The organism is Streptococcus sp. 5905 (assembly GCF_013276505.1).
GTDB lineage: Bacteria > Bacillota > Bacilli > Lactobacillales > Streptococcaceae > Streptococcus.
On sequence record NZ_VMLC01000003.1, the window covers coordinates 172233 to 227330 of the forward strand.

69 protein-coding genes and 1 riboswitch (2 of these 70 running past the window's edge) are annotated in these 55098 nt (G+C 42.2%); of the genes, 9 read left to right on the top strand and 60 right to left on the bottom strand.

Annotation, left to right across the window (positions count from 1 at the left end):
* The 54 genes from leuS to uvrA form a co-directional block, all read right to left on the bottom strand.
* Positions 1-2193 carry the 5' portion of a leucine--tRNA ligase gene (gene leuS, locus HT680_RS06425; RefSeq protein ID WP_173259113.1) on the bottom strand. It extends 309 nt beyond the left edge of the window, so 2193 of the gene's 2502 nt are visible here — the first part of the coding sequence; it begins with the start codon at positions 2191-2193; its stop codon lies off the left edge, out of view.
* A 159-nt stretch (positions 2194-2352) separates the two neighbouring features.
* Complete coding sequence (locus tag HT680_RS06430; RefSeq protein WP_173259115.1) at positions 2353-3045, bottom strand: histidine phosphatase family protein; 693 nt, start codon at positions 3043-3045, stop codon at positions 2353-2355.
* A 239-nt stretch (positions 3046-3284) separates the two neighbouring features.
* Positions 3285-4622, bottom strand: a complete 1338-nt coding sequence (locus HT680_RS06435; RefSeq protein WP_173259117.1) for a PFL family protein — start codon at positions 4620-4622, stop codon at positions 3285-3287.
* Between the two features lie 9 nt (positions 4623-4631).
* Positions 4632-4898 (bottom strand): ACT domain-containing protein, encoded by a 267-nt coding sequence (locus HT680_RS06440; protein ID WP_000644108.1) that lies wholly within the window; start codon positions 4896-4898, stop codon positions 4632-4634.
* Between the two features lie 263 nt (positions 4899-5161).
* Positions 5162-5548, bottom strand: coding sequence for a 50S ribosomal protein L17 (gene rplQ, locus HT680_RS06445; RefSeq protein ID WP_000331493.1), 387 nt, complete (start codon positions 5546-5548; stop codon positions 5162-5164).
* Between the two features lie 11 nt (positions 5549-5559).
* Positions 5560-6495, bottom strand: coding sequence for a DNA-directed RNA polymerase subunit alpha (locus HT680_RS06450; RefSeq protein ID WP_000568993.1), 936 nt, complete (start codon positions 6493-6495; stop codon positions 5560-5562).
* A 42-nt stretch (positions 6496-6537) separates the two neighbouring features.
* Positions 6538-6921: a 30S ribosomal protein S11 gene (gene rpsK, locus HT680_RS06455; RefSeq protein WP_001118385.1), complete on the bottom strand. Its 384-nt coding sequence runs from the start codon at positions 6919-6921 to the stop codon at positions 6538-6540.
* A 17-nt stretch (positions 6922-6938) separates the two neighbouring features.
* Positions 6939-7304, bottom strand: coding sequence for a 30S ribosomal protein S13 (gene rpsM / locus HT680_RS06460; RefSeq protein WP_000090781.1), 366 nt, complete (start codon positions 7302-7304; stop codon positions 6939-6941).
* A gap of 17 nt (positions 7305-7321) precedes the next feature.
* Positions 7322-7438, bottom strand: a complete 117-nt coding sequence (gene rpmJ / locus HT680_RS06465) for a 50S ribosomal protein L36 (RefSeq protein ID WP_001808836.1) — start codon at positions 7436-7438, stop codon at positions 7322-7324.
* 24 nt (positions 7439-7462) lie between these two features.
* Positions 7463-7681: a translation initiation factor IF-1 gene (gene infA / locus HT680_RS06470; RefSeq protein ID WP_001029883.1), complete on the bottom strand. Its 219-nt coding sequence runs from the start codon at positions 7679-7681 to the stop codon at positions 7463-7465.
* 116 nt (positions 7682-7797) lie between these two features.
* Positions 7798-8436: an adenylate kinase gene (locus HT680_RS06475; RefSeq protein WP_173259119.1), complete on the bottom strand. Its 639-nt coding sequence runs from the start codon at positions 8434-8436 to the stop codon at positions 7798-7800.
* Between the two features lie 146 nt (positions 8437-8582).
* The gene (gene secY, locus HT680_RS06480; RefSeq protein ID WP_173259121.1) at positions 8583-9893 is read right to left on the bottom strand and encodes a preprotein translocase subunit SecY; all 1311 of its coding nucleotides are present in this window, start codon (positions 9891-9893) and stop codon (positions 8583-8585) included.
* Between the two features lie 11 nt (positions 9894-9904).
* Positions 9905-10345, bottom strand: a complete 441-nt coding sequence (gene rplO, locus HT680_RS06485; protein ID WP_000766092.1) for a 50S ribosomal protein L15 — start codon at positions 10343-10345, stop codon at positions 9905-9907.
* A 143-nt stretch (positions 10346-10488) separates the two neighbouring features.
* Positions 10489-10671: a 50S ribosomal protein L30 gene (rpmD, locus tag HT680_RS06490; RefSeq protein ID WP_000057241.1), complete on the bottom strand. Its 183-nt coding sequence runs from the start codon at positions 10669-10671 to the stop codon at positions 10489-10491.
* A gap of 13 nt (positions 10672-10684) precedes the next feature.
* A complete protein-coding gene (gene rpsE / locus HT680_RS06495) occupies positions 10685-11179 on the bottom strand; it encodes a 30S ribosomal protein S5 (protein ID WP_000874204.1) in 495 nt (164 codons plus the stop codon).
* A 17-nt stretch (positions 11180-11196) separates the two neighbouring features.
* Entirely contained in the window at positions 11197-11553 is a 357-nt protein-coding gene (gene rplR, locus HT680_RS06500) for a 50S ribosomal protein L18 (RefSeq protein ID WP_000624044.1), read from the bottom strand.
* Positions 11554-11636: 83 nt separating this feature from the next.
* On the bottom strand, positions 11637-12173 hold the full coding sequence (gene rplF / locus HT680_RS06505) for a 50S ribosomal protein L6 (protein WP_173259123.1): 537 nt from the start codon (positions 12171-12173) through the stop codon (positions 11637-11639).
* A 62-nt stretch (positions 12174-12235) separates the two neighbouring features.
* Complete coding sequence (locus HT680_RS06510) at positions 12236-12415, bottom strand: hypothetical protein (RefSeq protein WP_000648250.1); 180 nt, start codon at positions 12413-12415, stop codon at positions 12236-12238.
* Positions 12416-12613: 198 nt separating this feature from the next.
* Positions 12614-13012: a 30S ribosomal protein S8 gene (rpsH, locus tag HT680_RS06515; protein WP_000245504.1), complete on the bottom strand. Its 399-nt coding sequence runs from the start codon at positions 13010-13012 to the stop codon at positions 12614-12616.
* A gap of 212 nt (positions 13013-13224) precedes the next feature.
* Positions 13225-13410, bottom strand: coding sequence for a type Z 30S ribosomal protein S14 (locus HT680_RS06520; protein ID WP_001085697.1), 186 nt, complete (start codon positions 13408-13410; stop codon positions 13225-13227).
* 17 nt (positions 13411-13427) lie between these two features.
* Positions 13428-13970, bottom strand: coding sequence for a 50S ribosomal protein L5 (gene rplE / locus HT680_RS06525; protein WP_000013542.1), 543 nt, complete (start codon positions 13968-13970; stop codon positions 13428-13430).
* Between the two features lie 23 nt (positions 13971-13993).
* The gene (gene rplX, locus HT680_RS06530) at positions 13994-14299 is read right to left on the bottom strand and encodes a 50S ribosomal protein L24 (RefSeq protein WP_000497691.1); all 306 of its coding nucleotides are present in this window, start codon (positions 14297-14299) and stop codon (positions 13994-13996) included.
* Positions 14300-14481: 182 nt separating this feature from the next.
* Entirely contained in the window at positions 14482-14850 is a 369-nt protein-coding gene (gene rplN, locus HT680_RS06535) for a 50S ribosomal protein L14 (protein WP_000616548.1), read from the bottom strand.
* A gap of 25 nt (positions 14851-14875) precedes the next feature.
* On the bottom strand, positions 14876-15136 hold the full coding sequence (gene rpsQ / locus HT680_RS06540) for a 30S ribosomal protein S17 (RefSeq protein ID WP_000440801.1): 261 nt from the start codon (positions 15134-15136) through the stop codon (positions 14876-14878).
* A gap of 24 nt (positions 15137-15160) precedes the next feature.
* Complete coding sequence (rpmC, locus tag HT680_RS06545) at positions 15161-15367, bottom strand: 50S ribosomal protein L29 (protein WP_000772918.1); 207 nt, start codon at positions 15365-15367, stop codon at positions 15161-15163.
* A gap of 9 nt (positions 15368-15376) precedes the next feature.
* Positions 15377-15790 carry a 50S ribosomal protein L16 gene (rplP, locus tag HT680_RS06550; protein WP_000960948.1) on the bottom strand — a complete coding sequence of 138 codons (414 nt, stop codon included), beginning with the start codon at positions 15788-15790 and terminating at the stop codon, positions 15377-15379.
* Between the two features lie 3 nt (positions 15791-15793).
* Positions 15794-16447 (bottom strand): 30S ribosomal protein S3, encoded by a 654-nt coding sequence (rpsC, locus tag HT680_RS06555; RefSeq protein ID WP_000529936.1) that lies wholly within the window; start codon positions 16445-16447, stop codon positions 15794-15796.
* Between the two features lie 12 nt (positions 16448-16459).
* Positions 16460-16804, bottom strand: coding sequence for a 50S ribosomal protein L22 (gene rplV / locus HT680_RS06560; RefSeq protein WP_000818137.1), 345 nt, complete (start codon positions 16802-16804; stop codon positions 16460-16462).
* Between the two features lie 11 nt (positions 16805-16815).
* The gene (rpsS, locus tag HT680_RS06565) at positions 16816-17097 is read right to left on the bottom strand and encodes a 30S ribosomal protein S19 (protein ID WP_000533766.1); all 282 of its coding nucleotides are present in this window, start codon (positions 17095-17097) and stop codon (positions 16816-16818) included.
* A gap of 102 nt (positions 17098-17199) precedes the next feature.
* Positions 17200-18033 (bottom strand): 50S ribosomal protein L2, encoded by an 834-nt coding sequence (gene rplB, locus HT680_RS06570; protein ID WP_000512910.1) that lies wholly within the window; start codon positions 18031-18033, stop codon positions 17200-17202.
* 17 nt (positions 18034-18050) lie between these two features.
* Positions 18051-18347, bottom strand: a complete 297-nt coding sequence (locus HT680_RS06575) for a 50S ribosomal protein L23 (RefSeq protein ID WP_173259125.1) — start codon at positions 18345-18347, stop codon at positions 18051-18053.
* A complete protein-coding gene (gene rplD / locus HT680_RS06580; RefSeq protein WP_000024537.1) occupies positions 18347-18970 on the bottom strand; it encodes a 50S ribosomal protein L4 in 624 nt (207 codons plus the stop codon). Before rplD ends, HT680_RS06575 begins: the two co-directional genes overlap by 1 nt.
* Positions 18971-18994: 24 nt before the next feature.
* Positions 18995-19621, bottom strand: coding sequence for a 50S ribosomal protein L3 (gene rplC / locus HT680_RS06585; protein ID WP_000160197.1), 627 nt, complete (start codon positions 19619-19621; stop codon positions 18995-18997).
* Positions 19622-19703: 82 nt separating this feature from the next.
* Complete coding sequence (gene rpsJ / locus HT680_RS06590) at positions 19704-20012, bottom strand: 30S ribosomal protein S10 (protein ID WP_001284513.1); 309 nt, start codon at positions 20010-20012, stop codon at positions 19704-19706.
* A gap of 215 nt (positions 20013-20227) precedes the next feature.
* Positions 20228-20893 (bottom strand): phosphoribulokinase, encoded by a 666-nt coding sequence (locus tag HT680_RS06595; protein WP_000725969.1) that lies wholly within the window; start codon positions 20891-20893, stop codon positions 20228-20230.
* Entirely contained in the window at positions 20890-21486 is a 597-nt protein-coding gene (gene nrdG / locus HT680_RS06600; protein WP_000220159.1) for an anaerobic ribonucleoside-triphosphate reductase activating protein, read from the bottom strand. Before nrdG ends, HT680_RS06595 begins: the two co-directional genes overlap by 4 nt.
* Positions 21487-21491: 5 nt before the next feature.
* Complete coding sequence (locus HT680_RS06605; protein WP_000423436.1) at positions 21492-21992, bottom strand: GNAT family N-acetyltransferase; 501 nt, start codon at positions 21990-21992, stop codon at positions 21492-21494.
* A 9-nt stretch (positions 21993-22001) separates the two neighbouring features.
* On the bottom strand, positions 22002-22502 hold the full coding sequence (locus HT680_RS06610; protein ID WP_000423389.1) for a GNAT family N-acetyltransferase: 501 nt from the start codon (positions 22500-22502) through the stop codon (positions 22002-22004).
* Positions 22503-22546: 44 nt separating this feature from the next.
* Positions 22547-22687: a hypothetical protein gene (locus tag HT680_RS06615; protein ID WP_000521625.1), complete on the bottom strand. Its 141-nt coding sequence runs from the start codon at positions 22685-22687 to the stop codon at positions 22547-22549.
* 11 nt (positions 22688-22698) lie between these two features.
* Positions 22699-24906, bottom strand: a complete 2208-nt coding sequence (gene nrdD, locus HT680_RS06620) for an anaerobic ribonucleoside-triphosphate reductase (RefSeq protein WP_173259128.1) — start codon at positions 24904-24906, stop codon at positions 22699-22701.
* Between the two features lie 116 nt (positions 24907-25022).
* The gene (locus tag HT680_RS06625; RefSeq protein ID WP_173259130.1) at positions 25023-26579 is read right to left on the bottom strand and encodes a damage-inducible protein CinA; all 1557 of its coding nucleotides are present in this window, start codon (positions 26577-26579) and stop codon (positions 25023-25025) included.
* Positions 26580-26615: 36 nt separating this feature from the next.
* Entirely contained in the window at positions 26616-26759 is a 144-nt protein-coding gene (locus tag HT680_RS06630) for a hypothetical protein (RefSeq protein ID WP_000934190.1), read from the bottom strand.
* 74 nt (positions 26760-26833) lie between these two features.
* A complete protein-coding gene (cls, locus tag HT680_RS06635) occupies positions 26834-28366 on the bottom strand; it encodes a cardiolipin synthase (RefSeq protein WP_173259132.1) in 1533 nt (510 codons plus the stop codon).
* Between the two features lie 192 nt (positions 28367-28558).
* Complete coding sequence (locus HT680_RS06640) at positions 28559-29710, bottom strand: iron-containing alcohol dehydrogenase (protein WP_173259134.1); 1152 nt, start codon at positions 29708-29710, stop codon at positions 28559-28561.
* 183 nt (positions 29711-29893) lie between these two features.
* On the bottom strand, positions 29894-30349 hold the full coding sequence (locus HT680_RS06645) for an SP_0198 family lipoprotein (protein WP_173259136.1): 456 nt from the start codon (positions 30347-30349) through the stop codon (positions 29894-29896).
* A 90-nt stretch (positions 30350-30439) separates the two neighbouring features.
* Complete coding sequence (locus tag HT680_RS06650; RefSeq protein ID WP_173259139.1) at positions 30440-31690, bottom strand: folylpolyglutamate synthase/dihydrofolate synthase family protein; 1251 nt, start codon at positions 31688-31690, stop codon at positions 30440-30442.
* 258 nt (positions 31691-31948) lie between these two features.
* Positions 31949-32254, bottom strand: coding sequence for a DUF1292 domain-containing protein (locus tag HT680_RS06655; protein ID WP_000017624.1), 306 nt, complete (start codon positions 32252-32254; stop codon positions 31949-31951).
* A gap of 15 nt (positions 32255-32269) precedes the next feature.
* Positions 32270-32689 (bottom strand): Holliday junction resolvase RuvX, encoded by a 420-nt coding sequence (gene ruvX / locus HT680_RS06660; RefSeq protein ID WP_049477385.1) that lies wholly within the window; start codon positions 32687-32689, stop codon positions 32270-32272.
* Between the two features lie 3 nt (positions 32690-32692).
* A complete protein-coding gene (locus HT680_RS06665) occupies positions 32693-32959 on the bottom strand; it encodes an IreB family regulatory phosphoprotein (RefSeq protein ID WP_000507060.1) in 267 nt (88 codons plus the stop codon).
* An 87-nt stretch (positions 32960-33046) separates the two neighbouring features.
* A complete protein-coding gene (locus HT680_RS06670) occupies positions 33047-33616 on the bottom strand; it encodes an SP0191 family lipoprotein (protein ID WP_125449925.1) in 570 nt (189 codons plus the stop codon).
* A gap of 63 nt (positions 33617-33679) precedes the next feature.
* Positions 33680-34078, bottom strand: coding sequence for a transcriptional regulator Spx (gene spx, locus HT680_RS06675; protein WP_000591165.1), 399 nt, complete (start codon positions 34076-34078; stop codon positions 33680-33682).
* Positions 34079-34212: 134 nt separating this feature from the next.
* Positions 34213-36873, bottom strand: coding sequence for a magnesium-translocating P-type ATPase (mgtA, locus tag HT680_RS06680; protein WP_173259141.1), 2661 nt, complete (start codon positions 36871-36873; stop codon positions 34213-34215).
* Positions 36874-37068: 195 nt separating this feature from the next.
* A riboswitch (M-box (ykoK) riboswitch) is annotated at positions 37069-37220 on the bottom strand.
* Between the two features lie 53 nt (positions 37221-37273).
* On the bottom strand, positions 37274-38335 hold the full coding sequence (locus HT680_RS06685; RefSeq protein ID WP_173259144.1) for a Xaa-Pro peptidase family protein: 1062 nt from the start codon (positions 38333-38335) through the stop codon (positions 37274-37276).
* The gene (gene uvrA / locus HT680_RS06690; RefSeq protein WP_173259146.1) at positions 38328-41159 is read right to left on the bottom strand and encodes an excinuclease ABC subunit UvrA; all 2832 of its coding nucleotides are present in this window, start codon (positions 41157-41159) and stop codon (positions 38328-38330) included. Before uvrA ends, HT680_RS06685 begins: the two co-directional genes overlap by 8 nt.
* 136 nt (positions 41160-41295) lie before the next feature.
* Between uvrA and HT680_RS06695 the strand changes: the two genes are divergently transcribed.
* The 4 genes from HT680_RS06695 to HT680_RS06710 all read left to right on the top strand — a co-directional run bounded on the left by HT680_RS06695 (position 41296) and on the right by HT680_RS06710 (position 44470).
* Positions 41296-42240, top strand: coding sequence for a magnesium transporter CorA family protein (locus HT680_RS06695; protein ID WP_173259148.1), 945 nt, complete (start codon positions 41296-41298; stop codon positions 42238-42240).
* Between the two features lie 11 nt (positions 42241-42251).
* On the top strand, positions 42252-42929 hold the full coding sequence (locus tag HT680_RS06700; RefSeq protein ID WP_000078007.1) for a DUF1129 family protein: 678 nt from the start codon (positions 42252-42254) through the stop codon (positions 42927-42929).
* Positions 42930-43066: 137 nt separating this feature from the next.
* On the top strand, positions 43067-44101 hold the full coding sequence (locus HT680_RS06705) for a S66 peptidase family protein (protein WP_173259150.1): 1035 nt from the start codon (positions 43067-43069) through the stop codon (positions 44099-44101).
* 105 nt (positions 44102-44206) lie between these two features.
* Positions 44207-44470: a SemiSWEET family transporter gene (locus HT680_RS06710; RefSeq protein WP_000166112.1), complete on the top strand. Its 264-nt coding sequence runs from the start codon at positions 44207-44209 to the stop codon at positions 44468-44470.
* An 82-nt stretch (positions 44471-44552) separates the two neighbouring features.
* Here HT680_RS06710 and HT680_RS06715 read toward each other — a convergent pair whose 3' ends face one another.
* Together HT680_RS06715 and ruvA are read right to left on the bottom strand one after the other, a co-directional pair.
* Positions 44553-45116 (bottom strand): DNA-3-methyladenine glycosylase I, encoded by a 564-nt coding sequence (locus HT680_RS06715; protein ID WP_173259152.1) that lies wholly within the window; start codon positions 45114-45116, stop codon positions 44553-44555.
* 9 nt (positions 45117-45125) lie between these two features.
* Positions 45126-45719 (bottom strand): Holliday junction branch migration protein RuvA, encoded by a 594-nt coding sequence (gene ruvA, locus HT680_RS06720; RefSeq protein ID WP_173259154.1) that lies wholly within the window; start codon positions 45717-45719, stop codon positions 45126-45128.
* 159 nt (positions 45720-45878) lie between these two features.
* Between ruvA and HT680_RS06725 the strand changes: the two genes are divergently transcribed.
* The gene (locus HT680_RS06725; RefSeq protein ID WP_173259376.1) at positions 45879-46382 is read left to right on the top strand and encodes a helix-turn-helix transcriptional regulator; all 504 of its coding nucleotides are present in this window, start codon (positions 45879-45881) and stop codon (positions 46380-46382) included.
* Positions 46366-46755, top strand: coding sequence for a hypothetical protein (locus HT680_RS06730; RefSeq protein WP_173259156.1), 390 nt, complete (start codon positions 46366-46368; stop codon positions 46753-46755). Before HT680_RS06725 ends, HT680_RS06730 begins: the two co-directional genes overlap by 17 nt.
* 98 nt (positions 46756-46853) lie before the next feature.
* Here HT680_RS06730 and HT680_RS06735 read toward each other — a convergent pair whose 3' ends face one another.
* The gene (locus HT680_RS06735) at positions 46854-47717 is read right to left on the bottom strand and encodes a hypothetical protein (protein ID WP_173259158.1); all 864 of its coding nucleotides are present in this window, start codon (positions 47715-47717) and stop codon (positions 46854-46856) included.
* 294 nt (positions 47718-48011) lie between these two features.
* Positions 48012-49961, bottom strand: a complete 1950-nt coding sequence (gene mutL / locus HT680_RS06740) for a DNA mismatch repair endonuclease MutL (protein ID WP_173259160.1) — start codon at positions 49959-49961, stop codon at positions 48012-48014.
* A gap of 204 nt (positions 49962-50165) precedes the next feature.
* Between mutL and HT680_RS06745 the strand changes: the two genes are divergently transcribed.
* Both HT680_RS06745 and HT680_RS06750 read left to right on the top strand, forming a co-directional pair.
* Positions 50166-50606 carry a LytTR family DNA-binding domain-containing protein gene (locus HT680_RS06745; protein WP_173259162.1) on the top strand — a complete coding sequence of 147 codons (441 nt, stop codon included), beginning with the start codon at positions 50166-50168 and terminating at the stop codon, positions 50604-50606.
* Positions 50603-51061: a DUF3021 domain-containing protein gene (locus HT680_RS06750; protein WP_173259164.1), complete on the top strand. Its 459-nt coding sequence runs from the start codon at positions 50603-50605 to the stop codon at positions 51059-51061. The genes HT680_RS06745 and HT680_RS06750 overlap by 4 nt, the downstream gene beginning before the upstream one ends.
* 40 nt (positions 51062-51101) lie before the next feature.
* Here the strand turns inward: HT680_RS06750 and mutS are convergent, their stop codons facing one another.
* Both mutS and argR read right to left on the bottom strand, forming a co-directional pair.
* The gene (gene mutS, locus HT680_RS06755) at positions 51102-53636 is read right to left on the bottom strand and encodes a DNA mismatch repair protein MutS (protein ID WP_173259166.1); all 2535 of its coding nucleotides are present in this window, start codon (positions 53634-53636) and stop codon (positions 51102-51104) included.
* A gap of 50 nt (positions 53637-53686) precedes the next feature.
* A complete protein-coding gene (gene argR, locus HT680_RS06760; protein WP_001227366.1) occupies positions 53687-54133 on the bottom strand; it encodes an arginine repressor in 447 nt (148 codons plus the stop codon).
* Between the two features lie 147 nt (positions 54134-54280).
* Between argR and argS the strand changes: the two genes are divergently transcribed.
* Positions 54281-55098: the beginning of an arginine--tRNA ligase gene (argS, locus tag HT680_RS06765; protein WP_000104869.1), read on the top strand. It continues 871 nt past the right edge of the window; 818 of the gene's 1689 nt are visible here — the first part of the coding sequence; the start codon lies at positions 54281-54283; its stop codon lies beyond the right edge, outside the window.

Below are 55098 nucleotides of genomic sequence, written 5' to 3' on the forward strand. Positions count from 1 at the left end.
TTGGATAAAGCCTTTGGCGTAGTCTACATAGAGTTTGTCTTCCTTGTTAGCCGCATTGACAAAGACCATAAGTTGGGCAATAGCTGTATTGAATTTCATAGCCTCGATTTGCTCAGTGACAGATTTAACTGTTTCATTGTAGACCTTGTCAAGAGCACCATTGTTTTCCGAAGCGATTTCTTTACTTGTAATCAAACGGTAAACACGGTCGAGGAATTTACGGCTTCCTTCCAGGCCTTCTTCTGACCAAGCAATCGAAGCGTCAAGTGGTCCCATGAACATTTCATAGACACGAAGGGTATCGGCACCGTATTGTTCCACTACGTCGTCTGGATTGACAACGTTCTTGAGGGATTTAGACATCTTGGCTGGTGCTTGCTCCAACTCTTCCCCTGTCTCCACATGGAAGAAAGAACCATCACGTTTTTCAACCTTGTCAGTCGCCACAAGAGCCCCACGGTGGTCACGGTAGCTTGTTCCCAAAATCATCCCTTGGTTAAAGAGTTTTTGGAATGGTTCCTTAGTCGGAACAACACCGAGGTCATAGAGGAATTTGTGCCAGAAACGAGCATAGAGCAAGTGAAGAACGGCATGCTCTGCCCCACCTACGTAGATATCTACTGGCAACCATTGTTTGAGGAGATCCTCATCGGCCAATTTTTCTGTGTTATGTGGGTCGATATAGCGGAGGTAGTACCAACTTGAACCTGCCCATTGTGGCATAGTGTTTGTTTCACGACGACCTTTGACACCATCTTCACGAATCACTTCAAGCCAGTCTGTCAAGTTAGCCAATGGGCTTTCCCCTGTACCTGAAGGACGGATATCCTTGGTGACTGGCAAGACAAGTGGCAATTCACTTTCAGGAACAGCTGTTGAAGTCCCATCTTCCCAATGAATGATTGGAATTGGCTCACCCCAGTAACGTTGACGACTAAAGAGCCAGTCGCGGAGACGGTAGGTAACTTTTTCTTGACCACAGCCTTTTTCTTCCAACCAAGCCACAATTTTAGCAATCGCTTCTTCTTTGTTCAGTTCATCTAGGAAGTCAGAGTTGACGTGAAGACCGTCTTCAGTATAGGCAGCTTCTGCTACATTTCCACCTTCAAGTACTTCTACGATTGGAAGGTCAAATTGTTTAGCAAATTCCCAGTCACGTTGGTCATGGGCAGGCACGGCCATGACAGCACCTGTTCCATAGCTAGCAAGAACATAGTCTGCTATCCAGATTGGGATTTCCTTGCCATTGACAGGGTTGATGGCATAAGCACCAGTCCAAACCCCTGTTTTTTCTTTGGCAAGGTCAGTACGAGCCAAGTCTGACTTGAGGCTAGCTTGGTGTTTATAGTCCGCAACTGCATCAGCTTGCTCTGGGCTTGTGATGACATCTACCAGTTCATGCTCAGGAGCTAAGACAGTGAAAGTCGCACCGAAAAGGGTGTCAGGGCGAGTAGTAAAGACGGTGAATTCCTTGTCAGTCCCTTTCACTTTGAAAGTTACATTGGCACCAGTGGATTTGCCAATCCAGTTGCGTTGCATATCCTTGATAGATTCTGGCCAATCCAACTCATCCAAGTCATTGAGCAAGCGCTCTGCATAGGCAGTGATTTTAAGCATCCATTGACGCATTGGTTTGCGGACAACTGGATAGCCTCCACGCTCAGAAGTTCCGTCAGGAAGAACTTCTTCGTTGGCGATGGCAGTTCCCAACTCTTCCACCCAGTTAACTGGAACTTCCGCTTCATAGGCCAAGCCTTTTTCGTAAAGCTTGGTGAAAATCCATTGCGTCCACTTATAGTAGTTTGGATCTGTTGTGTTGACTTCACGATCCCAGTCGTAAGAGAAGCCAAGCGCATTGATTTGGCGTTTGAAGTTAGCAATATTTTCCGCTGTAAATTCTGCTGGGTCATTCCCCGTATCCATGGCGTATTGCTCTGCAGGCAATCCAAAGGCATCCCAACCCATTGGGTGAAGGACATTGTAGCCTTGCGCACGTTTGTAACGGCTGAGGATGTCGGTTGCAGTATAACCTTCTGGGTGTCCTACGTGCAATCCAGCTCCTGAAGGATATGGGAACATATCCAGAGCATAGAACTTTGGTTTTGAAGCATCTGTTCCTGTCTTAAATGTATGATGTTTCGCCCAGTAGCCTTGCCACTTAGGCTCAATTTCCTTATGATTGTAAAAACTCATGCTATTTCTCCAATTTTATGATGTTACTATTATACCATTTTTGGGGGAATTTGAAAGTCGAGAAATGCTCTTTTAGACTTGGATAACAAGAAATACTGAGTCGCCAATCTAACTTATTTAACAGTAAAAAAATTAGCTCCTAATCGGAGCTAACTTCTATTAACTATTTGTTTCTTCCATCTTCTCACGTCCCAGCTCCCGATAGCTACGGTCACCAACAACTTCTACGCTAAACTGACCGTCCTCATATTCAAGAATCGTCACGCTACCATTATCGAGACCATGCGGATGCATACCATTAATCAGATACACAATGGTACCAATCGTCATTCCATGGCTCACAACGAGAGCATTGCCCCCACCTTGTTCTTCCATTTCTTTGGCAATCGCTTCAAAGCCTTCCTTGATTCGACTACTGAGTTTTTCCCAACCTTCTGCCCAGCCAGCTGTATCAACCTCTACCAAACCTTCTGCTAGCTCTGCATAGGACAACTGATGAACATGGTCTACATTGAAAATTCTCGGAATCAACCCCATAAAGAGGTCCCCATCATAGGCTCCATCAAAACTACCAAAACACCACTCACGGATTCGCTTATCCATTCGATAAGGAATTTTCCCCTGCAAGCCAAGTTCTTCCAGGATAATTCCCATGGTTTGAATAGTGCGCCCTGAATCACTGGAATAAGCTCGGTCAAACTGCAAGCCAGACTCTCTCAAGCCAATTCCTAGCTCATGGATTCCCAACTCACCTTCTGCTGTTAGAGGTGTATCACTCCATCCTTGCGCACGTCCAATCGTGTTAAACATCGTTTTTCCATGACGGACCAAGTACAATCTTACTTTAGACATTTTCTATCCTCCATTTTCTTCTATTATATCATGGATCAAAGAAATATTCGGCTTTCAACAGTAAAGTCCGCTCTCGTAATTTTCCCACAAGAAAAGCTACCCTTATGGTAGCTTTCCTAGGAGATTATTATGAAAAAGTTTAGGATTCTAATTAAATAAAGTTAGGAGATCTTTATTTAATGATTATAAGTATACACAGTCATCCTTAAACTCAACTTAAATTCTCTCTCTCTTTTTTATTAATTTTTAAAACTATGGATTGGAGCAGGAATTTGGCCTCCACGAGAGATGAAATCGACAGACGAAGCCCCGTTAACCTTCATCACTGGAGCTGTCCCTAGCAAACCACCAAACTCAATCACATCGCCTTCTTTTCCCTTTGGAATGATACGAACAGCTGTTGTTTTCATGTTAATAACACCGATTGCCGCCTCATCCGCAATCATAGCCGCAATGGTTTCAGCAGGTGTATCTTCCGGAATGGCAATCATATCCAGCCCAACAGAACAAATAGCTGTCATGGCTTCCAGTTTCTCTAAATTCAGAGAGCCATTTTGCACCGCAGCAATCATCCCCTCATCTTCAGAAACGGGGATAAAAGCACCTGACAAGCCACCGACTTGGTTACAAGCCATCACTCCGCCCTTTTTAACTTGGTCATTCAAAAGAGCGAGGGCAGCCGTCGTCCCATGCGTGCCAACTGTTTCTAGGCCCATTTCCTCAAGGACACGAGCCACAGAATCTCCAACTGCAGGAGTAGGTGCCAAACTTAGGTCGACAATTCCAAAGTCAACACCAAGGCGTTCACTCGCCATTTGCCCAACCAGCTGACCGATACGAGTAATCTTAAAGGCCGTTTTCTTGACCGTCTCGGCTACTACATCAAAGCTCTGTCCACGAATTTTTTCTAAGGCACGCTTGACCACACCAGGACCCGAAACCCCGACATTGATGATAACATCTGCTTCACCGACACCGTGGAAGGCTCCCGCCATAAAAGGATTATCCTCAACGGCGTTAGCAAATACGACCAACTTGGCCGCACCCATATCTGATAGCGCAGCTGTTTCCTTGATGATGCGTCCCATATCTGCAACCGCAGTCATGTTGATGCCTGACTTGGTTGAGCCGATATTGACGGACGAACAAACCTTGTCTGTCTCAGCTAGAGCGCGGGGGATAGAATTGATGAGAATCTCATCTCCTTTTTGGTAGCCTTTTTGTACCAAAGCCGAAAAACCACCAATAAAGTCAACACCAATCTCCTTGGCAGCCTTGTCAAGTGCCTTTGCCAAAACGACATAGTCTGTCGCATCAGTCGCTGCTCCAATCAAGGAAATCGGAGTCACCGATACCCGTTTATTAACAATAGGAATCCCTAGTTCCGCAGCAATTTCATCTCCTACAGCCACTAGATTTGCAGCTTTAGTGGTGATTTTTTGATAAATCTTTTCAGCAGCACGTTCAATATCTGGATCAATACAGTCCAAAAGGGAAATCCCCATGGTGATGGTTCTGATATCAAAGTTCTGCTCTTCGATCATGGCAATGGTTTCAGTAACTTGTCTAATATCCATGATAACCTCCTAGATATTGTACATAGCATCAAAAATCGCTGCACTTTGAATATTGATTTTAACATTCAAGGTCTGACCGAAAGTTTCAAACTCATTTCTGAGAGAGGTAAAATCTTGTTTTTCATCACTTGATACGACCGCCATCATGGTAAAGTATTCATCCAACACAGTCTGAGAAATATCGTCAATATTCAAACCCAACTCTGCAATCTTCGTAGACACGCCTGCAACAATCCCAGCCTTGTCCTTGCCAACCACTGTAATAATAGCCTTCATTCTTATACCCCATTTCTACGATTTTTAGAAAACCTGAACGTTTTTGATTTTCTTTTCCCCTAGTATAGCACATTTCCATAGAAAATACTAAAAAACGCCTGCTTACGAAGTTGTTCTTAAACAAAAAACAATTTCGTAAACAAGCGTCTACCCTATCAAATGATGATGAGTGTTCCCGCTAGGACCGAAGTCCCAGCGGTAGACCAGAGCTAGACTAAGAGCACAAGACTCCATCATCATAACACTCAACAAAATTGATGATTTTATACTAATTCGATGATCGCCATTGGCGCTGCATCACCACGACGTGGTTCAGTTTTAAGGATACGAGTGTATCCACCGTTACGTTCAGCATAACGAGGTGCGATTTCTGAGAACAATTTTTGAAGTGCTGTAGTAGAAGTGTACTTATCAGTTGCTTCATCATAGTTTTCAGATGCGATTTCATTACGTACGAAAGCAGCTGCTTGACGACGTGCATGCAAATCACCACGTTTACCTAGAGTAATCATTTTTTCAACAGTTTTACGGATTTCTTTAGCACGAGCTTCAGTTGTCACGATTGATTCGTTAATCAAAAGGTCAGTTGTCAAATCGCGAAGCATTGCTTTACGTTGTGAGCTAGTGCGTCCTAGTTTACGGTAAGCCATGTATTCCTCCTTTATTTATCTTTTAATCCAAGACCCAAGTCAATGAGTTTGAGTTTCACTTCTTCCAAACTCTTGCGTCCAAGATTTCGTACTTTCATCATCTCTGCTTCAGATTTTTCTGTCAAATCATGCACAGTGTTGATACCGGCACGTTTCAAACAGTTGTATGAACGCACAGACAAGTCCAGTTCCTCAATCGTACGATCCAAAATACGATCGTCAGATTCAGTATCAGCTTCTTTCATCACTTCAGTTGACTTAGCAATCTCAGTAAGATTTGTAAACAAATCAAGATGTTCTGTCAAGATTCGTGCTGAAAGCCCTAAAGCATCTTCTGGAATAATTGTTCCATTAGTCAAGATTTCAAGGGTTAATTTGTCAAAACCATCGTTGCTACCTACACGAGCAGGTTCAACTTGATAGTTGACTTTTGTAACTGGTGTATAAATAGAATCTACAGCAAGTGTTCCAACTGGTGCATTATCTTTTTTGTTTTCATCAGCAGGTACATATCCACGACCACTGTTAACAGTCATTGTCGCTTTTAGAGAAGAACCTTCACCGATTGTAAAGAGATAATGATCTGGATTTACAATCTCAATATCACTGTCAGTCAAAATGTCTCCAGCCGTAATTTCAGCAGGGCCTTCAACGTCAAGCTCAATGATTTTTTCGTCTTCAACGTATGATTTCACTGCAATCCCTTTAATGTTCAGAATGATTTGCATCACGTCTTCACGAACACCTGGAACTGTGTCGAACTCATGCAAGACACCTTCAATGTTGATAGATGTCACTGCTGCTCCTGGTAGAGAAGCTAGTAGTACACGACGAAGAGAGTTACCAAGAGTTGTACCGTAGCCACGTTCAAGTGGTTCGATTACAAACTTGCCATAATCTTTATTTTCATCAATTTTTGTTATATTTGGTTTTTCAAACTCGATCATTTAGTTACTCCCTCTTAAACGAAAAGCAGTGTAATGCAATGATTATACACGGCGACGTTTTGGAGGACGAGCACCATTGTGTGGCACTGGAGTCACATCACGAATTGCTGTTACTTCAAGACCAGCGGCAGCAAGCGCACGAATAGCTGACTCACGACCAGAACCTGGACCTTTTACAGTAACTTCAACTGATTTAAGACCGTGTTCTTGTGCAGATTTAGCAGCAGCTTCAGAAGCCATTTGAGCAGCGAATGGTGTAGATTTACGAGAACCTTTGAAACCAAGAGCACCAGCTGATGACCAAGCGATTGCATTACCATGCACATCAGTAATCATAACAATAGTGTTATTAAATGTAGCGTGAATATGAGCAATACCAGATTCGATATTCTTTTTCACACGACGTTTACGTGTTGGTTTAGCCAAGACTTTTACCTCCTATATTATTTTTTCTTACCAGCAATCGCAACAGCTTTACCTTTACGAGTGCGAGCGTTGTTTTTAGTGTTTTGTCCACGGACAGGAAGTCCACGACGGTGACGAATACCACGGTAAGAACCGATTTCCATCAAACGTTTGATGTTCAAGTTTACTTCACGACGAAGGTCACCTTCAACTTTGATTGCATCCACTTCACGACGGATAGCATCTTCTTGATCTGATGTAAGGTCACGTACACGAACATCTTCTGAGATTCCAGCAGCAGCCAAAATTTTCTTAGATGTTGCAAGTCCGATACCATAAACGTAAGTCAATGAGATTACTACGCGTTTGTCATTTGGAATGTCAACTCCAGCAATACGAGCCATGTTTTCTCCTTTCTATCTTATCCTTGACGTTGTTTGTGTTTTGGATTTGCTGGGCAAATTACCATAACACGACCATTACGACGAATTACTTTACAGTATTCGCAAATTGGTTTGACCGATGGTCTTACTTTCATTTCTTATCCCTCCAAGTTTTTCGATTATTTAAAGCGGTAAGTGATACGTCCACGTGTCAAGTCATATGGACTCATCTCGACAGTAACACGATCTCCCGCTAAAATACGAATATAGTTTTTACGAATTTTACCAGAAACTGTTGCTAAAATCTGATGTCCATTTTCAAGTTCAACCGTAAACATTGCGTTAGGCATTGTATCAACTACTTTGCCTTCAACTTCAATCACATCGTCTTTTGCCACGCAAAAGCACCTCCATAAATTTCGATTTGATGCCTCTAAACACAGAGACAACAATTATAAGTCAGACTATCTCAGTATAACATTTGTAGCGATTTTTTGCAAGTGTGAAAAACGCTTTATTTCAAATTTGTCAATACTTTTTCGATGTCCTTGAACACATCATTGATATCTTGATTTCCTTCGATATCGTGGACCAAACCTTTAGCACGGTAGTGTGCAATAATGGGTTCACCTTGGGCGATATTGACATCCAAACGACGCTTAACTGTCTCAGGTTTGTCATCTTCGCGTTGGTAGTAATCTTCTTCTTTGTAGTCAGCTGGTGGGTTAAAAACTTTATGGAAGGTTTCACCTGTTTTGCGGTGGATGATACGGCCACTCAAACGTTCCAAGAGAGAGTCTGGATTCACTTCGATATTGATCACACCTTCTAGTTCAATACCAAGTTCAGCCAATGTTTTATCCAAGGCATGAGCTTGTTCAATCGTACGTGGGTAACCATCTAACAAGAAACCTGTTTCTTTGATATCATCCTGTGAAAGGCGTTCTTTAACAATTCCATTTGTAACTTCATCTGGAACCAACTCACCTTTGTCGATGTATGACTTTGCAAGCACACCCATTTCAGTTTGATTTGCCATAGCAGCACGGAACATATCCCCAGTTGAAATGTGTGCCACGTGGAATTGTTCCACAATTTTAGCTGCTTGCGTTCCCTTACCTGCTCCAGGTAAGCCCATAATCAAAAGATTCATGATCTGATCTCCTTATTTTGTATTTAAATAGAAGCAAAAAGCTAGTTTCAACTCCTATTTAAAAACAAAATAGAAGAGGGGAGACGAAAGTCTCTCTTATAGATAGACCTTCATACTCCACTCTCTAAGCAAAAGTAGTCTTGCTTTTATTCTGTTTTGTCCATGAAACCAACATACTTACGTTTCAATAGGTAACCTTCTAGCTGTTTGATTCCTTCGATACCTGTCGAAATAATGATCAAAAGACTAGTTCCCCCAAAAGCAACCGCTTCTGAGAGTCCAAAGACATCTTTTGCTACAATCGGCAAGATTGAAATCACACCAAGGAAAAGGGAACCGACGGTTGCAAGGCGACGAAGAAGTTTTGACATAAACTCTTCTGTTCCCTTACCAGGACGGACACCGTGGATATAGGCTCCGCTCTTTTGCAAGTTTTCTGCTGCTTTCTCTGGATTGATCTGTACAAATGTATAGAAGAATGTAAAGAGAATGATTAACAAGGCATACATAGCAACACCTGTCGGAGATGTTGTAGATAACATTTCCTGTGCTGTACGTACCCAAGCCCAATCATGACCTGTAGCACTCAAAAACTGAAGAATGGCCGCAGGTGCTGCTGTAATGGAACTTGCAAAGATAACTGGGATAACACCAGCAGGATTGACCTTCAAAGGAAGGTAAGAACTGGATGGAGCACCTTGAGCAACTTTTGTATATTGGATCGGAATTTTATATTCTGCCTGTTGTACATATGTTGTAAAGTAAACAATCAATAAAACAGCGATAATGAGAATAACGACAAATACAATAGATGACATCAACCGATCACTTGGAATATTGACAAAATAGTCCACATAGATACCATGAATCATCTCTGGAATTGAAGCCACAATCCCAGCAAAGATAATCATAGACACTCCGTTACCATATCCCTTATCAGTGATTTGCTCCCCGAGCCAAGTAACAATCATAGTACCTGCAGTCAGGATAATACCAATCGTAACAAAGACTTGAGGGGTTAGATCTGTCGTTAATAATTTTGCACCAGATAGAGTATTAAAACCAGCAGTGATTCCGATTGATTGCACAAACGCAAGTACAAGTGCAATATAACGAGTCGCTTGGTTTATCTTTCTCCGTCCTACTTCCCCCTGCTTGCCCCACTCTACAAACTTTGGAACAATATCCATTTGTAGCAATTGAACAACAATGGAAGCTGTGATATACGGACTCACACCGAGTGCAAAAACCGAGAAGTTCTTCATGGCATTCCCTGAAACTAAACTAAGCATGTTCAAGAAGGATAATCCACTCAAAGCTTCCAGACTTTTTGCATTCACACCTGGTACAGTAATACTAGTCCCAATACGGAAGACAAGTATGATAAAAATCGTAAAGAGAATTTTTGATCGTACTTTCTTAACCTTGAGAGCCTCTTTTAATAATTTAAAAAACATAGGTCACCTCTCTAGATGACTTCTACTGAACCACCTTTAGCAGTGATAGCTTCTTCAGCTGTTTTAGAGAATTTAGCTGCTTTCACAGTCAACTTCTTAGTCAACTCACCGTTACCAAGAATCTTAACGCCTGATTTTTCAGCCTTTACAATTCCTGCTTCGATAAGAACAACTGGAGTAACTTCAGTACCATCTTCAAAAACGTTCAATTGATCAAGATTTACAATTGCGTATTCTTTAGCGTTGATGTTAGTGAATCCACGTTTTGGAAGACGACGGAACAATGGAGTTTGTCCACCTTCAAAACCAAGGCGAACTCCGCCACCGCTACGAGCTTTTTGACCTTTTTGACCGCGACCAGATGTTTTACCGTTACCTGATGAAGTACCACGACCAACACGGTTACGTACTTTACGAGAACCTTCTGCAGGTTTCAATTCATGAAGTTTCATTTTTATTTTCTCCTCTTTTGTAAAATGCTAGCGCCGATAAGGGAGAAAAGGTTGTCTCCCTTATCAACTCGCCTATACGATGTCATCATAGATGACTATATCCAGTTTTAGGGGATGGTATACTGCACATCCCCTAAAAATCATTAGTTTACTTCTTCAACTGTTACCAAGTGAGATACTGCAGTGATCATACCACGGATAGCAGCGTTGTCTTCTTTGATAACAGAGCTGTTCAATTTGCCAAGTCCAAGTGCTACAACAGTTTTACGTTGTGATGGAATGCGTCCGATTGGAGACTTAGTCAAAGTAATTTTAATTTGAGCCATTTTATCCCCTTTCTTATGCCAAATCAGAAACTGAAATACCACGAAGGGCAGCAACTTCTTCAGCGCGTTTCAATTGTTTCAAACCTTCAACAGTTGCGCGAACAATGTTGATTGGAGTGTTAGAGCCAAGTGATTTAGATGTAATATCTGCCACACCTGCCAATTCCACAACGGCACGAACTGCACCACCAGCGGCAACTCCAGAACCTTCTACAGCAGGTTTCAACAATACTTTAGCTCCACCGAATTCTGAAAGAACTTCGTGAGGAATTGTTGTTCCAACCATAGGAACTTCAATCAAGTTTTTCTTAGCATCTTCTACTGCTTTACGGATTGCTTCTGGAACTTCTTGAGCTTTACCAGTACCAAATCCTACGCGACCATTGTGGTCACCAACAACAACAAGAGCTGCGAAACGAAGACGACGTCCACCTTTAACAACTTTTGTAACACGGTTGACAGCAACTACGCGTTCTTCTAATTCAACTGCATTGTCTTTAAATGCCATTTTCTAGTGTCCTCCTATTAGAATTTCAATCCGTTTTCACGAGCTGCATCAGCCAAAGCTTTCACACGTCCGTGATATAGATATCCACCGCGGTCGAACACCACTTCTGAAATACCTTTAGCGTTTGCACGTTCTGCAACGAGTTTACCGACAGCAACGGCTTGTTCAGTTTTAGTTCCTTTTGAAACTTCTTTGTCAAGAGTTGAAGCACTTGCGAGCGTTACACCCGCTACGTCATCAATCACTTGAGCGTAGATGCCTGTATTAGAACGGAATACGTTCAAACGTGGGCGATCAGCAGTTCCAGAGAGTTTTCCGCGAACGCGACGGTGGCGTTTTTGACGGAGTTTGTTTTTATCTGGTTTAGAAATCACAGTTTTCACCTCTTTAGTTTTAAATCGCGTGCTATGCACAAAGTTGGAAAATAGGTTGGTGGTTGAAAATCAACCACTCAACATTATTTACCTGTTTTACCTTCTTTAAGACGAACGTACTCTCCAACGTAACGAATACCTTTACCTTTGTAAGGTTCTGGTGAACGAAGGCTACGTACGTAAGCAGCTGTTTGACCAACCACTTCTTTTGAAATTCCGCTGATAACGATTGTCGTTGGGTTTGGAAGTTCAAAAGTAATTCCTTCTGGAGCTTCAACTTCATCTGGATGAGATTTACCAACAGCCAAAACAAGTTTTGATCCTTGAAGTTGTGCACGGTAACCAACCCCACGCATTTCAAGTTCTTTCTTGAATCCTTCTGATACACCAATTACCATGTTGTTCAAAAGGGCACGAGTAGTTCCGTGGATAGTTTTCATTTCTTTTGAATCGTTTGGACGGTGAAGAGTTACTTCAGTACCTTCCACACGGATTTCAATATCTTTTGAGAACTCACGAGTAAGCTCTCCCTTAGGTCCTTTTACAGTTACTACGTTGTCATTGTTAGTGAGTTCAACACCAGCAGGCAACACGATAACTTTATTACCAATACGTGACATGTTTATTTTCTCCTGTTAAATTGTCAGGCCATTACAGCCAGTTTTCACGGGGGGCATTCGGATTAGAGCAAACCTAGTTTCTTTCGAAAAGCTTTGACAAACTCCTGATATTCTGTCAATACATCAATAGCCGCAGGACTATAACCAATTTCACATAAAAGAGATACAAGGTCATCTTTTGACAATTCAGCCAAAGCGTCTTCTGCAACAATAAGTTTTTCATTCAATTCAGTAGCTTTCATCTTTTTCTCCTAAACTAATTTACTCTCTATTTAGCTGATCAGTAAATCAGCTAAATTGAACACACTCTAACGAGCTTTGTATCTTGATTTGAGTTCGAGCTAAGAATTTGGTGAAAAAGATAAGTTTGTCTTGGAGCATCGCTCCTGCTACAAACTTCCTATTTTCACTGCATTCTTTTAACGCTCTCACATCATCAATTACCAAACGTAAGCGATAACTTCTCCACCAACATTCTTTTGGCGTGCTTCTTTATCAGTAAGCAAACCTTCAGATGTTGAAAGGATAGCAATTCCAAGTCCGTTAAGAACTTTTGGAAGATCTTCACGTTTTTTGTAGACACGAAGTCCTGGTTTAGAAACACGTTTCAAGTTAGTGATAACTTTTTCACCGTTTGGTCCATATTTAAGGAATACACGGATGATGCCTTGTTTGTCATCTTCGATGATTTCAACGTTTTTTACAAAACCTTCGCGTTTAAGGATTTCAGCAATCCCTTTTTTGATGTTTGATGCAGGCACTTCAAGTACTTCGTGTTTTGCTTGGTTAGCGTTACGAATACGAGTTAGGAAGTCTGCGATTGGGTCAGTCATAACCATTTTTTATTCTCCTCTTACTAGTAGTTTGCAAGTCGCACTTGCTAGTTAATGATTGAGCTGGGCTCAGATAGTATTGACACATTCAAATGAGAGAACTCTTATTTGAACACGAGCTACAACCTGTGCAAAAAAGATAAATTTGTTTTGGAGCATCGCTCCTACACCAAATTTCCTATTTTTGCTGTGGTTGTTACGCTCTTTGTATCATGATATTACCAAGATGCTTTTGTTACACCAGGAATTTGTCCTTTGTAAGCTAATTCACGGAAGCAAACACGGCAAAGTTTAAATTTGCGGTAAACTGAATGTGGACGACCACATTTTTCACAACGAGTATAAGCTTGAGTAGAGAACTTCGCTGGACGTTTGTTCTTAGCAATCATTGATTTTTTAGCCATTAGATTTACCTCCTATATTATTTTGCAAAAGGCATTCCAAGGCCTGTAAGCAATGCACGTGACTCTTCGTCAGTGTTAGCAGTTGTTACGATAACGATGTCAAGACCACGAGTTTTGTCAACGTCATCAAAGTTGATTTCTGGGAAGATCAATTGTTCTTTCACACCAAGTGTGTAGTTTCCGCGTCCATCAAATGATTTTGTTGGAACACCGTGGAAGTCACGTACACGTGGAAGTGAAACTGAAACCAATTTGTCCAAGAATTCGTACATACGTTCACCACGAAGGGTAACTTTTGCACCAATCGCTACACCTTCACGAAGACGGAAGCCGGCGATTGATTTTTTAGCTTTAGTGATAAGTGGTTTTTGACCTGAGATAAGTGCCAATTCTTCAGCAGCTTTTTCGAGGCTTTTAGCGTTTGATACAGCTTCACCAACACCCATGTTCAAAACGATCTTATCTACTTTAGGCACAGCCATCACTGATGAGTAGTTGAATTGTTCTGTCAAAGCAGGAACTACTTCATTAAGATATTTTTCTTTTAAACGATTTGCCATTATACTTCTCCTTTCCTTCGTGATTAATCAAGCACTTCGCCTGATTTTTTGTTGTAGCGAACTTTTTTACCGTCTACAAATTTGTAACCAACACGACCAGCAACACCATTTTTGTCCAAAACTTGAACGTTTGATACGTGGATAGCTGCTTCTTTCTCGATGATACCACCTTGAGGAAGCTCGTTAGTTGGACGTTGGTGTTTCTTAACGATGTTAACACCTTCAACGATAACTTTGTTTACTTTTGGAAGGGCAGTAAGGACAACAGCTTCTGTTCCCTTATCTTTACCAGCGATTACGCGAACTTTGTCGCCTTTTTTTACAAACATTAGGTTTCTCCTTGATTTTTCTTACGCCCATAAGGGCACCCTAGCTTGAAGCTAGGGGACTAGTTTGTTTGTTTTTGCTCTGCGAAAATCAAAGCAATCCTTCGTCAGTTTCAACTCAGCTAACTTAAGTTATGCTTTCGTCTTACTTCCTAGACTTGTTTTAATTTTCTTTGAGCAACCAATTAAAGTACTTCTGGAGCAAGTGACACGATCTTCATGAAGCCACCTTCACGCAATTCACGTGCAACTGGGCCAAAGATACGTGTTCCGCGAGGAGTTTTGTCTTCACGGATGATAACTGCTGCGTTTTCGTCAAATTTGATGTATGAACCATCAGCACGACGAGCACCTGATTTAGTACGAACGATAACAGCTTTTACAACGTCACCTTTTTTAACCGCACCACCAGGAGTAGCTTGTTTTACAGATGCCACAATGACATCACCGATGTTCGCAAATTTACGTTTAGAACCACCAAGAACTTTGATAGTCAAGATTTCGCGTGCACCGCTGTTGTCTGCGACTTTCAAACGAGTTTCTGTTTGAATCATTTCAGTTTTCTCCTTTCAGGCTTGATTAGATGATGACCGCTTCTTCAACAACTTCTACAAGACGGAAACGTTTTGTAGCTGAAAGCGGGCGAGTTTCCATGATACGTACGATATCGCCTTCTTTGGCAACATTGTTTTCATCATGTGCTTTGTATTTTTTAGAGTAGTTAATACGTTTACCATAGACTGGGTGGTTACGTTTTGTTTCAACTACAACTGTGATTGTCTTGTCCATTTTGTCAGATACAACACGTCCAACAAGAACTTTACGATTATTGCGTTCCATTGAAATTTCTCCTTCCCTAGTCTATTATTTCGCTTCAGATTGAACTGTTTTGATACGAGCGATTTGTTTTTTAACTTCTTTCAAGCGAGCTGTTTGTTCCAATTGACCAGTAGCAGCTTGGAAACGAAGTTCAAACAATTCTTTTTTCAATTCGTTTTCGCGCTTCGCGAGTTCTTCTTGAGAAAGACCACGAAGTTCTTTAACAAATTCTTTTACTTCATTAAGTTTCATGCCTTCTCCTTATTCTGCTTCACGTTTTACGAATTTACATTTAACTGGCAATTTGTGGCTAGCAAGACGAAGCGCTTCGCGAGCGATCTCTTCAGATACACCAGCAACTTCAAACATCACTTTACCACGTTTAACTGGTGCTACCCAACCTTCAGGTGCCCCTTTACCAGATCCCATACGCACACCGATAGCTTTAGCAGTGTATGATTTGTGTGGGAAGATTTTAATCCAAACTTTACCACCACGTTTCATGTAACGAGTCATGGCGATACGAGCAGCTTCGATTTGGCGGTTAGTGATCCAGTGGCTAGTTGTAGCTTGAAGACCGTATTCACCGAATGCTACTTCTTTTCCACCTTTTGCTTCACCGCGCATTTTTCCACGGAATTCACGACGGTGTTTAACACGTTTAGGTACTAACATTGGTTATTTACCTCCTTTAGTGTTTTTACGAGCTGGAAGAACTTCACCACGGTAGATCCATACTTTAACACCAAGTTTACCGTATGTAGTATCTGCTTCTTCCCAAGCGTAATCGATATCTGCACGAAGTGTGTGAAGTGGAACAGTTCCTTCAGAGTATCCTTCAGCACGGGCGATATCTGCACCGTTCAAACGACCTGATACTTGAGTTTTGATTCCTTTAGCTCCAGCACGCATTGCACGTTGGATTGCTTGTTTTTGTGCACGACGGAAAGCGACACGTTGCTCCAATTGACGAGCAATTCCTTCACCTACAAGGTGAGCATCCAAATCAGGTTGTTTGATTTCGATGATGTTGATGTGTACTTGTTTTCCAGTCAATTTGTTAAGTTTTGCACGGAGTGCATCAACGTTAGCGCCACCTTTACCGATAACCATACCTGGTTTAGCAGTGTGAAGTGAAACGTTAACTTTGTTTACTGCGCGTTCAATTTCGATAGTTGAAACTGCTGCGTCAGCAAGTTCTTTTTGAACGAATTTACGGATTGCAAGATCTTCATGAAGGTAATCCGCGTATTCTTTTTCAGCATACCATTTGGCATCCCAATCACGGATGATGCCGACACGCATACCAATTGGATGTACTTTTTGACCCACGATGTTACCTCCTTATTTTTCTGCAACAGCTACAGTGATGTGAGCTGTACGTTTGTTGATTGGTGAAGCTGAACCTTTCGCACGTGGACGGAAACGTTTCATAGTTGGTCCTTCGTTTGCGAATGCTTCAGATACTACCAAGTTAGCTTTGTCCAAACCAAAGTTGTTTTCAGCGTTAGCTACAGCTGAGTTCAAAACTTTCAAGATGATTTCAGCAGCTTTGTTTGGTGTGAATGTCAAGATTGCAATAGCATCGGCTACGCTTTTACCACGGATGTTGTCAAGAACAAGACGTGATTTACGAGGTGAAACACGTACTGTACGAGCCATTGCTTTAGCTGAAGTAATTTCTGCCATTTATGTTCTCCTTATTTTCTACGTGTTTTCTTGTCGTCTGCAGCGTGACCTTTGTAAGTACGAGTTGGTGCAAATTCACCAAGTTTGTGACCTACCATGTCTTCTTGGATGTAAACAGGTACGTGTTTACGTCCGTCATAAACTGCGATAGTGTAACCAATGAAACTTGGGAAGATCGTTGAACGACGTGACCAAGTTTTGATAACTTTTTTCTTTTCGTCGTTAGCTTGAGCTTCAACTTTTTTCATCAAATGCTCATCGACGAAAGGTCCTTTTTTAAGACTGCGTCCCATTTTTATATTTTCTCCTTTAAATGTTGTACCACAGCGGCTTGCGCTCACATGGAGCGCTACCGAGCTGGCGGATTATCTAGCGCTTATGCGACTAGTTTTAAATTATTTCTCGTTGCGACGACGAACGATAAGTTTGTCAGATTTCGCTTTCTTGTTACGAGTTTTAAGACCAAGAGCAGGTTTGCCCCATGGAGTAGATGGCGCTTTACGACCAACTGGTGCTTTACCTTCACCACCACCGTGTGGGTGATCGTTAGGGTTCATTACAGAACCACGAACTGTTGGGCGGATACCTTTCCAACGGCTACGTCCTGCTTTACCAAGGTTCACAAGTCCATGTTGCTCGTTTCCGACAACACCAACTGTTGCACGACAAGTTCCAAGAATCATACGTACTTCGCCAGATTGAAGACGAACAAGAACGTATTTACCTTCTTGACCCAATACTTGAGCAGAAGCTCCAGCAGCACGTACCAATTCTCCACCACGACCTGGTTTCAACTCGATGTTGTGGATCAAAGTACCAACTGGGATGTTAGCAAGTGGAAGTGCGTTTCCGACTTTGATATCTGCTTCTGGACCTGAAACGATACGTTGACCAACTTCAAGACCTTTTGGAGCGATGATGTATGCTTTCACACCGTCAGTGTAGTGTACAAGAGCGATGTTTGCAGAACGGTTTGGATCGTACTCGATTGTTTTAACAACAGCTTCAACGTTGTCTTTGTTACGTTTGAAGTCAACCAAACGGTAGAAACGTTTGTGTCCACCACCTTGGTGACGAACTGTGATACGACCGTTGTTGTTACGACCAGCCTTGCTCTTCAAAGCAACAAGCAATGATTTTTCAGGAGTGCTTGTTGTGATTTCAGCGAAATCCAAAGAAGTCATATTACGGCGACCGTTTGTTGTTGGTTTATAAACACGAATTCCCACGATATTTCCTCCTTAGATTATTCAGCTTCAGCAGCAAACAACTCGATTGCTTTTGAATCAGCTGTAAGTGTGATGATAGCTTTTTTAGTTTTGTTAGTAAAACCAGTGTAACGTCCAACACGTTTTGCTTTAGGTTTTACGTTGATTGTGTTAACGTTGGCAACTTTAACACCTTCGAAAGCAGCTTCAACAGCTTGCTTGATCAAAAGTTTGTGTGCACGAGTGTCAACTTCAAATACATATTTTCCTGCTCCAAGTTGAGCCATTGAGCTTTCAGTGATGACAGGTTTTTTGATAACATCATACAAATTCATTATGCAAGAACCTCCTCGATTTTAGAGATAGCTGCTTGTGTGACAAGAAGTTTGTCGCTATTTGCGATGTCAAGAACACTTGCAGTTGTAGCAGTTGCAACTTTCACATTTGGAAGGTTACGAGCTGAAAGAGCTGCGAATTCATTTCCTTCTTCAAGGATAACAAGAACTTTTGAATCGATGCTCAATGCTGCAAGAACTTTTGCAAATTCAGCAGTTTTTGGAGCTGTAAATGAAAGAGCGTCTACAGCTACGAATTTGTTTTCAGCAACTTTTTCAGAGTAAACTGATTTAAGAGCTAGGCGACGAACTTTTTGTGGAAGTTTGTAGCCATATGAACGTGGAGTTGGTCCGAAGACAACACCACCACCACGCCATTGTGGTGAGCGGATAGAACCTTGACGAGCACGTCCAGTTCCTTTTTGACGCCATGGTTTGCGTCCACCACCTGATACTGCAGAGCGGTTTTTAACAGCGTGTGTTCCTTGACGAAGGCTTGCGCGTTGGCTGATGATCACATCAAACACAACTGATTCATTTGGTTCGATACCAAATACTGCATCGTTAAGAACAACTTGGCCAGCTTCTTTACCAGTTTGGTCAAATAATGTTACGTTTGCCATTGTGACTGATTTCCCCTTTCTTTATTATTTACCAGCTTTAACTGCTGATTTGATAGTGATAAGAGATTTCTTAGCACCTGGTACGTTACCTTTGATAAGGATAACGTTCTTTTCTGGAACAACTTGTACAACTTCAAGGTTTTGAATTGTTACGCGGTCGCCACCCATACGTCCTGCAAGGTTTTTACCTTTGAATACGCGGTTAGGTGCAACAGGTCCCATAGAACCTGGACGACGGTGGTAACGAGAACCGTGAGCCATTGGTCCACGTGATTGTCCGTGACGTTTAATAACACCTTGGAAACCTTTACCTTTAGAAGTACCAGTTACGTCAACAACGTCTCCAGCTGCGAATGTTTCAACTGTGATTTCAGCACCAACTTCCAAGCCTTCAACGTTTTTGAATTCACGAATGAAGCGCTTAGGAGCCGTGTTAGCTTTCGCTACATGTCCTTTAGCAGGTTTGTTGCTCAATACTTCGCGTTTGTCATCGAAACCAACTTGGATAGCGTTGTATCCGTCTGTTTCAACAGTTTTAACTTGAAGAACAACGTTTGGAGTTGCTTCAATAACTGTTACAGGGATCAATTCGCCAGCTTCAGTGAAGATTTGAGTCATTCCCACTTTTTTCCCTAAGATTCCTTTTGTCATGAGAAAATAGTTCCTTTTCTATATTTTTTATTCAAAAAGTTTTTAACGAGCGTTTTTTATGCTCAAGGTTTCAAACTTTGGATTAAAGCTTGATTTCTACGTTTACACCACTTGGAAGATCCAATTTCATCAAAGCATCAACTGTTTTTTGAGTTGGGTTAACGATATCGATCAAACGTTTGTGTGTACGCATTTCAAATTGTTCGCGAGAGTCTTTGTATTTGTGAGTCGCACGAATGATTGTGTAGAGGCTACGCTCAGTTGGAAGTGGGATTGGACCCGCAACTTGTGCACCTGTACGAGTAGCTGATTCTACGATTTTTGCAGCCGCTGTGTCAAGCGTACGGTGTTCGTAAGCTTTCAAACGGATACGGATTTTTTTGTTTGCCATCTTTTTCTCCTTTTCGTCTATTTAAGATAATAGGCTAGCTCCACAAGAAAACCGACGCGCGTTGCGTGGCAATGCAACCGAGCGTGTCGCAACCTCTTGCATCAAAGCTAAGGCTGTAATTTACAGCACCATAATAGAATAACACAAAGCCCCTGCGATTGCAAGGGATTTGTGAGCTTTTTTTCGTTTTTTTAGGATGAAACTGTTTTCCTTTTTCATCTTTCCAAAATTACGGATTTATATCTATAAAAAACCGTCTTTTCGTGTGTCATTTTGACCTTGAATGTATCTTCTGATTGATCTACTAAAATGTCCGCTTTAGACTCGGTTTCTCTATAGTATCGCAGATATTGCTCCCGTCTCATCTGATGGCTAGCCAATATAAAGGAAGCATCGCGATTTCTCATAGTCGTATCTCTAGCTAGACGCCTCTTTAATTCTGTTTCTTCATCCGTGTAAAAACAGATGGTTTTATCAAAGAGTTCCTTGGGTAGAAAGCCCACAGACATCCCTTCAACAATCAGAATTGGTTTTGAGCCAGTTAAGACTTCGCTTGGCTTCCAAGGTTCATCAATCGTCAAGATGTCCATGCCAGCCTTTAAGGCGAGAATATCTCTCTGTAAACTTGCCAGTTCATGTGCCACTGGCAGACAAGCTGTCACCTTTTGATTTGGTGCTTGCTTTGGTACTACCAGGTGACGTTCTGAAGTGATATAGGGATCTGTTTCTAGTAAATTTACTGTAGTAGAATCTAAAGCTTGGTACAATTCCTGTGCAAAGGTTGATTTACCTGAAGCCCCATGACCGCAGATCCCTAGCGTCCTAATTCTTCCCGTTTCGATCTCTGAAACCAGTTGTTCTATCAGGTCTTTTTTCTTCATTCTCTCTTCACCTGCTCATAGCTTTCTTTTCCGTCATTAAGCTTGTCCCAAATCACTACTTGCCCACTTTTGAGGGATTTTTGCACATCGATAATTCGTTGATTGGACGAACCTCGAAACTGGAGCATGAGATTGCGCTTGCTTTTATCATACCGTCCATCGACAAGGATGTCAATCAATGATAAGAGTTCCAGTTTATCTGGAGTCTCCAGCATCATTTCTTCCCAAGTGTAGCCCGTCCAGGACCAGATGTCTTTGTCTGGCAATTCCTTTCGAATGCGTTTAACGAGTGGTAAGAGAATGCCTGTATTAAGAAAAGGTTCTCCTCCCAGCAAGGTCAATCCTTGAACATAAGGTTGGGCGAGATCTTCCATGATCTGTTCTTCTAATTCTGCTGTATAGGGAATGCCTGCGTTGAATGACCAAGTCGCAACATTATAGCACCCCTCGCAGTGAAACATGCAACCTGATACATAGAGAGAGTTGCGCACACCTTCTCCATCGACAAAGTTAAAGGCCTTATAATCAATGATCCGTCCTTTACTAAGTTCCTCACTTTTCCATTCACCTGGTTTTGGTGTATTCCATGTCATGCTGTCTACTCCAAGTCTATCCAGTAACGTTCTACGCCATTGCGAACATCTTCAAACACCCCGCCATTTGATACAATCACCGCTCTACTAACAGAGTTTCCCACACTACAGGTCACAAGTGCTTTTTTGATGTTCTTTTCCTTGGCAACTTGCAGACCTTGTCTGAGGGCTTCTTTGGCATAACCTTTACCTCTTTCAGAGGGGCGGATGGAATAGCCGATATGGCCAGCATAATTCAGTAAACCCTCATTCAGTCTCAATCGCAGATTCAAAAATCCTAGAGCACGACCTACATCATCAAATGATACAAATTGAATAGAAGGAACACGATTTTCAGGCAAGTTTATTCCCATCTCTTTTTGCATATTTATTTCCAACCACTCTTCATACACAAAGTTCTCTGTATCCCAGAAACCACCATCATGAGGTGACTGTACTTGTTCAAACTCCGCAATCATCTCTAAAATCGCGTCTTTATCTTCCAAAGTTGGTCGTCGTAATTCCATAAACTCTCCTCAATCTATATCAATCCAGTAACGCTCCGTTCCGTTTCGAACATCCTCCAACTCCCCTCCATTAGCTAAGATAACAGCTCGGCTTGCTGGATTTTCTGTGCTACAAGTCACTAAAGCTCGTTTAATATTCTTTCCCTTAGCAACTTGTAGACCTTGTCGGAGGGATTCTTTCGCATAACCCTTACCTCTTTCAGATGGACGAATGGAGTAGCCAATATGGCCCCCATTTTCTAGTAAGTAGTCATTTAATCGGAGACGAAGGTTGAGAAAGCCAAGAGCCTGGCCTGCTACGTCAAAACTAACCAGCTGGATAGCAGGAACCCAGTTTTCAGGAATATTGAGTCCCGCTTCCGCTTGAAGATTTTCTTCTAGCCACTCTTCATAAACAAAATTGTTGGCGTTCCAAAACCCACCATCGTGGGCTGATTGAGTCTGTTCAAACTCTGCCACCATCTCTAAAATCGCTTCTTTATCTGCCAATATCGGTCTGCGTAGTTCCATATTCCCCTCCCACCTAAGAGAAAAGCGAGAGCGGACTCTCACTTTTATTTTTTCTTGTTCTTGTTTAAAAACTGTTCTCTGAGGTTGAGCAAGCGTTCTTTTTTACCTGTTCCACCTTTCGAGTGTTTCTCGTGATAACGGGTCACTTGTGCGCGTCCCTTATCGTCTAATTGGTATTTCCCCATTCCACTTCCTTCTAATTTGTTACTTCATGTCCGGCTGTTTTAATGGTTGAACCGTTCATGTGTTTGACACGCGCAGCGATTTCCTTGTGGCGTCCGTTAACCATCGGACGCGCTTGAGGATTTCCCAGATAACCACACGTACGTTTGACCACATCTACTGTTTTAGGGTCGCTATTGCCACAGTTGGGACAAGCAAATCCTCGCTCAGTTGGTTCAAAATCCCCCTCAAAGTCACACTTGTAGCAACGATCAATCGGAGTATTGGTCCCTAGATAGCCGACACGGTCATAGGCATAGTCCCAAACAGCTTCCAAGGCTTTAGGATTTTGTTGAAGAACTGGATACTCACAATAATGAATGAAACCACCTGACGCACCTGCTTCTGGGTAAACTTTCTCAAAGTCTAATTTTTCAAACGGTGTTGGATTTTTACGAACATCGTAGTGGAAAGAGTTGGTGTAGTATTCCTTGTCCGTGATGTCCGGAATAGAGCCGAACTTCTCTGTATCCAAGCGACAGAAGCGGTCTGTCAGACTTTCAGACGGTGTAGAGTAGATAGAGAAATGGTAACCATATTGGTCAGACCACTCTTCCACACGACGTTTCATATCGCGAATGATATCCAATGTGAATTCCTTGGCTTCAGGATTGCTTTCCCAGCTGTTTCCAAAGAAGACTGTCGCTACCTCGTACAAACCGATGTAGCCCAGCGAAACTGTCGCACGGCGATTCTTAAAGAGTTGGTCAACACTTTCTTCTTTTCCGAGACGGCGACCGAAGGCTCCGTACTGATAGAGGATAGGGGCATTCGCTGGTGTTGCTTCCTTAGTTCTTTCCACACGGTAAACCAAGGCATCTTCCGCGATATTCATCCGCTCATTGAAGATTTCCCAAAACTTATTCAGATCTCCTTCAGACTCGAGGGCAATGCGAGGCAGATTGACCGTCACAACACCTAGATTCATCCGACCTGAATTGACCTCGACACCATTTTCATCCTTCCATCCTTGAAGGAAAGAACGGCATCCCATAGGAACCTTGAAAGAACCAGTCAGTTCGATAATCTTATCATAGGACAAGACATCTGGGTACATCCGCTTGGTTGCACACTCGAGGGCCAACTGTTTGATGTCGTAGTTAGGTGAACCTTCCTCTAAGTTGAGTCCTCTTTTCAGCGTAAAGATGAGTTTAGGGAAGATAGCTGTACGGTGTTCTGAACCAAGACCCTTGATACGAATGGTCAAGATAGCTTTTTGAATTTCACGCTCAAAACGATTGGTTCCTAGACCGAAACCTAGCGAAGTAAAAGGTGTTTGTCCATTTGAAGTGAAGAGAGTGTTGATTTCATACTCGAGAGATTGCATGGCATCGTAGATATCTTTCTGCGTTTTCTTCCATGCGTAATCTTCCCGTTTCTCAGGCAAGACCCACTCTTCTGCATCCTTGAGATGTTTTTGGTAATTCTTCTCCGCATACGGAGCCAAGACTTCATCGATACGGTCAGCTGAGCAACCCCCGTACTGGCTAGAAGCAACGTTGGCGATGATTTGTGAAATTTGAGCTGTCGCAGTCTGGATAGACTTGGGACTCTCTACCTCCGCATTTCCAATCTTAAAACCATTTTCCAGCATGCCTTTAAAATCAATCAAACAGCAGTTGGTCATCGGAGTGTAGGGGCTGTAATCCAAGTCATGATAGTGGATATCCCCTTTTTGGTGAGCATTGGCTACGTGCTTAGGAAGCATTTGCAGTCCGATTGATTTCCCCACAATCCCTGCCGTCAAATCACGCTGGGTATTAAAGACATCACTGTCTTTATTGGCATTTTCATTGACAACTGCCTGATCTTTATTGAGAAGTTTATGAATGCTAAAGTTGATATCTGTCGCTTTTGAGCGCTCAAAATCCCTTTGTGTCCGATAAGTGATATACTCCTCAGCTAGCGCATATTCTTTGGCTTCAAGGAGTTCATGTTCTACGATATTTTGAATCTCGTAAATCTTGACACCTTGAGGGAAACGACTGTGAATTTCCGCAACAATACGCTCAAGCAGCCCATTTAGACGTTTTTCGACCAAGGGTGTCACATCCATGACTTTGTCAGCCGCCTTGTGGAGAGCTTTGTCAATCTTGTCTATATCAAACACTACACGTCTACCATCTCGTTTTTCAACGAACAAAGTGGGAACGGTTGCAAGGTTTTCTTCTAATACAATCATATCCAGGCTCTTTTCTATTTTTCTTCTTAAGTGATATTATACCACTCTAAAAAGAAAAATCAATATCTTGTGTTAAAAATTATAAAATTTTTAAAAATACACAAGATATTGATTTGTTATTTAGATTTATAAAGCCTGAATTCCTTACTATCCGTCTGAACAAGCTCGTATTTTTCGCTAAGTAGGCTCTCTACATCCGACCACAAGGCAACCTTTTGGTTGACCAAAATCATCTTCGGTTGATTTTCTTTCAAGTCATTGACTAGTTTCGTTTTATTCTCGTCGCTTGCAGTATAGAGTGTTGGTGTTACTAGAGAGCTTGGCGCCAAGCGTTCACTTGCGCGGTAGAAATCTGGCCGATTATCCCAAGCATAGACACGATCCTCAGAACTCGTTTGCTGTTTGACCAAGCTAGCAAGCTGCTCGCGTTCCTGATAAGTACTTGGATGCGAAATATAGCGACTCAAAACAGGTAGGAAAAGTAAATAGACTATCGCAACTAATGGTAGATAGAAATTTCCCTTGAGGTAGCGACCAAAGAGTGATGAAGAGCGAACTCTTCGTCTACTACGACTGATACGATCAGGGCTTCCTTCTTTGATGTTGGTTAACAATAACAATGTCAGAAAGGGCAAAATTGCTGCCAAACGTGAGCCATGCAAAGGTTCCTTTGAAAGAATTAATAAAGCAAGAGTTACCAGTAAACCTAAAATAGCGCCTATTGAGACAGCAGATTGTTTGGCTGGTTTAGATTGAAACAATCCTGAAAAGATCAATGTCAGAATCCCAATACCGATGGATAGCAAACCATAGAAAGCAGCATTCTCCATAAGATTGGCATTTGAAAATAGATTAAGCGTATCTATTGGATACAAAGTATGGCTAATCGCATCACCAAAAGTTCCTGTTAAGACTGTATAATAGCCAATTGGATAAAAAAGGATAGAAAATCCTAGAGCTGATGCGAAAAATTGATACAAACCATGAGCAAATTTACGCTTGGCAATATTAAATCCAAACAAACTCAAGGCAAGTGTGGTTGCAAACAAGGCTGTGGGAATAGGTGATAGGAAGAAAGCTAATGCTAAACTCATCCCAACTCGCAAGAAACCTTTATCATTACTTGGATCATCCAGATAGTCAGCCACTAGGCTAAAACTATAAAATAGAAAAGGCAAGGCCACAGCCACTGCATAGCTACCACCAAATCCCAGACTGCCTACAAGCAAATAGAAAACCAACAAAAGCTGTCTAGCCTGCTCTCCCTGACCGGTCAAGGTATCTGCGGATTTAAATAGAAAAACACCAGCTCCGAACAAGGCCAACCACTCCACCAAAGCAAAAAGAATACTCCCTTGAGAGAGATAGATTAGTACGTAATAAAGCAGTCCATTTGAGCCATAATAATCCGTGTAAATCTGCCCACTCTGATGTAGTGCCCAACCAGTATAAAGATCTTGCATCTGTTGAGGACTCACCAAACCAAAGATCAGAGGCAACATGACAGAAACAGCTGTAGCAACTAGACTCCAAATCACCATACTAAAAAATGGAAGCGGAGTTCGTTTCTTCTTACCTCGCTCCAGTCCAAATTCAGACTCTTGATCCAGTCGTTCCCGATACTGGTATCGAAATTCTTCTAGCTGTTCGTCTTTTTCCTCGTATACGTTCATTCAATTTCTCCTAGTAAGTTTATCTGTTTTAGTATATCAAAATCTTACAGGAATGTCAGCTAAGGATTGATATTTCCTTAACTTCTTATCTAGCTCAGCATAGCGTTCAATCTCTCGAAAACGGTGTAAACTGCTTGTTTGGAACTCTAGGATAAAATCATATTCTTTTTGATTTAGCATTTTCATCCTCCTGCTTATCTATTCGCAAAAAGACAAAAATAAGATCCAGCCTTGGGCTAGATCTTGGTGAATAGTTAGAGCATGGGCGCAAACAACTGAACAATTTCCTTGATCAGGCTTTGATACCAGCTTGTTTTGATGGTGTGAGGATAGATTTCTTGAGAAACTTTAAAAATCTCTTTGAAGTCCCTCTCAATATCGATGATAGACTGCGTTTTATAAAGCAAAACGCCATTTTCATAGTGGTGGAGCAAGCTCCGATAGTCAAAATTGATGGTTCCCACAGTAGCCACCTCTCCATCGACAAGCATTTGCTTGCTATGAAGAAATCCTGGACTGTACTCGTAAATGCGAACACCTGCAGATAGCAAGTCTGGATAGGCTCCCCGAGTAACCAATTGGATAATCTCCTTATCTGGGATATATGGCGTCACAATTCGCACATCTACCCCTCTCAGAGCTGCATTTTTGATACTTTCAGTTAGATCATAGTCGGTAATCAGATAAGGGGTCGTGATATAGACATAGTCTGTAGCTTGATTGATAAGGTTTTGATAGACCGTTTTTCCAACTTGGGCTCGGTAGATAGGCTTTGGCCCACTACTGTAAGGAATACAAAGCCCCATCCCATCTCTAGGTTGATTTTCGAGATGGTATTGGTCAAAATCGCTAATTTCCCCACGATTGATATACCAAGTTGATAAAAAGAGTCTAGTAAAAGCCTTGACTGCTGGTCCATCCAGACGAATACCGCTATCCTTCCAATAGCCAAAGCGTTCGATATGGTTGATATACTCATCTGCCAGATTAACACCACCTGTATAGGCGATCTGCCCATCGATAATCATGATTTTACGGTGATCACGGTTGTTATAAGCAACAGTCAAACGTGGAATCACCTTGTTAAATTTGTGAGCTTCAATCCCTCGGCTACGAAGCTGGATGGTGTAATCTCCAGGCAAGGTTGCCATACAACCAATATCATCATAGAGGAGTTTGACTTCTACTCCTTGAGCTGCCTTTTCTTCCAAAATTTTCAAAATACTATTCCACATCAAACCTTCTTCGATGATATAGTATTCGAGAAAGATAAATTTCTCGGCTTTTTTGAGATCCTCTAGCATCTGGCGCCACATGCTTTCCCCTGAAGGGAAAAAATGGGTATCCGTTCGATTATAGACATCTGCATTCGTATCCATGCTGAGGAGGGATTTGATGACACCGTAAGCCGACTTATCCTCTTCCTTTAACTCCAAACGGAGGGCTCTGCTATTGTCCTCTCGGTCAACCATTGATTGGAGTTGCTTTAGCTGTTTCATTTCTTTTTTAGATAAACGGCGTTCTCCAAACATGATATAGAGCAAGGGACCAAATACTGGCACAAAGGCTACTAACAGCCATGTCACCTTGCTTTCAGGATTCATGGACCGATTGACAATTGATACAATGGTCGCTAAGCTCACTAAAATGACAAGGATAATCCAGAGAATCGGAGCCATCTGTCCTAGATAGAGAAATAAACCAAAGACGATAAACAACTCTGCCAACATAATGGTAATACTAAAACCATACTTGGACATGAGTAGCTGCATTTTTCTAGCTGTCATACATCCCCTTCCTTTTCTAACATCTCCCTAATTGCTTGCTAAACTAATATTTCTACTAGTATACCTCAGTTCAGGGGTAGATGGCAACCGTTTACCTTTTTATATTTTTAACTAGGATATTAAGGGACTTAAAAAGAACTACCAAAATGATAGTTCTTTCCAGCATTATTTAGCTTCTTTTCACTTTACGAATTAGAAGAGTTCTTTGTAGAGAGCAATGGTTTCTTCTAAAGTTGGCATAAATGGATTTCCAGGTGCACAGGCATCAATCAAGGCATTCTTAGAAAGATAGTCAAAGTCAAAGTCTTTTTCTTGGATACCGAGTTCAGTGAGTTTCTTCGGAATACCTACTGTTTCAGACAGTTTCTCAATTTCAGCAATAGCATAGGTAGCACATTCTTGGTCTGTTTTCCCTTCAACATGAAGTCCCAAGGCCTTGGCTACATTGCGGAAAGCTTCTGGTACACGTTTGGCATTTTCACGTTCTACAACTGGGAGAAGCATGGCACAGCAGACACCATGCGGCAAGTTATATACCGCACCGAGTTGGTGAGCCATGGAATGAACATAGCCCAAACCAGCATTGTTAAAGCTCATGCCACCGAGGAAGATGGCATTGACCATCGCCTCACGCGCTTCAATATCTTGTCCGTTAGCCACAGCACGAGGAAGATACTCCTTGATGAGTTCAATGGCTCCGATAGAGAGTTTCTTAGTCACATTATAAGCACCTAGTGTTACTAAGGCCTCGACAGCGTGAGTAAGAGCATCCATGCCTGTCGCTGCTGTCAATCCTTTCGGTTTTGAAAGCATGAGTTCTGGATCATTGACAGAGATAAGGGCAAGGCTATTCTTATCTACCATTACCATCTTGACCTTGCGTTCTTCGTCAGTAATGACATAGTTAATGGTGATTTCTGCTGAAGTTCCAGCTGTTGTATTGATCGCAACCACTGGTAAGCCTTTTTCAGCAGACTTGTGAAGTCCTTCGTAGTCCTGTGGTTTGCCACCATTTGTCGCAATGATAGAGATACAACTAGCCGCATCCTGAGGAGACCCACCCCCAAGACTGATGATAAAGTCACATCCATGCTCTTTCAGGGCAGCCACTCCGTCTGTGACGTTCTTGCAAGTCGGATTTGGCTCCACATCGCTAAAGATCACATATTCGATCCCTTCAGCATCTAATGGTTTTAGGACCTTAGGTAAAATATCACTTCCTTCGATGAACTTGTCTGTCACCAAAAGGGCCTTCTTATACCCCAGTTCCTTGATATACGGACCTACTTCATTTACAACACCTTTACCGATAAGGTTAACTGATGGAACGTAAAATGTAGCCATATGCTTTTCCTCCTGCGCCTCTGCGCTATTGATTATTCACTATAAGTATACGACCTTATAAGAAGTTTTACAAATATTTGTAAGCGTTTTAAGTAAAAAGTTAGTAAAGAACCGCCAGCCATTTTTTCAAGAAAAAAGCTCCAAAAAGATATCTTTCATCTCATTGGAACTTTTACTTAATCATTATTGCTTCGTTAAGACTACTCGGTCAGATGTCTCTCGGTCCATGTCATCGATAATCATTTGATTACCATTAACCGCGTAAATTTTAACATCATCTCCGATAATGACACGTTGATTTTCTGGCTCAAAGGTGACTTGCTTGATTTCCTTATCTCCATCTGGTTCGACCTCAGTCCATGTACCAGTTTTACCTGTTACAACTAGAGTGATCTGGTCATTCTCATCTTTTCCAGTATAGGTACCATCGATGTTCGTAGGTTGAGCTACAGTAGTGTCCTGACTTGAGGACGCCTGTGGTTGGCTGGCACTTGTAGCAGAACTAGAAGATGACTCTTGTTGAGTAGATGGTTGTTGAGCAGATTGCTGGGTAGGTGCTTGTGTCTTAGATCCACAAGCTGCTAAAAGACTAAGAATTGCTAGGGAAGCAATAGAAAGTGTGAATGTTTTCGTTTTCATAGCGATTTCCTTTCTTTTGTGCCAATATTTTGCTGGAATCGTTTCCAGAAATACCTCCTACCTCCAGTATAGCAACTTAAACCTAGACGGTCAACTAATCCCATCGCTTCCAACCAAACTCGCTCGTACTTCCGAGATAAAGTAGAGGGATCCCGTCACGAAAAGCAAGTTCTGGTTATTGGCCTTTTCTTCAAATTCGCTGATAAAATCGCCATAGGAAGGAATCAAATCGTAACCCGCCACATCCTTCTCATCCAAAGAACCTTGGTAGTCAAAGCCCGTTACCTTAAGTTCCACCTGAGGCAACTGCTCAGATAGATAGCCTAGCATCCCCTGATAATCCTTGCGTTTAAGTGCTCCAAAAAGAATGTGAACTTGATAGCCTTGCTGGATTTTCCCTTGAATAAACTCGACCAGACGAATTAAGGCTGGAAGATTGTGAGCCCCGTCTAGGTAGATATGCGGACGAATCCGTTCCAATCGACCTGCCCAGCGAGTTTCTTTGAAGGCCTGTCTGACAAGTTCTTCTTCGACACCTTCACCTCTTGACGCCATAAATAGAAGAAAGGTTTGTAAAGCCAAGGCGGCATTTTCTTGCTGATAAGCACCTTCCAAACCAATTTCAAGCTGTGAAAAACTTGCTAGGCTACTTGAAAAATCTCCTGCATTCAAGGTGAAGTCTTGCCCAGCTTGATAAAGGTCTACATCTAACTCTCTCGCTCTTTTTTGACAAACAAACTCCGCTTCTGGAGCAAGCTTGGCAATGACCGCCTTCTTTCCAACCTTGAAGATACCAGCTTTCTGCTCTGCTATTTCTTCCAAACTATCGCCCAAGGTCTCCTGATGATCTAACCCAATCGAAGTTATAACTGCAATCTCTCCTGTTACGACATTAGTGGTGTCAAGTAGACCACCAATCCCCACTTCTAGCAAAACCAAATCCACTTCTTGTTCCCTAAAATAGAGGAAAGCAATCAAGGTCAGCAACTCAAAAAAGGACAACTGGTCATGAGTTTCCAAAAGAGTTTTTTCCATCTCCTTAACTTGTTCTGCCAAACGGATAAAATCTGCATCAGCTATTGCTTGCCCATTGATACAGATTCGATCATGGATACTGATGATATGAGGAGAGGTAAAAGTACCAACTTTTTTACCATGAGCAACAAACAACTCCCTCATAAAGGCAATAGTTGACCCCTTACCGTTAGTCCCTGTTACGTGGATAATAGGATAAGTCTTCTCAGGATTCCCCAGCAAATCCACCGCTTGCTGCATTCGTCCAAGTCCAGATCTAAAGTTTAAACCAATCCGACTATGGAGCCATTCTTCTACTTCAAACATGCATATCTCCTTAACAAAAGTACAATCAACTACTGCATCAAAGTATGATTACAAATAAAAAGCGAGGTCGGGACAAAAATCCCAACCTCTTACCTGGTTAGCTAATCACTAGCTACTATGAATTTCAACGTGGGCTAAAAACGTCCACTGGACGTTCCAACTCTTCTAATTTTCAGGAGTTGGGCTGATACAGTCTCCCAGACTTACCAGTTCTCTCTTATTTAAAGGAACTGGGCTAAAAACGTCCCCCGGACGTTTTTACTCCTCCATAAAGCTGTTGAAGACTTCTTCAATCATGTTCCATTCGTCTTCTGAATCTTCTGGGATTGGTTGCAATTCACCTTCTGTCCCGTCTTCATTTTCGATGAATGAGTAAGCTTGAATTTCAACTTCACCGTTTTCGTCTTCTTCTGCGTTAACTGGCACTAGAAGAACATAGTTTTTACCAAACTCTTCTTTTCCGTCGATGGTCAAAAGAATTTCAAACAAGGTTTCATTTCCTTGCTCATCTACTAGTGTAATCAATTCACGTTCTTCGTGGTCATGGTTGTGATCGTGTGACATAGTTTCTCCTCTGTCTTAAAATTTTCTATCTAAATAATTTTGCAAAATCAGCTGAGCAGCCAACTTATCAATAACTTTCTTGCGCTTGTTGCGACTGATATCTGCTTGTTCAATCAGCATACGTTCCGCAGCGACAGTCGTCAGACGCTCATCTTGATAGTCTACTGGTAAACCAAAAAGTTCCTCTAATTTTGCTCCGTAGGCTTGACTAGCTTCTACCCGCGGTCCACTGGTATTGTTCATGTTTTTAGGCAGACCAACTACAAAGCGTTCCACCTTATAGTTGTCAACCAATTCCTTGATACGGTCAAAACCGAACTGACCCTGATCCTCATTAATCTGAATGATTTCAAGTCCCTGAGCGGTGAAGCCTAGGGGATCGCTAATAGCCACCCCTACTGTTTTTGAACCGACGTCCAATCCCATAATTCTCATAGATTATAGATCGACTCCTTGTCCCTTAAGGTAGTAGCGTACCAGTTCTTCAACAATTTCATCACGCTCATACTTACGGATTTGATTTCGTGCATTGTTGTAACGAGGAACGTAGGCAGGGTCTCCACTCAATACATAACCGACGATTTGATTTATCGGATTATAACCCTTTTCATTCAGAGAAGCATAGACATCTGTCAACGTTTCACTGATTTCCTTCTTGTTGGAATCATCCAATTTAAAACGTACAGTTTCTTCAGTAAATCCCATTCTAACACCCTCTTTCCTTGGAATAGTACTATTATAGCATATTTCCTTACGTTCTACAATTAAGTCAATCCATTTATTTGGATTTTCTTACTGTTCTGTCGCACCATTTGCCACTCTGTCTGCGATATATTGGCTTGGTTCATTTTTCAAAAGAGTCTCTAAGCCAAGATTTTTCAAATAATCTGTCTGTGACGCCTTTTTGACATCCAAGACTTGTAAATCATAGGTCGTTGTGGTCTGGATTTCAGTCTCACTGAGCAGTTTGGTTTCAAGTGTAAAACCTGCCAATTTGCGCGCTTCCTGAAGCATTTCATCCTTTTCTTCTGCTTCTAAAAGAGCTTTTTGAGTTTCTTCAAGACCGTGGTCAGCGATAAAGGATTTCAATTCCTCACTTAAGGGCCGTATCTGCCGAATAACCAATTTTAGAAATTGTTTCCCTTTATAGGTAATGGTTTGCGTTTGCTTGACGCCATCTCCTGACTCAGGGAAAATCAAAGTCTTGGTCACAACCGTATTCTTTTCCGCATTTTCCAAAATGGGCAGAGTAGACTGGAGTGTTTCGGATTCATGTTTTGAACTGGATGTCGTTTCCTTCTTTTGGCCACATCCTGCAAGTAGCAGGAGGAGAGTAGCTGCGCCAATTACTATCTTTTTCATAATTCCTCACATAATTTTTTGATAAAAAATGAACAAGGCTAGGAGATACCCCAGCCTCGATGTTTATAGAGCTGCACGCAAACGTGCTTCTGCATTTTCTACATTACGGACAGAGCGTGGTAAAAAGGCACGGATATCATCTTCTTTGTAACCGACCTGCAAACGCTTCTCGTCAACTAGAATAGGACTTTTTAAGATCCGTGGTGTTTCCATGATTAAGTTGAGTACTTCATTGACACTCAAATCTTCGATGTCAACTCCTAAAGCTTTCGCATAGCGGTTTTTTGATGATACAATGCTGGCAATTCCATTATCTGTCTTTGTCAGAATATCAAGTAGTTCTTCTCTCGTAATCCCTTCTTTACCAAGGTTTTGTTCTTTATAACTTAACTGGTGTGCGTTGAGCCAAGTCTTCGCTTTCTTACAGCTTGTGCAACTGGAGACGGTATAAATCTTAATCATGTGCCTACCCCTTTCGCTACATGTTACTATCAGTTTAGTCTATTATACCATAAAAAACATCCGACTTGCGACCTATTTTTAAAAAAATTTAACTTTTTTAGCGATTTCCGTACTTTTTTCTTGACAAAATCAATTTATAGCCAACTTTTAAATTTTTTGATGTACATTCGTTTCACAACTGTAACACTAATCATATAGAGAACGATTATCAAAATCAAAAAGAGGAAATAAATTGGTTCCAAAGGGGTTAAATGAAGCAGGCCAGCGATTGAAGAATAGGGAAGGAAAGTCACAAAACTAGCTGCCAGCAAGGTTGTTCCAAGAACAAACCATGATGGACGACTTTGCAAGAAAGGAAGTTTTGCTGAACGAAGCATATGGATAACCATGGTTTGGGACCACATGGATTCAATGAACCAACCTGTCTGGAACAAGATGATAAAGCCCGTTGCCGACTCTGCTCCGTGAACATAGGTATGACCTGTCGTCATTGGGACAATGACAAAATAGAGCAAGATAAAGGTCAAAATATCAAAGGCAGAAGAAATCGGACCCATCCAAATCATAAAGCGAGTAATAGACTGAGCCTCCCACTTATGAGGATGCTTCAAAAAGTCTTCATCCACATTATCAAATGGCAAGGCAATACAAGAAAGGTCGTAGACGAGGTTTAACACAATCAAGTGAATCGGAGCCATAGGAAGGAAAGGTAAAAAGATACCAGACACTAACAGAGAGAAAATGTTCCCGAAATTAGAGCTGACCGTCATCTTGATATATTTGGTCATGTTGGCATAGACTTTGCGTCCTTCAACCAGCCCTTTTTCAAGCACCATCAAATCCTTATCTAGCAAAATGACATCAGCCGTTTCTTTGGCAATATCTACTGCTGTGTCAACAGAAATCCCCACATCGGCCACTTTCATAGAAGGGGCATCATTAATCCCATCTCCCATATAGCCGACACAATGTCCATTAGATTTGATTTGTAAGATGATTCGTGCCTTTTGATCAGGAGAGAGTTTGGCAAAGACGGTCACCTTCTCAACTGCTTGGGTCAACTCTTCATCCGTCATGGCGTCAATATCAGAACCCAACAAGATTTGATCAACGTCTAAACCAACTTTTTCGCATACTGCTTGGGTTACCTTCTCATTGTCCCCCGTCAAGATCTTTGTTTGAACACCGTGTTCTAACAAAGCTTGGATAGCAGGTGCTGCTGATGGTTTTGGTGGGTCAAGGAACGCAAGATATCCTGTTAGAATCATCTCTTTTTCATCTTCAACGGAGTAAGCAAAACCTTCTTTTAGGCCTGTTTTATAGGCGACTCCCAAGACTCGCAATCCCTGTTGATTGAGTTGGTCCACTTCTTTTAAGATTTCCACTCGGATATCATCCGTCAGAGGACTAATTTGACCTTGATATTCCACATGGGTTGAAATCGCAAGCATTTCCTCTAGGGCACCCTTGGTTACCAAACTAACAACTTCATTTTCATCCTTGACGATGACACTCATCCGTCTGCGTTCAAAATCAAAGGGCAATTCATCTATTTTTTGGAAGCTAGTATCCAAATTTTGTAAAATAGCTTGTTCTTTAGCCTCTTTTTCAGTTCTACTGATAATGGCACGGTCCATTAAATTTTTCAATCCCGTTTGAAAATAGGAATTGAGATAGGCCCGTCTCAACACAGACAAATCCAAATCCCCATGTATATCCAAAGGATATTCAAGGACAATTTCGTCTTGGGTAAGTGTTCCGGTTTTATCCGTGCATAGGATATCAATAGCACCTAGATCTTGTATGGCATTGAGTTTTTTGATAACGACTTTTTCCTTGGCCATGATAATGGAGCCTTTTGCTAGACTGGCCGTGATGATCATAGGAAGCATCTCAGGTGTCAATCCAACACCAACACTCAGTGCAAATACACCTGCTTCCAGCCAGTCGCCATCTGTCAAGCCGTTGGAGAGGAACACGATAGGAACCATAACTAACATCAAACGGATCAAGAGCCAAGAGATGCTGTTCATCTCCCGTTCAAAAGAGGTCGGTTCGTCATAGGTATTGAGGGTCTGCTCGATTTCTCCCATCATGGTATCATCACCGACCGCTAGAATCAAAGCCTTGGCACTTCCTGATATCACATTGGTTCCCATAAAGGCGAGCGCTTCTGCTTCTAGCAGACTATCAAAATTTGACTGACTCATTTTTGACAAGGCCAGTTTTTCAACCGAGTCACTTTCACCTGTCAAACCAGACTGTTGGACAAAGAAATCACGTGATTCAGTTAAAATGAGGTCTGCTGGAATCATATCCCCAGCACTCAACTTGACCATATCTCCAACGACCAAATCTTCAATTGCGACCTCTAAACTCTGGCCTTCGCGAATAACTGTGGCTGTGTTCACAATCATTTTTGATAGATTGGTCGCAGCTTTGTCACTTCGCAATTCTTGGACAAAGCGTATGCCACCAGAGATTAGAACGAGAACGACGATGATGATAGAGGTCGTCGGATCTTCTTGTCCAGGCTTCGCCAACCAGACGTTGGTCACCATGGAGATCATAGCAATGACCAGCAGGATGATTGTAAATGGATTGATAATAGATTCGTAAATCTTTTTGAGGATACTGTCTTCTTGACCCTTGGTGATGGTGTTTTCGCCATATAGGTCACGATTTTTCTCCACCTGCTCCTCAGTCAAGCCTGTTAGACTTGTCTTATAAAAAGATAGAGTTTCGTTTAAAGGTGTGTGAATAGCTGTTGCTAATCTTTCTTTTGTAGTTTTCATTGGTTTCTCCTATCTGTATGAATGATGTGTTTCATACACAGAGACCAATCACTTTATAAGGGCAGAACGACACAAATCAGCGATTGGCTGTGTATGTGCGGTTCTGGATGATCGTCAATTTGCATCGTTTGTCTCCTTTCCTTGTTCTAAAACAGTAGAAAATCCCACCATAAAATGGCAGGATTAAAAAACTAATTATCTGTTTTTTCGTTCAAGCTTTAACTCCATAGGGCAATGTAATGAGCTTAGTCTTGGCCTTCGCGACCAGGACTGTTGACCAACGAGTAGTGTCTCCACTGCTTTGCGGTAGTCATCCGTATCCCTATGGTAGCCTCACCTACCGTTTTCGTCTTTCAGTATAAACCTTTAAAATATAAAAGTCAACGATTTATCTCATTTTTTAGATAACAATCAATTCTTTTGGAGCTAGAGTCAACAATTCGCAACCTGTCTCCGTAATCAAGATATCATCCTCAATACGAACACCGTATTTGCCTTCGATATAGATACCAGGCTCATCTGTCAAGGTCATGCCTGCCTTAATCGTATCAGTTGATGTTTGGCTAAAGTATGGTTCCTCATGGATATCCAATCCGATACCGTGTCCAATACCGTGGGTAAAGTAGTCGCCATAGCCTGCCTCGATGATAATATCGCGAGGGATTTTGTCAAAGTCACGGAAACATAATCCTGCCTTAGCCTGGTCAATCAGGGCTTGGTTGGCTTTTAGAACCGTATTGTAAATCTCTGCCTGTTCGTCACTGACATGACCGAGATAAATGGTACGTGTCATATCGCTGACGTAGTGGTCGTAGAGGCAGCCGAAGTCCATGGTAATGGCTTCTCCAACTTCAACTGGTTTGTGCATTGGATGAGCATGGGGTTTTGAAGAATTGATACCGCTAGCTAGAATAGTGTCAAAAGACAAGCCAGATGCTCCCAACTCACGCATGCGGAAATCAAGGAAGTTGGCAATTTCGATCTCAGTTTTTCCTGGTTTGATAAAGTCAAGCGCATCGCGAAAAGCTTGGTCTGAGATAGAACAAGCCTTGCGAATAGTCGCAATCTCTTTCTCATCCTTAATCATACGAAGCGCTTCAACAAACTGAGTCTGCGGAAGCAAGTCGATTCCTGCAAAAGCAGCCTGCATACGGTGGTAATAAGAGACCGAAATCTCGTCCTCAAAACCGATACGAGACAAGCCCATATCCTTAACAATGCCTGCAATAACAGCCAATTCATCGCGGTCAGCCACAATCTCAAAACCTGTCACTTCTTGCTTAGCTGCAATGATATAGCGAGAGTCTGTCACCAAAATCTGACGATCACGGCTAATAAAGACTGTTCCGTTTGAGCCCCAAAAGCCGGTCAGGTAATAGACGTTTTTTAGGTTGTTGATGATGATGCCATCTAGTTCTTTTTCTTGCATTTTAGCTAGAAATGCTTGCACACGTTTATTCATGATGTAACTTTCCTTTCAAATAATGTCCTGTGTAGCTGGCTTCATTGGCCGCTACTTCTTCTGGAGTTCCTGTTGCGATAATGGTTCCACCACCTACACCGCCCTCAGGTCCCAAGTCAATGATATGGTCTGCTGTTTTAATAACATCCAGATTATGTTCGATAACGAGAACTGTATTGCCATCGTCTACAAAGCGAGCCAAGACTTTAAGCAAGCGAGCGATGTCCTCAGTATGAAGTCCTGTCGTCGGCTCATCCAGAATGTAGAAGGACTTACCTGTCGAGCGTTTGTGGAGTTCACTAGCCAGCTTCATACGCTGGGCTTCTCCTCCAGAGAGGGTCGTAGCTGGTTGACCTAGCGTTACATAGCCCAACCCCACATCTTTGATGGTCTGGAGTTTGCGTTGGATTTTTGGAATATGCTGGAAAAATTCGACTGCGTCATTAACCGTCATGTCCAAGACTTGCGAGATATTCTTTTCCTTGTAGTGAACTTCTAGGGTTTCACTGTTGTAGCGGGTGCCATGGCAGACTTCGCAAGCCACGTAAACATCTGGCAAGAAGTGCATCTCTATCTTGATAATCCCGTCACCTGAGCAGGCTTCACAACGACCACCCTTGACGTTGAAACTGAAACGGCCCTTCTTGTAGCCTCGAATCTTGGCTTCATTTGTCTGGGCAAAGAGGTCCCGAATGTCATCAAAAACTCCCGTATAGGTAGCGGGATTGGACCTCGGCGTCCGTCCGATTGGACTCTGGTCAATATCAATCAGACGATCGACATGCTCAATCCCTGTAATCGTTTTAAACTTCCCAGGTTTGTCTGAATTGCGGTTGAGCTTTTGGGCAATGGCTTTTTTGAGAATGCTGTTAATCAAAGTAGATTTCCCAGAACCTGATACACCAGTCACAGCGATAAATTTTCCTAACGGGAAGCGGGCAGTAACATTTTGTAGGTTATTTTCACGCGCTCCTGTCACCTCGATAAAGCGACCATTTCCGACACGGCGATCTTCTGGTACTGGAATGGCACGTTTACCTGATAGATATTGGCCTGTGATAGACTTGCTGTTGCGAGCCACTTGCTTAGGCGTACCTGCAGCGACAATCTCCCCACCAAAGACTCCCGCACCAGGACCAACGTCAATCAGATAATCCGCCTCACGCATGGTATCTTCGTCATGTTCCACTACGATCAGGGTATTACCCAAATCACGCATCTTTTTGAGACTGGCAATCAGACGGTCATTGTCCCTCTGATGAAGACCGATTGACGGCTCATCTAAGATATAGAGGACTCCTGAGAGGTTGGAACCAATCTGGGTAGCCAAGCGAATACGCTGGCTCTCTCCACCTGAAAGGGTCCCTGCCGAACGAGATAGGGTCAGATAGTTGAGCCCCACATTATTAAGGAAGGTCAAACGGTCCTTGATTTCCTTGAGAATAGGACGGGCGATGATGGCTTCATTTTCAGACAAGGTCAACTGACTCACTAATTCCAAGTGGTCTGCGATAGACAAATCTGAGATTTCACCGATATGTGGCCCTTGCTCACCACCCACACGGACAGACAAGGCCTGGTCATTGAGACGGTAACCGTGACAGGTTCCGCAGGTCAGTTCATTCATATAGAGACGCATCTGGGTGCGAATATAGTCACTATTCGTCTCATGGTAACGACGCTTGATATTATTGACGACTCCCTCAAACGGAATGTCGATATCACGCACACCACCAAATTCATTTTCATAGTGGAAATGAAATTCCTTGCCATCCGAACCGTAAAGAATCAAGTTCTTTTCCGCTTCGGATAAATCTTCAAAGGGCTTATCCATATCCACTCCAAAGGCTGTCATGGCTTGTTCCAGCATATTTGGATAGTAGTTGGATGAGATAGGATTCCAAGGTGCCAAGGCTCCCTCACGCAAAGTTTTGCTGGCATCTGGCACTACCAAATCAGTATCCACCTCTAACTTAATACCCAAACCATCACACTCACTGCATGAACCAAACGGCGCATTGAAGGAGAAGAGACGAGGCTCTAACTCTGGTACGGTAAAACCACAAACTGGACAGGCATAATGCTCAGAGAAGAGCAACTCAGAGTCGTCCATGGTATCGATAATCACATAACCTTCTGCGATACGAAGGGCAGCCTCAATGGAATCAAAGAGACGGCTACGGATCCCCTCCTTGATGACAATACGGTCAACTACGACATCGATATTGTGTTGCTTGCTCTTAGACAGCTCAGGCATTTCGGCCACATCATAGACTTCCCCATCCACACGGACACGAACATAACCATCTTTCTGAACCTTCTCAATAACACTCTTATGTTGGCCTTTTTTCTTGCGAATGACAGGGGCCAAAATCTGCAAGCGTTGGCGTTCTGGCAACTCCAAAACCTTATCAACGATTTGCTCCACAGAAGAAGCCTTGATAGCCCCGTGTCCGTTGATACAGTACGGCGTCCCCACACGTGCGTAGAGGAGACGCAGATAGTCATTGATTTCAGTAGTTGTTCCAACGGTTGAGCGAGGGTTTTTACTAGTGGTTTTCTGGTCGATGGAAATAGCAGGACTGAGGCCATCAATGGCATCTACATCTGGTTTTTCCATGTTGCCCAAGAACTGGCGAGCGTAGGCAGACAAGCTCTCTACATAACGGCGTTGGCCCTCAGCATATAGGGTATCGAAGGCTAGGCTGGATTTTCCAGATCCTGACAAGCCCGTTACGACGACCAGCTTGTCTCTTGGAATCTCCACATCAATATTTTTTAAGTTATGGGCACGAGCCCCATGAATCACAATTTTATCTTGCATCTTTAATCTTTCTAGTCCATTATTGCTTTCCATTATACCAAAAAATGTGAAATTCTATTACCCAAAAAGCCGTTTTTGTAGTATAATAGTACGGTGCAAAAAATCAAACACTGAATAGTAGGAAAGGATAGGGGATATGAAACAAGTCTTTCTCTCAACAACAACTGAATTTAAAGAGATTGATACACTCGAACCGGGTACTTGGATCAACCTTGTCAATCCTACACAAAATGAATCACTGGAAATCGCCAACGCCTTTGATATCGACATCGCCGACCTCCGAGCACCGCTCGATGCGGAAGAAATGTCTCGTGTAACCATCGAAGATGCGTACACTCTAATTATCGTGGACGTCCCCGTCACCGAAGAAAGAAATAATCGCACTTACTATGTAACCATCCCACTAGGGATCGTCATTACCGATACCACGATTATCACTACCTGCTTAGAGCCACTTCCTGTACTGGATATCTTTATCAACCGCAGGCTTCGCAACTTCTATACCTTCATGCGCTCTCGTTTTATCTTTCAGCTCCTTTATCGTAATGCAGAGCTTTATCTAACTGCCCTTCGTTCAATTGACCGTAAGAGTGAACAAATCGAAAGTCAACTTCACAAATCTACTCGAAACGAAGAACTGATCGAACTCATGGAATTAGAAAAGACCATCGTCTATTTCAAGGCCTCACTTAAAACAAACGAGCGCGTGATTAAAAAACTGACCAGTGCAACTAGCAATATTAAGAAATACCTAGAGGATGAGGATATTCTTGAAGATACTCTAATCGAAACGCAACAGGCCATCGAGATGGCAGATATCTATGGAAACGTCCTTCATTCTATGACAGAGACCTTTGCCTCTATCATTTCCAACAACCAGAACAACATCATGAAGACTTTGGCACTTGTGACCATTGTCATGTCGATTCCGACCATGATCTTTTCAGCCTACGGGATGAACTTTAAGGATAATGAAATCCCTCTAAACGGTGAGCCTCACGCCTTCTGGTTAATCGTCTTTATCGCCTTTGCTATGAGTGTTTCGCTCACTCTCTATCTCATCCATAAAAAATGGTTCTAAGAGGAATCCCTATGTCTCAGATTGATTTACAAAAACTAACCAAGAAAAACCAAGAGTTTATCCACATCGCTACCCAACAATTTCTCAAAGATGGCAAAACAGACGCTGAAATCAAGGCTGTCTTTGAGGAAGTCATTCCTAAAATCCTTGAAGAACAAGCCAAAGGAACGACAGCTCGTTCCCTCTATGGCGCTCCAACCCACTGGGCTCATAGCTTCACTGTCAAGGAGCAATATGAAAAAGAGCACCCTAAGGAAAATGACGATCCAAAACTCATGATTATGGACTCAGCCCTTTTTATCACCAGTCTCTTTGCATTGGTTAGCGCTCTGACTACCTTCTTCTCTACAGATCAGGCTATTGGCTATGGGTTGATTACCCTCTTGTTGGTTGGACTTGTAGGAGGACTTGCCTTCTACTTGATGTACTACTTTGTCTACCAGTACTATGGACCAGACACAGACCGTAGCCAACGTCCTCCATTCTGGAAGTCAATCCTCGTCATCCTGGCCTCTATGGTCCTTTGGTTGGTTGTCTTCTTTGCAACAAGCTTCCTACCAGCCAACCTCAATCCAATCCTTGCTCCATTGCCTTTGGCTATCCTAGGAGCGGCTCTTCTCGCTCTTCGCTTCTATCTCAAGAAACGTTTCAATATCCGAAGTGCAAGTGCGGGTCCATCACGTTATTAAGATAATAAATAAGCAACTGCTCAGGCGGTTGCTTTTTACTACTTTCTTGATTTAAAAGCATTCTTCTGACATTCGCCATAGTTTTCTCTCATCTTTTGTGATAAAATAGGCTCAATCTATTTCTAGGAGGATGAGATATGGTTTCTACTATTGGTATTGTTAGTTTGTCTAGCGGTGTTATCGGAGAGGATTTTGTCAAACACGAAGTCGACTTGGGTATCCAACGTCTCAAGGATTTGGGACTCAATCCTGTCTTTTTGCCCCATTCGCTAAAGGGCTTGGACTTTATCAAGGATCATCCTGAGGCGCGTGCAGAGGATTTGATGCAGGCCTTTTCAGACGATAGCATTGACATGATCCTATGCGCCATTGGTGGGGACGATACCTATCGTTTGCTACCCTACCTTTTTGAAAATGACCAACTCCAAAAAGTTATCAAACCAAAGATTTTTTTTGGTTTCTCGGATACAACCATGAACCACCTTATGTTGCACAAACTGGGAGTCAAGACTTTTTATGGGCAATCCTTTCTAGCCGACATTTGTGAATTAGACAAGGAGATGTTGCCCTATAGCCTTCACTACTTTAAAGAATTGATTGAGACTGGAAAAATCTCAGAAATCCGCCCTAGCGACGTTTGGTATGAGGAACGGACTGATTTTAGTCCCAAAGCCCTGGGAACACCCCGTATCAGTCATGTAAATACCGGTTTTGACTTGTTGCAAGGAAATGCCCAGTTTGAGGGAGAAATTCTCGGTGGTTGCCTTGAGTCTCTCTATGATATCTTTGACAACTCTCGATACGCAGATAGCACGGAGCTCTGCCAAAAATACAAACTTTTTCCTGACTTATCCGACTGGCAAGGAAAGATTCTCTTGTTAGAAACAAGCGAAGAAAAGCCTGATCCGGAGGACTTCAAAAAGATGTTGCAGGCTTTGAAAGAAACTGGGGTATTTGAGGTCATCAGTGGACTCTTGGTCGGAAAGCCAATGGATGAAACCTTCTATGACGACTATAAGGAAGCACTATTGGATATCATTGATAACAATATTCCGATTGTCTATAATCTGAATGTCGGTCACGCAACTCCAAGAGCCATTGTGCCCTTTGGCGTTCACGCCTATGTGGATGCACAGGAGCAAGTCATTCGCTTTGACCATAACAAAAAATAAACAATTTCTCTATTTTTGTGCTTTGGTATTGATTTTCGTTACAATTTGTGTCTAAATTTATTGCATTTTGCTTATTTCTATGATATCTTTTTGAAGGAGGTATATATGACTAAACAAAAAATAAATCAAATTGTCGGTTCAATTGGAGCCTTTATCGGGATTATTGTATTTATCGCCTACATCCCACAAATTTTTGCCAATTTACAAGGCAACAAAGCTCAACCATTCCAGCCTTTATCCGCAGCAGTATCTTGTTTAATTTGGGTTATTTACGGGTGGACAAAAGAACCTAAGAAGGATTGGATACTAATTATTCCAAACTCAGCTGGCGTTGTCTTAGGTGGACTGACATTTCTCACTGCACTATAAAAATTACTAGCATATAATCAAAAAGCTGAGAGGAATTTCTCAGCTTTTTCTATATTCTCAGATAGTTAGACGCTTGGACTCACTAACTTCCGCTTTTCCACTCACAATCATTCTCATGATCATCTATCAGACCTGCCGCCTGTAGAAAAGCTAAAACTGCGACTGGACCTGTGAATTTGAAACCACGTTTTTTGAGATCTTTAGCTAACTTTTCAGACAAGGCTGTTTTAGCAGGCGCTAGGTGATAGTCAGGAACATCATTGATGATGGTTTTTCCCTCAACAAAGGACCAGAGATAAGCGTCAAAAGAGCCAAAGGTTTTCTGGATTTGTAAAAATGCTTGGGCGTTGGCACGCGTCGCAAAAATCTTGGCGCGATTTCGGATAATGGCTGGATTCTCTAACAAGGCTTCCAACTCCCCATCTGTCATTTCCGCGACCGCCTGAATTTGATAGCCATGAAATGCTTCTCGGAATCCTTGGCGTTTGTTTAGCACCGTTTCCCAAGATAGACCCGACTGGTAAGTTTCCAAACAAAGCAACTCAAAAAGAGCACGGTCATCATGAAGGGGTTGGCCCCACTCTTCATCATGGTAGGCTACATATAATGGGTTGTTCATTTTAACCCAACCACAGCGTTTTGTCATAAAAATCTCCTATTTTACCAACATCTTAAGGGCTGACTTGATATAGTTCTCAGCTGTATCCGTCGTTCCTTCAAAGAATTTCTTGATTTTCTTAAGCTCGGTTGCCTTGTAGCCCAGTGCCAACATGGCTTCCATAGCTTCTTCCAGTTCTTGGTTTTCAGCACTGGCTTGCACTGCGACCTTGGCAGGAAGGTCATCACTAGCCACGACTACCTTGCCTTCCAAGTCCAGCACCATCTGTTGGGCTGTTTTCTTGCCAATTTTAGGGAACTTGGTCAAGTAGGTGATGTTCTTAGTCTCGATCGCCTGAACCAAGCCAGCATTGTCATCGGCAGCAATAATAGCAAGAGCTGACACAGGACCAATCCCAGAAACCGAAATCAGACTAAGAAAGAGTTTTTTCTCATCTTCTGATCGAAAACCGTAGAGCAGATGCGCGTCCTCACGGACAACTTGGTGCACATAAATTTGAGTTTCTTGATTGACCTGACCTGAGTAAGCATAGGGATTGGCTACATGCAAGATATAACCGATACCATTTGCCTCAATGACGATGTATTTAGCAGTGATTTTGGTAATGATTCCTTTTAAATATTCGTACATAGTTTTTTCTCCATTATTTTGCCTATCTAGTATACCATATTTCCCCAAGACAGACTGCAACAAAAGGTGCAACCTCTGGTTGACAAATAGTACAGGAGATTGTATTCTCATTATAAGTAAAAATTGTTAGGATAGAGGTAGAAAAAGGAGGATAGAATGATGAAACTCGCAGAAAAACTATTTGAGCTCCGAAAGGAAAAAGGTTGGTCCCAGGAAAAGCTAGCAGAACAAATCAATGTTTCTCGGCAAAGCATCTCCAAATGGGAGTCTGGACAAGTCCTTCCAGAAATCGAAAAAATCATTGAATTAAGCAAGACTTTTCAAGTGACAACTGACTATCTACTACTGGATGAAAACTCTGAAAAAGGTTCCTCAGAAGTGATCTTGGAGGAAAACAAGGACAAATACTATAAAGAAGTTAAATCTTTTGGCCTCTGGCAAGTGATTTATATTTTCGTCTTAGCTCTAGCTATCTATCTCTTTTTAGCTGGTTCTAGTTTTCCAGCAACATTCACTGCGCTGGTCTGGTTAACTTTTTTCCTCCTAGTCGCATCCGCAATGGCTATTAACAAGGCGCTAAAGATGAAGGAAAAGTATCTGGACAAGGTTATCGGCTTTGATAATTCTAAAAAAGAAGATGCTAAAGATGAAACTAAAAACTGACAATCCTATACCTGTCAAAACTCGTCTGAAAGAACTGATTGGAGACTGGCTCTTCATCTCAGGCTACCTCATTGCTCTTTTTTTACTAGCTATGGGTCTTTACTATCTGATTCTAGGGGGCATTCCTACATTCACTGAATCCCAGAGCAAGCGTTGGGCAGGTTTACAGCTGATTTACAAACATAGGAGCTTTGCTCACAGCATTTTGCGCTCTGCTATTAAGCTTTTCCCTTGGCAGCTGGGACATATGGGAGCTATTCGTAGTGCTTATCAAGCAGATAATCTGTCAATTTTCTTGTCAACTTCAGCAGAGATTCTTTATTTTAACCAGTTCTTAGACAATACCTTATATTACTTATCTACTATATTTTAAATATGCTGTTAATATTCTATTCTAATGTCTACTCTTAAGAATGATACAGTTTCACGATGTATTTATGACGAAATAGATATTAGAAAATATGACTGATATCACTTAATATTGTATCTCTCTTTAAAATCTCGAGGAAGTAAACTTTTAATATGTTCAAATTCTTCAGCACTCATATTTTCTGCACAAACTTCACAATAGGCTTCTAGTATTCCTTTTTTACGCTCCTTTTCAATATCTAAAATAGTAGTACGTATTTTTGGGAGAACCTTCGTCATGTTAATTTTATGTTCAAGTTTAATTTTATCTTGAGGGGCGAATTCGTCACCTTCTAAACTATAATTAAAATCTATTCTGAATACTTGTGCATAAAGAAAATAGACCAATTTTTTTCTATCTTCTGGTGACATAACAATAGTATCGTTATCTGAATGGGGACTTTTATTGCTTATATCTTCAATTTCTAAGGTAGTTTGCTTCATCAAATCGGTTAGCCATACTTTATGTTTTTGAAATAGATTTTGATATTCTATATTTGCATTAGAAAAAGAATCATGATTGGTTATATAGTTATCTATATTGTCATCTAAAAACAATTCTGTCGGAGAAAGGTAATAAAGATTTTGTTGGGAATCATAACTTGCATTATAAACATGATCTAGAACATACAGTGCTTTGTCTACATAAACACTAGATGAATTAGATATCTGCTGGATAATTTGATTGTTCTGTCGTATTTCGTTAAATTTAAAGGATATAACAGGCATTATGATCCCTATGATCCCTACTAATAAAGGTATGACAAGACCTAGAAACCATGAATATCCTTTTAACCACGACATAATCCTAGATTTCTTCTGCTTGGTTAATAGTTTTTCTTCCTTTTCCTTGTCAGTATGAACATTTGCTGGCTTTTTATTGCTTATAATTTTCTTGGTTTTTTTAGCTTTTCTTTTTTTTGACATATAATTACCCTCCTTCTCATATCAAAATCATTATATCAAAACCTTAAGTCATTTTGAATAGTATAAAATTACTTTACTTAAATTATAGTAACAGTGTATTGGAAACTTATGTTATCATTGATTGTAAAAAATAGGAGAAAATGTTTTTAAATTTAATAAATTCCTCATGTACCAACTAAAAAAACTCGGCATCTATCTTCTTCCAGCTGATTTGCTTGCTGGAACACAAGTTCAGCTCAAACATTCAAAACAACTCTAGTTCGATGACTAGGGTTGTTTGATTTTCTATAGAGTTTAATATTTCCCCAACTCTCGTAGGCTCGTATGATTTTCCTGAATACGTCGGAACATTTTTTCCATATCTGACTTGGTAAAATGCACCAAAACGGGACGTCCATGAGGACAGTTATAGGGATTGTCACACTGAGAAAGCTGATAAAGGAGCTGTCTGGCTGAGTAGTCATCGATACGATGGTTGGCCTTGATAGACCGCTTGCAGGACATCATGATAGCCAACTCTGCTCGGTATTTCTTGATAGAAACTTCCTTGGTCAAGAGCAGCATATCACACATTTCATAGATGCCCGACTCAATCTCTTCTTCTGCCATCCAAATAGGATGTTCACGTAGGATAAATTGATTTTCTCCGTACTCTGCTAGAAAGACGCCCACTTCCTCTAAGAGAGGCATTCTTTCCCTGAGACGAAGGGCATCATCTGCAGGAAATTCAAAGATGTAAGGTACTAGGAGTTGCTGCTGACTTTGGTCAACATTGCCAATACTTTCACGATACTCCTCGTACTTAACCCGCTCTTGAGCAGCATGCTGGTCAATGATATAGAGTCCATCTCGCCCTTGGGCAAAGAGATAAGTCCCGTGCATCTGCCCGAAAAATTCCAACTCTGGGAAGCTTGAAGATTCTTCTCGCTCCAGCTTATCATAGGCCTTATCAAGACTAGCAAGATCCAACTCTGGATGGTCTAGTTGGTCATAGCTAGCTGGTTTTCTCTCTGCAAAATGCAGTTTTGCGGGCTTGGTTAGCTGGTCCAAGGTTTCCTTGGCAAACAGGGTTAGGTCCCTACCTTCCTCAGTTAATTCAACCTGATGATCAGCCACCTCAGCTTGACTGGGTTTTGAGAGTTCTGTTTTTTCATAGTAGAGCGTATTTTCTTTGAGTGGGAGAATGGTCTGCTCTACCTTTTGACGATTGCGCACGGTAGACTTGGCAAGATTTTCCAAGGCATCAGGGATCAGGGCTTGTTCCTTGAGACTATTTGAAATAGCTTCTGAGACTAGCGCCATCAGTTCTTTTTCCTTAGAAATTCGTACTTCTTGCTTGGTCGGATGCACATTGACATCCGCTAGATAAGGGTCGATATGGATATGAATGACAGCCAGTGGAAAACGTCCCACCATGAGCTTGCTACCATAACCATCAAGAATAGCACGATTGAGCAAGAAATTCTTGATATAACGCCCGTTGATGAAGAGGCTGATATAGTTGCGGTTGGCTCTGGTCAACTCAGGCAAGGACACAAAACCTGAAATTTCGAAATCTAAGTCAGAGTTTCCAATAGCAATCATCTTTTTCGCACTCGCCAAACCGTAAATCCCTGCAATGGCTTGGCGCAGCTGACCAGTTCCTGCTGTCCGTGTCATTTCCTTGCCATCACTAATCAAACTAAAGGAAATCTCTGGATGACCCAAGCCCAGACGGTTGACAATATCAATGATATGGGACAACTCCGCCTGCTGGCTCTTCATATACTTGAGGCGGGCAGGCGTGTTGAAAAAGAGGTCCTCCACACAAACCTTGGTTCCCACTGGACTAGTCGCTGGGATGATTTCTTCGACTTCACCTCCACGCGCAACGAGCTTGGTCCCATGACTCGCACCATCCACCGCTGTCAACAGAGTCAAGACACTGACAGAAGCGATAGAGGGCAGGGCTTCACCTCGAAAGCCGAGCGTCCGAATCCGAAAGAGGTCTGCTTGATTTTTTATCTTACTGGTCGCATGGCGACGCAAGGCCAATTCCACCTCATCATGGGCAATTCCATGGCCATTATCGGTGATTTGGATTTTCTTGAGGCCAGCTTCCTCAATCTCGATGATAATCTGACTAGAACCCGCGTCAATGGCATTTTCTACCAATTCTTTGACCACACTAGCAGGACGCTCAATGACCTCTCCTGCCGCGATTTGGTTTGCTAGCACCTCTGGCAATTCAATAATATGAGACATCTTTCAGCCCCTTTCTGTATCTATTTTCCTAGAAATTGATTATATTATACCATATTTCAGATGCTACCAGAAAAAGCAAATACCACATAGACTCCAAATCTCTCCACATAGACAAAAGCTCTTGTTTTTGAAAATAAAATAGTGTTTAATAAAAGTGTACAGGAAGTGATCACAACTTTGTATAACTGAAAAGGAGGGAAATTTATGAAAGTAGAACTACAGATTAATGAGACTTACGAGGAGGAAAAGCTGATTGTCCAAACTCCTCAGCCGACCGAAAAAGTCCAGAAAGTCATCGAGTTCGCAGAAAATCTTGACCAAAAAGAAACAATCAAAGGAAAGATTGATGATCAGGTCTATCTAGTTAAGATTGGTAAGATACAACGCTTCTATATCGAGAATCGGAAGGTTCTAGCAGAAACTGCAAGCCAGACCTACATCATTGATTTGCGACTCTATCAGGTTCTTGAAATTCTGCCGACCACTTTTATCCAAATTTCCCAATCAGAAATCATCAATATCGATTCCATCTCTCATCTCAAGCTCACGCCCAACGGTCTGGTTGAAATTTTCTTGAAAAACGAAAGCTTCACCTACTCTTCACGCCGTTACCTAAAAACCATCAAGGAGAAATTAGAACTATGAAAAAACAAGTATTTCACGACGCAGCTGCTGGCGTCCTCATCGGCCTCATCCTCTCTATCCTCTTTTCACTCATTTATGCACCAAGTACATACACCCCATTAAGTCCCGACTCTCTCATCGGCCAAGCGATGGCTCAACATCAGGTTCACGGTGCCCTGGTTTTGCTCTACTGCACATTTATCTGGTCAGCTATCGGCGTTCTCTTTAGCTTTGGCAGTCGCTTATTCAGCCGTGATTGGAGCTTGCTCCGTGCCACACTTTCCCATTTCTTCCTCATGCTGGCTGGCTTTGTTCCACTAGCAACTCTGGCTGGTTGGTTCCCCTTCCACTGGACCTTCTATCTCCAGCTCATTCCAGAGTTTGCGATTGTCTACCTCATCATCTGGGCTATTCTCTATAAAAGAGAAGCTAAAAAAGTAGACCACATCAATCAACTCTTGGCCCATAAAAAGTAATAGAGAAAATCCCACTCACAAAAATGTGAGTGGGCTCTTTTTATAACTTTTGTTTGAGCTCGACCAAGACGTTCATAGCCTGCATAGGTGTCATATTGTACACATCCAGTTTAGCTAATTCTGCTAGGATAGGATGTTCTTCAGGCGAATCAAAGAGTGACATCTGTTCACTGACGGCACTTGTTTGCCTCATCAGACTTGGACTTTCTCCCCCTTGACTCTCCAGTTGTGTCAAAATCTTATCCGCCCTTGCTAACAGTTCTGCTGGTAAACCAGCAATCTTAGCAACGTGGATACCGTAGGATTTGTCAGCTGGTCCTGGTTCAATCTTGTGAAGGAAGGTAACCTGCCCATCCTGCTCCAAGGTTGCCACATGAACATTGACCAAGTGTTCCAGGCTGGACTCCAGACTGGTCAACTCATGGTAGTGGGTCGCAAAGAGGGTTTTAGCTCCGATATGTTCATGAATGTATTCGATGATGGACTGAGCAAGAGCCATCCCGTCATAAGTTGCAGTTCCGCGTCCCAATTCATCAAAGAGAATGAGTGAGTCCTTAGTCGCATGCGAAATGGCATTGTTGGCCTCCATCATCTCCACCATAAAGGTTGATTGACCTGAAACCAAGTCATCTGCTGCTCCGATACGGGTAAAGATCGCATCAAAAATAGGCAAATGGGCGCTCTCAGCCGGCACATACGAGCCCAGCTGGGCCATAACCGCAGTCATGGCTAACTGGCGCATGTAGGTTGACTTCCCACTCATGTTGGGCCCTGTGATTAGCTGAATACTGGTATCTTCTGCCATCTGGATACTGTTTGGAATGTAGGTCTGCGCTCCCATGACCTTTTCAACGACAGCATGGCGCCCTTTCTGGATATCAATTTGTGAATCGTCTCCGAACTCCGGTCGGATCAAATGCTGGGTTTCAGCCACAACTGCCAGACTTTGCAGGACATCAACTGTCGCAATTCCTTGGGCTAGAGCCTGCAAACGCTGGATGTACTTGCTGACTTCCTCACGGATACGCATAAAAATTTCATATTCTAGGTTGGCTGACTTCTCACGTGCCTCCAGCATATCCCCCTCGATACGCGCCAACTCCTCGGTACCGAAGCGTTCTGAGTTTTTCAGCGTCGCCTTGCGGAAAAAGTGGGCAGGCACATTCCCCAGCTGCGAATTGGTCACATGGAAATAGTAGCCATCCTTCTTATTGTAGTCAATCTTAAGCGTGCTGATGCCAGAGTTTTCTCTCTCCTTAGCCTCAATTTCAGCAATCCAGCTAGTCCCCTCTCTGAGCACTCGGCGGTATTTATCCAAGGTCTCATCAAATCCCGTACGGATAATGCCGCCTTCCGTAATCACTTGAGGAGCTTCAGGAGCAATCGCTGCGCTAATCAAACTCTCCAACTCAGGGATTCCATCCAATTGTTCGATAAGATAGGCCAGAGCAGGTTGCTCCATTGCCTCTAAAATCGCTCGAATCCGTGGCACACTGGATAAGGTGGTCGCCAACTGCAAGAGATCCTTGGGATTGGTCTTACCAAAGGAAATTCGACTAGCCAAACGTTCGATGTCATAAACGCCTTTGAGACTGTCTGTCAAATCACTGCGCTCAAAGAAGTGGTCAAGAAAGACCTGCACCACCTCTTGACGTTGGATGATTCGCTCCTTATCAATCAAGGGACGATGGATCCAAGAACGCAATAGACGCATGCCCATAGCCGTTTTGGTTTCATCCAAAAGCCAGAAAAGACTGCCTTGCTTCTTGCCTGAACGGGCATTCTCAACCAAATCCAGACTGGCCTTGGTCGCATAGTCCATCTGCAAGAAATCTTTAATTTCATAGCGGATAACTGGTTTGAGGTGATTCAATTCCCGCATCTGGGTCCGATGAATATACTGGAGCAGCTTACTAGCTGCCGCTTGCTCCACAGCTGCCAGTCGTGGATCCAGTAAATGGACATCCTCAAAACCTTCCTTTTCATAGGAAAGCACCAGATTCATCTGACGGCTGAGGATTTGTTCTTCTTCCTCAGACAAATCATAACCCAGCACCACTTCACGAGCCTTGAGGTTACGGATTTCCCCACAAACGAGGGTAAAGTCCAATAGACCCGTCACATAAAAATCACCCGTCACCAGGTCCATATAAGCTAGACCAAATTGATTGCCGTCACGATCTATGGCAACCAAGAAATTGTTCTGACTATCGGGCTTACTACTATCAACCACTGTACCGGGTGTGATGACCTGAACCACCTCTCGCTTGACAACCCCAACCGCTTGTTTTGGATCCTCCATCTGCTCGGCAATAGCCACCTTATAGCCCTGCTCAATCAAAACATCGATATACTGCTGGGCAGAATGATAGGGAACACCAGCCATGGGTATCGGATTTTCTGCATTTTTATTACGACTGGTCAGTGAAATCTCTAAAATCTGCGCCGCATTGACCGCATCTTCATAAAACAGCTCATAAAAGTCACCCATCCGAAAGAGCAAAAAAGCATCTGGATATTGCTTTTTTATATCCACATATTGCTGCATACCAGGTGATAGTTTTTCTGTCGTCATATTGACTCTCTCCTTGTCAAAAATAAGGCTTGGGAACAAGTCCCAAAACCCTATTTATCCTTCATCAAATCTAGCAGACGCTCTTCCATGAGCTTGGCAACATGCTGGTCTCGACAAATAACCAGTAAGGTATTGGCACCAGCAACCGTCCCTAAAATCGCCTCGTCCTTATTTTCATCAACAATATTTGCTAAGACAGCTGCTTCTCCCAACTTGGTATGAAGTACCAAAGTAAACTCTGCTCTCGCAACCCCTTCTAGATGATGCGACAAAAACTCTACCAAATCAATCTTTTCTGTTTCATTCGCTAGCACATAATATACCATACCATTTTTCTTAACCTTGATCAAGCCGATTTCGCGCAAATCGCGAGACAAGGTCGTTTGCGTCACAAAGACATTCCGAACTTCTAGGCGATCTTGGATATCCTTTTGTGTAGCTAGTTTTTCCTCAGTGATCATCTTTTTAATCAACTGGTGTCGTTCTTTTTTTCTCATATCAACCTCTTACATGAATATTTATAACCGATTTCGGGTTTATTTTTAGATATAATTATACCAAAAAAACTGAATAATTCAAAAAAATCTTTCTTCTTTCACTAAATTTATGATAAAATAGAATAAAAGTCCAAAAGGAGCCTACTTATGAGTACAAAAAAACTGATTGCTAGTGAATTGGCTAGCGTCATCGATAGCCTAGATCAAGAGGCTATTTTAAATTTACTAGAACAACCAAAAAACTCTGACATGGGAGATATCGCTTTCCCTGCTTTCTCACTTGCAAAAGTCGAACGCAAAGCCCCTCAAATGATTGCTGCTGAAATCGCTGAAAAAATCAACAGCCAAGCCTTTGAAAAAGTTGTTGCAACTGGCCCTTACGTCAACTTCTTCCTTGATAAATCTGCCATTTCTGGAGCAGTTATCAAAGAGATCATCGAAAAAGGATCTGACTACGCTCAACAAACGGAAGGCAAAGAGCAAAATATCACGATTGACCTATCAAGTCCAAACATCGCAAAACCTTTCTCAGTAGGTCACTTACGTTCAACTGTTATCGGAGATGCTCTTTCTAATATCTTTAAGAAAATGGGCTACAACACTATTAAAATCAACCACCTTGGAGACTGGGGTAAACAGTTTGGTCTTCTCATGGTTGCTTATAAAAAATGGGGAAGTAAGGAAGCCGTAGAAGCTAATCCAATTGACGAATTGTTAAAATTGTACGTTCGCATCAATGCTGAAATCGAAAACGACCCAGCTCTTGATGAGGAAGGACGTCTTTGGTTTAAAAAATTGGAAGACGGTGATCCAGAAGCAACTCAACTCTGGCAATGGTTCCGTGACGAAAGTTTGGTTGAGTTCAACCGCATTTACAAACTGTTGAACGTTGAATTTGACAGCTTAAACGGGGAAGCCTTCTATAATGACAAGATGGACGAAGCCGTGCAAATCCTTGAAGAAAA

Excerpts from the sequence above, each read along its gene's own strand:
- rpsS (WP_000533766.1), bottom strand. The coding sequence starts at position 17,097 with ATGGGACGCAGTCTTAAAAAAGGACCTTTCGTCGATGAGCATTTGATG.
- HT680_RS06595 (WP_000725969.1), bottom strand. The coding sequence starts at position 20,893 with ATGAAGAAAAAAGACCTGATAGAACAACTGGTTTCAGAGATCGAAACG.
- HT680_RS06510 (WP_000648250.1), bottom strand. The coding sequence starts at position 12,415 with ATGAAAGCTACTGAATTGAATGAAAAACTTATTGTTGCAGAAGACGCT.
- HT680_RS06705 (WP_173259150.1), top strand. The coding sequence starts at position 43,067 with ATGGTTTCTACTATTGGTATTGTTAGTTTGTCTAGCGGTGTTATCGGA.
- ruvX (WP_049477385.1), bottom strand. The coding sequence starts at position 32,689 with ATGAGAATTATGGGATTGGACGTCGGTTCAAAAACAGTAGGGGTGGCT.
- HT680_RS06435 (WP_173259117.1), bottom strand. The coding sequence starts at position 4,622 with ATGGATATTAGACAAGTTACTGAAACCATTGCCATGATCGAAGAGCAG.
- HT680_RS06430 (WP_173259115.1), bottom strand. The coding sequence starts at position 3,045 with ATGTCTAAAGTAAGATTGTACTTGGTCCGTCATGGAAAAACGATGTTT.
- rpsQ (WP_000440801.1), bottom strand. The coding sequence starts at position 15,136 with ATGGAACGCAATAATCGTAAAGTTCTTGTTGGACGTGTTGTATCTGAC.
- HT680_RS06440 (WP_000644108.1), bottom strand. The coding sequence starts at position 4,898 with ATGAAGGCTATTATTACAGTGGTTGGCAAGGACAAGGCTGGGATTGTT.
- HT680_RS06475 (WP_173259119.1), bottom strand. The coding sequence starts at position 8,436 with ATGAATCTTTTGATTATGGGCTTACCTGGAGCAGGTAAGGGAACGCAA.
- HT680_RS06575 (WP_173259125.1), bottom strand. The coding sequence starts at position 18,347 with ATGAATTTGTATGATGTTATCAAAAAACCTGTCATCACTGAAAGCTCA.
- rplX (WP_000497691.1), bottom strand. The coding sequence starts at position 14,299 with ATGTTTGTAAAAAAAGGCGACAAAGTTCGCGTAATCGCTGGTAAAGAT.
- rplV (WP_000818137.1), bottom strand. The coding sequence starts at position 16,804 with ATGGCAGAAATTACTTCAGCTAAAGCAATGGCTCGTACAGTACGTGTT.
- HT680_RS06665 (WP_000507060.1), bottom strand. The coding sequence starts at position 32,959 with ATGGGATTTACTGAAGAAACTGTACGTTTTAAATTGGATGATTCCAAC.
- mutS (WP_173259166.1), bottom strand. The coding sequence starts at position 53,636 with ATGACGACAGAAAAACTATCACCTGGTATGCAGCAATATGTGGATATA.
- rplD (WP_000024537.1), bottom strand. The coding sequence starts at position 18,970 with ATGGCAAACGTAACATTATTTGACCAAACTGGTAAAGAAGCTGGCCAA.
- HT680_RS06645 (WP_173259136.1), bottom strand. The coding sequence starts at position 30,349 with ATGAAAACGAAAACATTCACACTTTCTATTGCTTCCCTAGCAATTCTT.
- HT680_RS06745 (WP_173259162.1), top strand. The coding sequence starts at position 50,166 with ATGAAAGTAGAACTACAGATTAATGAGACTTACGAGGAGGAAAAGCTG.
- HT680_RS06520 (WP_001085697.1), bottom strand. The coding sequence starts at position 13,410 with ATGGCTAAAAAATCAATGATTGCTAAGAACAAACGTCCAGCGAAGTTC.
- HT680_RS06450 (WP_000568993.1), bottom strand. The coding sequence starts at position 6,495 with ATGATCGAGTTTGAAAAACCAAATATAACAAAAATTGATGAAAATAAA.
- secY (WP_173259121.1), bottom strand. The coding sequence starts at position 9,893 with ATGTTTTTTAAATTATTAAAAGAGGCTCTCAAGGTTAAGAAAGTACGA.
- HT680_RS06650 (WP_173259139.1), bottom strand. The coding sequence starts at position 31,690 with ATGTTTGAAGTAGAAGAATGGCTCCATAGTCGGATTGGTTTAAACTTT.
- HT680_RS06685 (WP_173259144.1), bottom strand. The coding sequence starts at position 38,335 with ATGAATAAACGTGTGCAAGCATTTCTAGCTAAAATGCAAGAAAAAGAA.
- ruvA (WP_173259154.1), bottom strand. The coding sequence starts at position 45,719 with ATGTACGAATATTTAAAAGGAATCATTACCAAAATCACTGCTAAATAC.
- rpsE (WP_000874204.1), bottom strand. The coding sequence starts at position 11,179 with ATGGCATTTAAAGACAATGCAGTTGAATTAGAAGAACGCGTAGTTGCT.
- HT680_RS06710 (WP_000166112.1), top strand. The coding sequence starts at position 44,207 with ATGACTAAACAAAAAATAAATCAAATTGTCGGTTCAATTGGAGCCTTT.
- cls (WP_173259132.1), bottom strand. The coding sequence starts at position 28,366 with ATGACAGCTAGAAAAATGCAGCTACTCATGTCCAAGTATGGTTTTAGT.
- HT680_RS06610 (WP_000423389.1), bottom strand. The coding sequence starts at position 22,502 with ATGGAACTACGCAGACCGATATTGGCAGATAAAGAAGCGATTTTAGAG.
- nrdG (WP_000220159.1), bottom strand. The coding sequence starts at position 21,486 with ATGACATGGAATACACCAAAACCAGGTGAATGGAAAAGTGAGGAACTT.
- HT680_RS06695 (WP_173259148.1), top strand. The coding sequence starts at position 41,296 with ATGAAACAAGTCTTTCTCTCAACAACAACTGAATTTAAAGAGATTGAT.
- HT680_RS06615 (WP_000521625.1), bottom strand. The coding sequence starts at position 22,687 with ATGGGGAAATACCAATTAGACGATAAGGGACGCGCACAAGTGACCCGT.
- rplQ (WP_000331493.1), bottom strand. The coding sequence starts at position 5,548 with ATGGCTTACCGTAAACTAGGACGCACTAGCTCACAACGTAAAGCAATG.
- rplF (WP_173259123.1), bottom strand. The coding sequence starts at position 12,173 with ATGTCACGTATTGGTAATAAAGTTATCGTGTTGCCTGCTGGTGTTGAA.
- rpsJ (WP_001284513.1), bottom strand. The coding sequence starts at position 20,012 with ATGGCAAACAAAAAAATCCGTATCCGTTTGAAAGCTTACGAACACCGT.
- rpmC (WP_000772918.1), bottom strand. The coding sequence starts at position 15,367 with ATGAAACTTAATGAAGTAAAAGAATTTGTTAAAGAACTTCGTGGTCTT.
- rplP (WP_000960948.1), bottom strand. The coding sequence starts at position 15,790 with ATGTTAGTACCTAAACGTGTTAAACACCGTCGTGAATTCCGTGGAAAA.
- rpsH (WP_000245504.1), bottom strand. The coding sequence starts at position 13,012 with ATGGTTATGACTGACCCAATCGCAGACTTCCTAACTCGTATTCGTAAC.
- HT680_RS06625 (WP_173259130.1), bottom strand. The coding sequence starts at position 26,579 with ATGAACGTATACGAGGAAAAAGACGAACAGCTAGAAGAATTTCGATAC.
- rplC (WP_000160197.1), bottom strand. The coding sequence starts at position 19,621 with ATGACAAAAGGAATCTTAGGGAAAAAAGTGGGAATGACTCAAATCTTC.
- spx (WP_000591165.1), bottom strand. The coding sequence starts at position 34,078 with ATGATTAAGATTTATACCGTCTCCAGTTGCACAAGCTGTAAGAAAGCG.
- nrdD (WP_173259128.1), bottom strand. The coding sequence starts at position 24,906 with ATGATTGTATTAGAAGAAAACCTTGCAACCGTTCCCACTTTGTTCGTT.
- mgtA (WP_173259141.1), bottom strand. The coding sequence starts at position 36,873 with ATGAAAACTACAAAAGAAAGATTAGCAACAGCTATTCACACACCTTTA.
- rplO (WP_000766092.1), bottom strand. The coding sequence starts at position 10,345 with ATGAAACTTCATGAATTGAAACCTGCAGAAGGTTCTCGTAAAGTACGT.
- HT680_RS06735 (WP_173259158.1), bottom strand. The coding sequence starts at position 47,717 with ATGTCAAAAAAAAGAAAAGCTAAAAAAACCAAGAAAATTATAAGCAAT.
- HT680_RS06750 (WP_173259164.1), top strand. The coding sequence starts at position 50,603 with ATGAAAAAACAAGTATTTCACGACGCAGCTGCTGGCGTCCTCATCGGC.
- rplN (WP_000616548.1), bottom strand. The coding sequence starts at position 14,850 with ATGATTCAAACAGAAACTCGTTTGAAAGTCGCAGACAACAGCGGTGCA.
- HT680_RS06605 (WP_000423436.1), bottom strand. The coding sequence starts at position 21,992 with ATGGAATTACGACGACCAACTTTGGAAGATAAAGACGCGATTTTAGAG.
- rplE (WP_000013542.1), bottom strand. The coding sequence starts at position 13,970 with ATGGCAAATCGTTTAAAAGAAAAATATCTTAATGAAGTAGTTCCTGCT.
- HT680_RS06700 (WP_000078007.1), top strand. The coding sequence starts at position 42,252 with ATGTCTCAGATTGATTTACAAAAACTAACCAAGAAAAACCAAGAGTTT.
- rpmD (WP_000057241.1), bottom strand. The coding sequence starts at position 10,671 with ATGGCTCAAATTAAAATTACTTTGACTAAGTCTCCAATCGGACGCATT.
- mutL (WP_173259160.1), bottom strand. The coding sequence starts at position 49,961 with ATGTCTCATATTATTGAATTGCCAGAGGTGCTAGCAAACCAAATCGCG.
- HT680_RS06630 (WP_000934190.1), bottom strand. The coding sequence starts at position 26,759 with ATGCTAAATCAAAAAGAATATGATTTTATCCTAGAGTTCCAAACAAGC.
- HT680_RS06725 (WP_173259376.1), top strand. The coding sequence starts at position 45,879 with ATGAAACTCGCAGAAAAACTATTTGAGCTCCGAAAGGAAAAAGGTTGG.
- HT680_RS06730 (WP_173259156.1), top strand. The coding sequence starts at position 46,366 with ATGAAACTAAAAACTGACAATCCTATACCTGTCAAAACTCGTCTGAAA.
- HT680_RS06640 (WP_173259134.1), bottom strand. The coding sequence starts at position 29,710 with ATGGCTACATTTTACGTTCCATCAGTTAACCTTATCGGTAAAGGTGTT.
- HT680_RS06655 (WP_000017624.1), bottom strand. The coding sequence starts at position 32,254 with ATGTCACACGATCACAACCATGACCACGAAGAACGTGAATTGATTACA.
- argR (WP_001227366.1), bottom strand. The coding sequence starts at position 54,133 with ATGAGAAAAAAAGAACGACACCAGTTGATTAAAAAGATGATCACTGAG.
- HT680_RS06670 (WP_125449925.1), bottom strand. The coding sequence starts at position 33,616 with ATGAAAAAGATAGTAATTGGCGCAGCTACTCTCCTCCTGCTACTTGCA.
- rpmJ (WP_001808836.1), bottom strand. The coding sequence starts at position 7,438 with ATGAAAGTAAGACCATCGGTCAAACCAATTTGCGAATACTGTAAAGTA.
- HT680_RS06715 (WP_173259152.1), bottom strand. The coding sequence starts at position 45,116 with ATGACAAAACGCTGTGGTTGGGTTAAAATGAACAACCCATTATATGTA.
- rpsM (WP_000090781.1), bottom strand. The coding sequence starts at position 7,304 with ATGGCTCGTATTGCTGGAGTTGACATTCCAAATGACAAACGCGTAGTA.
- uvrA (WP_173259146.1), bottom strand. The coding sequence starts at position 41,159 with ATGCAAGATAAAATTGTGATTCATGGGGCTCGTGCCCATAACTTAAAA.